General features: G+C 45.6%; 52 protein-coding genes and 2 tRNA genes (1 of these 54 running past the window's edge). 11 read left to right on the top strand and 43 right to left on the bottom strand.

All coding sequences use genetic code 11. From position 1 onward, the window contains the following. Positions 1–1,471: the 5' portion of a glutamine-hydrolyzing GMP synthase gene (guaA, locus tag BIW15_RS22410; protein ID WP_005460250.1), read on the bottom strand. Its footprint begins 83 nt before the window's first position; the window shows 1,471 of its 1,554 coding nt (coding positions 1–1,471); the start codon lies at positions 1,469–1,471; the stop codon falls past the left edge of the window. Between the two features lie 98 nt (positions 1,472–1,569). Further along, positions 1,570–3,036, bottom strand: a complete 1,467-nt coding sequence (guaB, locus tag BIW15_RS22405) for an IMP dehydrogenase (RefSeq protein ID WP_005460229.1) — start codon at positions 3,034–3,036, stop codon at positions 1,570–1,572. A 234-nt stretch (positions 3,037–3,270) separates the two neighbouring features. On the opposite strand from guaB, the gene xseA reads away from it, so the two are divergent. Next, positions 3,271–4,602 carry an exodeoxyribonuclease VII large subunit gene (gene xseA / locus BIW15_RS22400; protein ID WP_077281640.1) on the top strand — a complete coding sequence of 444 codons (1,332 nt, stop codon included), beginning with the start codon at positions 3,271–3,273 and terminating at the stop codon, positions 4,600–4,602. Between the two features lie 21 nt (positions 4,603–4,623). Here the strand turns inward: xseA and BIW15_RS22395 are convergent, their stop codons facing one another. The 20 genes from BIW15_RS22395 to trmJ all read right to left on the bottom strand — a co-directional run bounded on the left by BIW15_RS22395 (position 4,624) and on the right by trmJ (position 23,396). Continuing rightward, positions 4,624–4,848: a zinc ribbon domain-containing protein gene (locus tag BIW15_RS22395; RefSeq protein ID WP_077281639.1), complete on the bottom strand. Its 225-nt coding sequence runs from the start codon at positions 4,846–4,848 to the stop codon at positions 4,624–4,626. Between the two features lie 293 nt (positions 4,849–5,141). Then, positions 5,142–6,023: an alanyl-tRNA editing protein gene (locus tag BIW15_RS22390; RefSeq protein ID WP_029809600.1), complete on the bottom strand. Its 882-nt coding sequence runs from the start codon at positions 6,021–6,023 to the stop codon at positions 5,142–5,144. 233 nt (positions 6,024–6,256) lie between these two features. After that, positions 6,257–7,753, bottom strand: coding sequence for a ribosome biogenesis GTPase Der (gene der, locus BIW15_RS22385; protein ID WP_005483018.1), 1,497 nt, complete (start codon positions 7,751–7,753; stop codon positions 6,257–6,259). A 167-nt stretch (positions 7,754–7,920) separates the two neighbouring features. Further along, positions 7,921–9,081, bottom strand: a complete 1,161-nt coding sequence (gene bamB / locus BIW15_RS22380) for an outer membrane protein assembly factor BamB (RefSeq protein WP_005460257.1) — start codon at positions 9,079–9,081, stop codon at positions 7,921–7,923. 15 nt (positions 9,082–9,096) lie between these two features. Further along, positions 9,097–9,711, bottom strand: a complete 615-nt coding sequence (locus BIW15_RS22375; RefSeq protein ID WP_077281638.1) for a YfgM family protein — start codon at positions 9,709–9,711, stop codon at positions 9,097–9,099. A gap of 125 nt (positions 9,712–9,836) precedes the next feature. Next, positions 9,837–11,105, bottom strand: coding sequence for a histidine--tRNA ligase (gene hisS / locus BIW15_RS22370; RefSeq protein WP_005460225.1), 1,269 nt, complete (start codon positions 11,103–11,105; stop codon positions 9,837–9,839). Between the two features lie 26 nt (positions 11,106–11,131). Continuing rightward, the gene (gene ispG / locus BIW15_RS22365; protein ID WP_005460234.1) at positions 11,132–12,250 is read right to left on the bottom strand and encodes a flavodoxin-dependent (E)-4-hydroxy-3-methylbut-2-enyl-diphosphate synthase; all 1,119 of its coding nucleotides are present in this window, start codon (positions 12,248–12,250) and stop codon (positions 11,132–11,134) included. 6 nt (positions 12,251–12,256) lie between these two features. Beyond that, the gene (rodZ, locus tag BIW15_RS22360; protein WP_029834224.1) at positions 12,257–13,207 is read right to left on the bottom strand and encodes a cytoskeleton protein RodZ; all 951 of its coding nucleotides are present in this window, start codon (positions 13,205–13,207) and stop codon (positions 12,257–12,259) included. A gap of 413 nt (positions 13,208–13,620) precedes the next feature. Further along, a complete protein-coding gene (locus BIW15_RS22355; protein WP_005460214.1) occupies positions 13,621–14,748 on the bottom strand; it encodes a bifunctional tRNA (adenosine(37)-C2)-methyltransferase TrmG/ribosomal RNA large subunit methyltransferase RlmN in 1,128 nt (375 codons plus the stop codon). Between the two features lie 219 nt (positions 14,749–14,967). Then, on the bottom strand, positions 14,968–15,393 hold the full coding sequence (ndk, locus tag BIW15_RS22350) for a nucleoside-diphosphate kinase (protein WP_005460254.1): 426 nt from the start codon (positions 15,391–15,393) through the stop codon (positions 14,968–14,970). Between the two features lie 86 nt (positions 15,394–15,479). Next, positions 15,480–16,778 (bottom strand): aminopeptidase PepB, encoded by a 1,299-nt coding sequence (pepB, locus tag BIW15_RS22345; protein WP_005460223.1) that lies wholly within the window; start codon positions 16,776–16,778, stop codon positions 15,480–15,482. A 171-nt stretch (positions 16,779–16,949) separates the two neighbouring features. Next, positions 16,950–17,144, bottom strand: coding sequence for a Fe-S cluster assembly protein IscX (gene iscX / locus BIW15_RS22340; RefSeq protein WP_005460231.1), 195 nt, complete (start codon positions 17,142–17,144; stop codon positions 16,950–16,952). A gap of 44 nt (positions 17,145–17,188) precedes the next feature. Continuing rightward, complete coding sequence (gene fdx, locus BIW15_RS22335) at positions 17,189–17,527, bottom strand: ISC system 2Fe-2S type ferredoxin (RefSeq protein ID WP_005460237.1); 339 nt, start codon at positions 17,525–17,527, stop codon at positions 17,189–17,191. A 12-nt stretch (positions 17,528–17,539) separates the two neighbouring features. Beyond that, complete coding sequence (gene hscA / locus BIW15_RS22330; RefSeq protein ID WP_077281637.1) at positions 17,540–19,393, bottom strand: Fe-S protein assembly chaperone HscA; 1,854 nt, start codon at positions 19,391–19,393, stop codon at positions 17,540–17,542. A 21-nt stretch (positions 19,394–19,414) separates the two neighbouring features. Further along, positions 19,415–19,930: a co-chaperone HscB gene (gene hscB, locus BIW15_RS22325; protein ID WP_077281636.1), complete on the bottom strand. Its 516-nt coding sequence runs from the start codon at positions 19,928–19,930 to the stop codon at positions 19,415–19,417. A gap of 55 nt (positions 19,931–19,985) precedes the next feature. Continuing rightward, complete coding sequence (gene iscA / locus BIW15_RS22320; protein ID WP_005482998.1) at positions 19,986–20,309, bottom strand: iron-sulfur cluster assembly protein IscA; 324 nt, start codon at positions 20,307–20,309, stop codon at positions 19,986–19,988. A gap of 71 nt (positions 20,310–20,380) precedes the next feature. Then, the gene (gene iscU / locus BIW15_RS22315; protein ID WP_005483070.1) at positions 20,381–20,764 is read right to left on the bottom strand and encodes a Fe-S cluster assembly scaffold IscU; all 384 of its coding nucleotides are present in this window, start codon (positions 20,762–20,764) and stop codon (positions 20,381–20,383) included. Between the two features lie 37 nt (positions 20,765–20,801). Further along, the gene (locus BIW15_RS22310; RefSeq protein ID WP_005460179.1) at positions 20,802–22,016 is read right to left on the bottom strand and encodes an IscS subfamily cysteine desulfurase; all 1,215 of its coding nucleotides are present in this window, start codon (positions 22,014–22,016) and stop codon (positions 20,802–20,804) included. 28 nt (positions 22,017–22,044) lie between these two features. After that, positions 22,045–22,551, bottom strand: coding sequence for a Fe-S cluster assembly transcriptional regulator IscR (gene iscR / locus BIW15_RS22305; RefSeq protein ID WP_005381720.1), 507 nt, complete (start codon positions 22,549–22,551; stop codon positions 22,045–22,047). Between the two features lie 125 nt (positions 22,552–22,676). After that, positions 22,677–23,396 (bottom strand): tRNA (cytosine(32)/uridine(32)-2'-O)-methyltransferase TrmJ, encoded by a 720-nt coding sequence (trmJ, locus tag BIW15_RS22300; RefSeq protein WP_005460175.1) that lies wholly within the window; start codon positions 23,394–23,396, stop codon positions 22,677–22,679. Positions 23,397–23,627: 231 nt separating this feature from the next. Between trmJ and suhB the strand changes: the two genes are divergently transcribed. Continuing rightward, positions 23,628–24,431, top strand: coding sequence for an inositol-1-monophosphatase (gene suhB, locus BIW15_RS22295; RefSeq protein ID WP_005460178.1), 804 nt, complete (start codon positions 23,628–23,630; stop codon positions 24,429–24,431). Positions 24,432–24,679: 248 nt separating this feature from the next. Here the strand turns inward: suhB and secF are convergent, their stop codons facing one another. The 6 genes from secF to BIW15_RS22265 form a co-directional block, all read right to left on the bottom strand. Continuing rightward, complete coding sequence (secF, locus tag BIW15_RS22290) at positions 24,680–25,627, bottom strand: protein translocase subunit SecF (protein WP_005460198.1); 948 nt, start codon at positions 25,625–25,627, stop codon at positions 24,680–24,682. 14 nt (positions 25,628–25,641) lie between these two features. Next, positions 25,642–27,498 carry a protein translocase subunit SecD gene (secD, locus tag BIW15_RS22285; RefSeq protein ID WP_005460193.1) on the bottom strand — a complete coding sequence of 619 codons (1,857 nt, stop codon included), beginning with the start codon at positions 27,496–27,498 and terminating at the stop codon, positions 25,642–25,644. Positions 27,499–27,519: 21 nt separating this feature from the next. After that, complete coding sequence (yajC, locus tag BIW15_RS22280; protein ID WP_005460204.1) at positions 27,520–27,849, bottom strand: preprotein translocase subunit YajC; 330 nt, start codon at positions 27,847–27,849, stop codon at positions 27,520–27,522. A 165-nt stretch (positions 27,850–28,014) separates the two neighbouring features. Continuing rightward, on the bottom strand, positions 28,015–29,148 hold the full coding sequence (gene tgt, locus BIW15_RS22275) for a tRNA guanosine(34) transglycosylase Tgt (RefSeq protein WP_005460199.1): 1,134 nt from the start codon (positions 29,146–29,148) through the stop codon (positions 28,015–28,017). Between the two features lie 147 nt (positions 29,149–29,295). Continuing rightward, complete coding sequence (gene queA / locus BIW15_RS22270) at positions 29,296–30,348, bottom strand: tRNA preQ1(34) S-adenosylmethionine ribosyltransferase-isomerase QueA (RefSeq protein WP_077281635.1); 1,053 nt, start codon at positions 30,346–30,348, stop codon at positions 29,296–29,298. A gap of 305 nt (positions 30,349–30,653) precedes the next feature. Beyond that, a complete protein-coding gene (locus tag BIW15_RS22265; protein ID WP_179115329.1) occupies positions 30,654–31,802 on the bottom strand; it encodes a trypsin-like serine protease in 1,149 nt (382 codons plus the stop codon). Between the two features lie 317 nt (positions 31,803–32,119). Between BIW15_RS22265 and BIW15_RS22255 the strand changes: the two genes are divergently transcribed. Further along, complete coding sequence (locus BIW15_RS22255; RefSeq protein ID WP_005460159.1) at positions 32,120–32,578, top strand: CBS domain-containing protein; 459 nt, start codon at positions 32,120–32,122, stop codon at positions 32,576–32,578. A gap of 78 nt (positions 32,579–32,656) precedes the next feature. Here the strand turns inward: BIW15_RS22255 and aceA are convergent, their stop codons facing one another. The 3 genes from aceA to BIW15_RS22240 all read right to left on the bottom strand — a co-directional run bounded on the left by aceA (position 32,657) and on the right by BIW15_RS22240 (position 37,226). After that, positions 32,657–33,967 carry an isocitrate lyase gene (aceA, locus tag BIW15_RS22250; protein ID WP_005460165.1) on the bottom strand — a complete coding sequence of 437 codons (1,311 nt, stop codon included), beginning with the start codon at positions 33,965–33,967 and terminating at the stop codon, positions 32,657–32,659. 118 nt (positions 33,968–34,085) lie between these two features. After that, positions 34,086–35,714: a malate synthase A gene (aceB, locus tag BIW15_RS22245; protein WP_179115328.1), complete on the bottom strand. Its 1,629-nt coding sequence runs from the start codon at positions 35,712–35,714 to the stop codon at positions 34,086–34,088. A 606-nt stretch (positions 35,715–36,320) separates the two neighbouring features. Next, positions 36,321–37,226 carry a hydrogen peroxide-inducible genes activator gene (locus BIW15_RS22240; protein ID WP_005460156.1) on the bottom strand — a complete coding sequence of 302 codons (906 nt, stop codon included), beginning with the start codon at positions 37,224–37,226 and terminating at the stop codon, positions 36,321–36,323. A 199-nt stretch (positions 37,227–37,425) separates the two neighbouring features. Here BIW15_RS22240 and BIW15_RS22235 point away from each other — a divergent pair, with 199 nt between their 5' ends. From BIW15_RS22235 to ppk2, 3 genes are all read left to right on the top strand, one after another. Next, positions 37,426–38,037 carry a peroxiredoxin C gene (locus tag BIW15_RS22235; RefSeq protein ID WP_005381738.1) on the top strand — a complete coding sequence of 204 codons (612 nt, stop codon included), beginning with the start codon at positions 37,426–37,428 and terminating at the stop codon, positions 38,035–38,037. A 285-nt stretch (positions 38,038–38,322) separates the two neighbouring features. Beyond that, on the top strand, positions 38,323–39,066 hold the full coding sequence (locus BIW15_RS22225) for a copper homeostasis protein CutC (protein WP_005488290.1): 744 nt from the start codon (positions 38,323–38,325) through the stop codon (positions 39,064–39,066). A 69-nt stretch (positions 39,067–39,135) separates the two neighbouring features. After that, on the top strand, positions 39,136–39,912 hold the full coding sequence (gene ppk2 / locus BIW15_RS22220) for a polyphosphate kinase 2 (protein WP_005460167.1): 777 nt from the start codon (positions 39,136–39,138) through the stop codon (positions 39,910–39,912). A gap of 60 nt (positions 39,913–39,972) precedes the next feature. Here the strand turns inward: ppk2 and phoU are convergent, their stop codons facing one another. From phoU to BIW15_RS22200, 4 genes are read right to left on the bottom strand one after another with little or no spacing between them, the layout of a single operon-like run. Continuing rightward, a complete protein-coding gene (gene phoU, locus BIW15_RS22215; protein ID WP_005440349.1) occupies positions 39,973–40,671 on the bottom strand; it encodes a phosphate signaling complex protein PhoU in 699 nt (232 codons plus the stop codon). A gap of 30 nt (positions 40,672–40,701) precedes the next feature. After that, positions 40,702–41,520 (bottom strand): phosphate ABC transporter ATP-binding protein PstB, encoded by an 819-nt coding sequence (gene pstB, locus BIW15_RS22210; RefSeq protein WP_005460191.1) that lies wholly within the window; start codon positions 41,518–41,520, stop codon positions 40,702–40,704. A gap of 2 nt (positions 41,521–41,522) precedes the next feature. Beyond that, positions 41,523–43,196, bottom strand: a complete 1,674-nt coding sequence (pstA, locus tag BIW15_RS22205; RefSeq protein ID WP_077281631.1) for a phosphate ABC transporter permease PstA — start codon at positions 43,194–43,196, stop codon at positions 41,523–41,525. A gap of 30 nt (positions 43,197–43,226) precedes the next feature. Continuing rightward, entirely contained in the window at positions 43,227–45,431 is a 2,205-nt protein-coding gene (locus BIW15_RS22200; RefSeq protein WP_025557254.1) for an ABC transporter permease subunit, read from the bottom strand. Between the two features lie 208 nt (positions 45,432–45,639). Between BIW15_RS22200 and ppk1 the strand changes: the two genes are divergently transcribed. Both ppk1 and ppx read left to right on the top strand, forming a co-directional pair. Continuing rightward, positions 45,640–47,730 carry a polyphosphate kinase 1 gene (gene ppk1, locus BIW15_RS22195; protein ID WP_077281630.1) on the top strand — a complete coding sequence of 697 codons (2,091 nt, stop codon included), beginning with the start codon at positions 45,640–45,642 and terminating at the stop codon, positions 47,728–47,730. Then, the gene (gene ppx, locus BIW15_RS22190; protein ID WP_023622672.1) at positions 47,714–49,219 is read left to right on the top strand and encodes an exopolyphosphatase; all 1,506 of its coding nucleotides are present in this window, start codon (positions 47,714–47,716) and stop codon (positions 49,217–49,219) included. The genes ppk1 and ppx overlap by 17 nt, the downstream gene beginning before the upstream one ends. A 26-nt stretch (positions 49,220–49,245) precedes the next feature. Here the strand turns inward: ppx and BIW15_RS22185 are convergent, their stop codons facing one another. Genes BIW15_RS22185 through phoB form a run of 3 tightly spaced genes read right to left on the bottom strand, consistent with a single transcriptional unit; the run spans position 49,246 to position 52,233 of the window. Then, complete coding sequence (locus tag BIW15_RS22185; RefSeq protein ID WP_015296276.1) at positions 49,246–50,205, bottom strand: PstS family phosphate ABC transporter substrate-binding protein; 960 nt, start codon at positions 50,203–50,205, stop codon at positions 49,246–49,248. Beyond that, a complete protein-coding gene (phoR, locus tag BIW15_RS22180; protein WP_025570597.1) occupies positions 50,205–51,503 on the bottom strand; it encodes a phosphate regulon sensor histidine kinase PhoR in 1,299 nt (432 codons plus the stop codon). The genes BIW15_RS22185 and phoR overlap by 1 nt, the downstream gene beginning before the upstream one ends. Before the next feature lie 40 nt (positions 51,504–51,543). Further along, positions 51,544–52,233, bottom strand: coding sequence for a phosphate regulon transcriptional regulator PhoB (phoB, locus tag BIW15_RS22175; protein ID WP_005460184.1), 690 nt, complete (start codon positions 52,231–52,233; stop codon positions 51,544–51,546). Between the two features lie 224 nt (positions 52,234–52,457). Between phoB and rdgC the strand changes: the two genes are divergently transcribed. The 3 genes from rdgC (at position 52,458) to BIW15_RS22155 (ending at position 55,195) form a co-directional block, all read left to right on the top strand. Further along, complete coding sequence (gene rdgC, locus BIW15_RS22165; RefSeq protein WP_025522219.1) at positions 52,458–53,372, top strand: recombination-associated protein RdgC; 915 nt, start codon at positions 52,458–52,460, stop codon at positions 53,370–53,372. A gap of 165 nt (positions 53,373–53,537) precedes the next feature. Continuing rightward, on the top strand, positions 53,538–54,938 hold the full coding sequence (yegQ, locus tag BIW15_RS22160; protein WP_077281629.1) for a tRNA 5-hydroxyuridine modification protein YegQ: 1,401 nt from the start codon (positions 53,538–53,540) through the stop codon (positions 54,936–54,938). Positions 54,939–54,940: 2 nt separating this feature from the next. Next, positions 54,941–55,195, top strand: a complete 255-nt coding sequence (locus BIW15_RS22155) for a YfhL family 4Fe-4S dicluster ferredoxin (protein ID WP_005460170.1) — start codon at positions 54,941–54,943, stop codon at positions 55,193–55,195. A 42-nt stretch (positions 55,196–55,237) separates the two neighbouring features. Here BIW15_RS22155 and BIW15_RS22150 read toward each other — a convergent pair whose 3' ends face one another. From BIW15_RS22150 to BIW15_RS22130, 5 genes are all read right to left on the bottom strand, one after another. After that, entirely contained in the window at positions 55,238–55,546 is a 309-nt protein-coding gene (locus tag BIW15_RS22150) for a hypothetical protein (protein WP_005496359.1), read from the bottom strand. 320 nt (positions 55,547–55,866) lie between these two features. Beyond that, positions 55,867–56,703, bottom strand: coding sequence for a penicillin-insensitive murein endopeptidase (gene mepA, locus BIW15_RS22145; RefSeq protein ID WP_179115331.1), 837 nt, complete (start codon positions 56,701–56,703; stop codon positions 55,867–55,869). Between the two features lie 12 nt (positions 56,704–56,715). Beyond that, on the bottom strand, positions 56,716–57,048 hold the full coding sequence (locus BIW15_RS22140) for a DUF1904 domain-containing protein (RefSeq protein WP_005483015.1): 333 nt from the start codon (positions 57,046–57,048) through the stop codon (positions 56,716–56,718). Between the two features lie 376 nt (positions 57,049–57,424). Beyond that, positions 57,425–57,501 (bottom strand) — tRNA-Trp (locus tag BIW15_RS22135). A gap of 35 nt (positions 57,502–57,536) precedes the next feature. Continuing rightward, a tRNA-Asp gene (locus BIW15_RS22130) sits at positions 57,537–57,613 on the bottom strand. Between the last annotated feature and the right edge of the window lie 58 nt (positions 57,614–57,671).

Raw genomic sequence — 57,671 nt, 5'->3', positions numbered from 1 at the left:
GGTTAGATACCTTACCTAGGAAGTCGTATGGTAGGTGTGCCCAATGCGCTGTCATAAAGTCGATAGTTTCAACTGCACGCAGTGATACCACCCAATCGTATTTACGACCGTCGCCCATTACGCCTACAGAACGAACTGGTAGGAATACCGTGAACGCTTGAGATACTTTGTCGTATAGGTCTGCTGCGTGAAGCTCTTCAATAAAGATAGCGTCAGCACGACGTAGCAAGTCACAGTATTCTTTCTTGATCTCGCCAAGAACGCGAACACCTAGACCAGGACCTGGGAATGGGTGGCGGTAAAGCATGTTGTACGGAAGACCTAGTTCTAGACCAATCTTACGAACTTCATCTTTGAACAACTCACGTAGTGGCTCAACTAGACCCATTTCCATATCGTCAGGTAGACCGCCCACGTTGTGGTGTGATTTGATCACGTGCGCTTTACCAGTTTTAGATGCTGCAGACTCGATTACGTCTGGGTAGATAGTGCCCTGAGCTAGCCATTTTGCGTTTTTCAGCTTCTTCGATTCTTCATCGAATACGTCTACGAACACGTGACCGATAGTCTTACGTTTTTCTTCTGGGTCAGACTTGCCTTTCAGCGCTTCAAGGAAACGCTCTTCTGCGTCAACTTTGATGATGTTTAGGCCGAACTTATCGCCGAACATATCCATTACTTGCTGACCTTCGTTTAGACGAAGCAGGCCGTTATCCACGAATACACATGTAAGCTTGTCGCCAATTGCACGGTGAACCAGCATAGCAACAACGGATGAATCTACACCACCAGAAAGACCTAGAATAACTTCATCGTCACCCACTTGCTCTTTAATACGAGCAACAGCGTCTTCGATGATAGATTCAGAGGTCCATAGACGCTCACAGCCACACACGCCAAGAACGAAGTTCTCTAGCATTTGTAGGCCACCTTTCGTGTGTGTTACTTCTGGGTGGAACTGAACGCCGTAGTATTTCTTCTCTTCGTTCGCCATTGCCGCGTAAGGACAAGTGTCTGTCTCACCGACTTTTACGAAGTCTGCTGGAATTTCTACAACTTTGTCACCGTGGCTCATCCAAACGTCTTGAGTCGCTTCAAGATCTTTGAAGATCGCAGATTCGCCAGAAACTTTTACTTGTGCGTAGCCAAATTCACGCTCGTTTGAGCCCGCTACTTTACCACCTAGCTGTTCTGCCATGGTTTGCATGCCGTAACATACACCAAGTACAGGAACACCTGAGTCAAATACATATTGAGGAGCGCGAGGAGAGTTTTCTTCTGTAACGCTTTCTGGGCCACCAGAAAGGATGATGCCATCTGGGTTGAATTCGCGAATATCCGCTTCTTCTACGTCCCAGCTCCATAGTTCACAGTAAACGCCGATTTCACGTACGCGACGCGCAACTAATTGAGTGTACTGAGAACCGAAGTCCAAGATCAGAATACGTTGGTCATGGATATTTTTAGTCATTTTGAGCAGTCTTTTAAGGCTAAGTGATTAAAACCGAGGCGAGTGTACTCGCCTCTTCTTAATGCTTCAAGGAAAAAGCAAACGTTTACGTTAGGCTGTTAGTTACCTAGACGGTAGTTTGGCGCTTCCTTAGTGATCTGAACGTCGTGTACGTGAGATTCTTGCATACCCGCACCAGAAATACGTACAAATTCAGCTTTAGTACGCATGTCTTCGATAGTTGCAGAACCCGTTAGACCCATGCTTGAACGTAGACCACCCATTTGTTGGTGTACGATCTCTTTTAGGCGGCCTTTGTATGCGATACGACCTTCAATGCCTTCTGGTACAAGCTTGTCTGCTGCGTTATCAGATTGGAAGTAACGGTCAGAAGAACCTTGAGACATCGCGCCAAGAGAACCCATACCACGGTAAGCTTTGTAAGAACGGCCGTTGTAAAGAATCACTTCGCCCGGCGCTTCTTCTGTACCTGCGAACATAGAACCAACCATCACACATGATGCGCCTGCTACGATTGCTTTACAGATATCACCAGAAAAACGGATACCGCCGTCAGCAATCACTGGGATACCGTATTCGTTAGCCACTTCAGCCGCGTCAGCGATTGCTGTGATTTGAGGAACACCAACACCCGTTACGATGCGAGTCGTACAGATAGAACCAGGGCCAATACCAACTTTCACTGCGCTTACGCCAGCTTCGATCAGTGCTTTCGCGCCAGCACCTGTTGCGACGTTACCGCCGATAATGTCTAGATCTGGGTACGCAGCACGAGTGTCACGAATACGTTGTAGAACGCCTTCTGAATGACCGTGAGAAGAGTCGATAAGTAGTACGTCAACGCCTGCTTCTACAAGTGCAGCAACACGTTCTTCGTTACCCGCACCAGCACCAACAGCTGCGCCAACACGTAGACGACCGCGCTCATCTTTACATGCGTTTGGTTTACGTTCTGCTTTATGGAAGTCTTTTGCAGTGATCATACCGGTTAGTTTGAACTCATCGTTCACTACCAGTACTTTTTCAACGCGTGCTTCGTGCATTTTCTCTTGAACTTCTTCACGAGTTGCACCTTCTTTTACAGAAGCTAGACGCTCTTTAGGCGTCATTACCGCAGACACTTTCTTAGATAGGTCAGTAACAAAGCGTACGTCACGACCAGTGATGATACCCACTAGCTCGTTGTGCTCTGTTACTACAGGGAAACCTGCAAAACCGTGCTTTTCAGTCAGAGCGACTACATCGGCGATGGTTGCATCAGGATTCACAGTCACAGGGTCTGTTACCACACCAGCTTCGAACTTCTTAACTTTACGAACTTCTGCCGCTTGCTGCTCAATAGACATGTTCTTGTGGATAAAGCCAATGCCACCTTCCTGCGCAAGAGCGATAGCTAGACGGGCTTCCGTCACGGTGTCCATCGACGCAGAAATCATAGGGATGTTCAGACTGATGTTTTTCGTCAACTGAGTGCGAAGATCAGCTGTGTTTGGGAGAACGGTGGAGTGTGCTGGCACAAGTAGTACGTCATCGAATGTCAGCGCTTCTTTGGCAATTCTTAGCATTTGCAATATCTCACAATTAGAGGAGTAAAAAGACAACCCAAAGTCTCATCGTTTCGCATAATGAGGGTAACTGGTTTTAGGTAACAAGTTACATTTGGATTAGATATTGCGGAGGGATTATACGTTCAACGCAATCGCTTGACTACAAGTTTTTTTAATTTTTTTCTTGCAATTACCCCCTTGCTATGTATTATATTGCCGCTAATTTCCATACTCACGTCTAAGAGATTAGCTGTGCTCTCCAAGACCAATCAGAACATCTTCACTGTTTCTCGTCTCAACGCAGAAGTTCGTTTACTCCTTGAAAACGAAATGGGGATCGTTTGGCTTGTCGGAGAGATATCCAACTTCTCTGCTCCTGTTTCCGGTCACTGGTACCTCACCCTTAAAGATTCTCGTGCTCAAGTAAAATGTGCCATGTTCCGTGGTAACAATCGTCGCGTTACTTTCAAACCTGCAAATGGCAATCAAGTTTTAGTTAAAGCCCGTCTGTCTCTGTATGAGCCACGTGGTGACTACCAACTGATTATCGAAAGTATGCAGCCGGAAGGCGACGGCAGATTGCAGCAAGAGTTCGAAGAACTGAAGATGAAGCTAGCCGCGGAAGGCTTGTTTGCTCAAACGAACAAACTCACCTTACCAGAGCACCCTAAATGCGTTGGTGTCATCACTTCCAAAACCGGAGCCGCACTTTACGATATTCTTGATGTGTTAAAACGTCGTGATCCTTCGCTTCCGGTTGTGATATACCCAACCATGGTTCAAGGAGAAGATGCTGCCATACAGATTGCTCAGGCGATCGGTCGTGCTAATAGCCGAAATGAATGTGATGTATTGATTGTTGGTCGTGGCGGCGGCTCTCTAGAAGACTTATGGTGCTTTAACAATGAGATCCTTGCTCGCACTATTGCTGCAAGTCAAATCCCGATCATTAGTGCTGTGGGCCATGAAGTCGACATGACGATTGCCGATTTTGTTGCCGATGTGCGAGCTCCTACTCCATCAGCTGCCGCTGAACTGGTTAGCCGTGACAACAGCCATAAAGATCAATCGCTTGTAGCGAAACAGCATAAACTAGCTAGTGCGATGCGCTACTACTTAGCGCAGCAAAAACAGCAATCTGTGCAACTTCTGCATCGCTTAGAACGCCAACATCCAAGTTATCAGTTGCAGCGTCAGTCACAGCAACTCGATGAGCTGGATATGCGTTTGCGTAGAGCTATGCAGCGCTTCATCGATACACGTCAACAAGCCGTTGAGCGTAAACACCACCGTCTGCAATTAAACTCTCCTGTTAAACACTTAGCACAACAAAAGTCGAGACTTGAACGTATTGAGCACAAGCTATTGGACGCAATGGATCGAAAACTACTGACGATGCGTCATCAGTTAGCGATTGCGGCAGAAAAGTTAGATACCGTCAGTCCCCTAGCGACACTCAAGCGTGGTTACTCCATCACGCAAACGGAGCAAGGTAAGGTCGTTACAAGCGCAGATGATGTAAAAACGGGCGACCTTTTAGTCACCCGTTTGGCTAATGGTGAGATTCACTCTACCGTTAGTTAGCCGACTTTAAAATGAGCTTAATCAGCTGATTTTTTGAAACTCAAATCGCACACGAGATTTGGATTTGAGTTCATTACAGGTATTGCAGAAATAATTCGCAGCCCCACAAGCCTGAAGCTTTTCTAACTCAGCACCACAGTCCGGACAAAAACCTACTTTTTTGAAATCGGATTCACATTGGCCACAATGGTATTGGCCAGTCCATTCTAGTTCTATTTCGCAATCTGGACATTTGTTCTGTTGCATATCTCTCACCTTACTGTTTCACTCGCTCCAGTATTCACATTTTCTAACCGCTAACCTTGATGTATATCACCGTATGCAAGGTAATGGGTTTACTTCACGAGAAGCTTACTTTAAGAAAGATCTTATTCTGATCATCGGATATTTACCATTTGATCAGCGATCACCCCCTAAAAGAATATTTATATAACCACACACCGAAAGCATAAGTTACATATTCTGCATTCCAATTTAAATAAGCATAAAACACCAAAATTAAATTCAAAAAAAGAAAAAACAGAATTTAATAAAAAGATCTAATTGAAAAAGCAAGCTATTACATCGGTGTGCATTTCAATCGTTTGTGAATCCATTTCGACCAACTTGACGTGTATCGAGCCAAAGTCACTCAAATGCTCTGCGTGCGTTCCTCCACAAGGGATCACGGCCAATTCTCCCTCTCCCAAGTCACATTTCCAATAACGAGAATCGGTCAAGTTGTCACCATGGCAGTCCATAATGATCGCCGCGTCTCTTTCCAGCCAAAACTTCAATTGTGCATTCACCTGCCCCTCTATTTTCTCTAAGTCTGACAGCATTTCTGCGCTGTTTAGGCCTCTTTTACGGAGTGTTTTACCTAAACGGTAAGTATCTAGGCACTTGTCTGGTGTTACAAAGCTGGCTTCTTGGGCATAACTATTAAAATCATAGTTGCCATGTGGGTCTTTACGGTCAGCATCTTTACGCCAGTAACTGGCAGCGAGGACTTTATTCAGGGCTAAGTAGGCGAGATGACCTGCACTGTGTCCACGACTCAATGCTTGTTGGTACTCTTTATCCACTTTCAGTGTCACTCGTGCACCTTGAGATAGAGTGTCAACAAGCGCTAATACATGTACGACAACAAATAACCAGCCTTCTGTATCGCGCTTTACAGGGATTGCCGCTCCAACAAATAACTCTCCGGTTGCCACTTCAATGGCACCAACTTGACAATCAATCACTTCAAGTTGTTGATCATTAAATACTAAGATGCCTTTATCCGCGGGATGATCAGGCCAGATATGGCTAACGGGATGAAACGGAGTCACGTCGGTGACTACGTAGGTCACTTCATTGTGGTTTTGAACGAGTTGAATCTGAGCGTCCAACTGCCAAGTTTGATGGCAGAAACGGGTTTGTGTCGCGGTAATCGTCATGCTTTGCTTATCTTTGTGAATGTAAGAAGTTAAGGTTTTGTGCTGAGCATTTGAAGATACAGGAATCTGCACGTCATCACTAATATCACTAGAGGAAAACCGCGCAGAAGAACATTGTGATAATGATGAAAGTAAGGTTTAGAAAAGGACACATCTCACATCACTTTTAGAGGTTGCAAAAAACAGATAAAAAAATACCCAAGTAAAAACTTGGGTATCTTCAAATACTTAAATTATTTTTTGCGGTTTTTAACCACAGACATCATACGTTTACGCTTACGCTCTTGAGACAAGGTTAGCTTGTTCGCACGATTCTCAAACGGGTTTTCGCTATTCTGGAAGTTGATACGAATTGGCGTACCCATAATTTCCAGTGACTTGCGGAAGTAGTTCATCAAGTAACGCTTGTATGAATCCGGAAGTTCACGAACCATGTTACCGTGAATCACGACGATTGGTGGGTTGTAACCACCTGCGTGCGCGTATTTTAGCTTGATACGACGGCCACGAACCATTGGCGGTTGGTGATCATCAGTCGCCATCTTCATGATACGAGTCAAAACAGAGGTACCAACACGTGTCGTTGCCGACTTGTACGCTTCTTGGATAGACTCAAATAAGTGACCAACACCAGTACCGTGCAGTGCAGAAATAAAGTGAATACGAGCAAAGTCAACGAAACCTAGGCGGCGGTCTAGCTCTTTCTTCACGTTCTCTTTTACTTCGTTATCTAGACCATCCCACTTGTTTACCGCTAGTACGATTGAACGACCGGCGTTCAATGCAAAACCTAGCAGGCTCAAGTCTTGGTCAGAGATGTTTTCACGTGCGTCGATAACCAATAGCACTACGTTTGCGTCTTCAACGGCTTTCAACGTTTTAACAACAGAGAATTTCTCAACCGTTTCGTTAATACGACCACGACGACGTACACCCGCAGTATCAATGATTACATACTCACGGCCATCACGTTCCATAGGAATGTAGATTGAGTCACGAGTTGTGCCTGGCATGTCGTATACCACAACACGTTCTTCACCAAGAATACGGTTGGTTAACGTCGACTTACCAACGTTTGGACGACCAATGATTGCCAGTTTGATTGGCTGTTCTTGTAGACGTTGGAACTCCGCTTCCGCTTCTTCTTCGGTGTATTCGTCTGGTGCAATTTCAGCGTCTTCAAATTCTGTCAGATCTTCAATCTCACCTTCTTCTGATTCACTTGTTAGTAAATCATCAAAGAATGGAGCTAGCGCACGCTCAAGCAATGCTGTAACACCACGACCGTGTGCAGCCGCGATTTGGTACATGTCATCAACACCAAGCTGCCAGAAATCAGCACACGCAGCGTCAGCATCAATACCATCAATTTTGTTTACCACCAGCATCGCTGGTTTTTCAATTTTACGCAGATGCGCCGCAATCGCTTCATCAGCAGGTGTAAGACCAGCACGACCGTCAACAAGGAATAGCACGACGTCAGCTTCATCAATCGCTGCTAGCGACTGCTCTGCCATTTTGGTTTCTACGCCTTCTTCTGTGCCATCAATACCGCCAGTATCAATAACAATGAATTCGTGCTCTTCATCAAGACGAGCTTGGCCGTATTTACGGTCTCGCGTTAGGCCTGGAAAGTCCGCAACCAACGCGTCACGTGTGCGTGTCAATCGGTTAAATAGTGTAGATTTACCTACGTTCGGACGCCCTACTAGAGCAACAACAGGTACCATAACAACCTCTACAATCATCTTTCTTCTGTAGTTATAGGTAACGACTTGCCCGATGCCAAATCAAGCCAGCTTTTTACCTATAACCACGTCAGGGTTAAAAATTTCAAACAACAAAACGGCTCCTAACTGTCACCAGCCAGGAGCCGAATGTGAATTATATCACGATATTATTCGTTAATGGTTAGTTTCTTTACATCGCCGTTGCGAGTTGTAATGACATAACCATCAGACAATAGAGTCGGACCAACCGCAAAACCACTGTCATCAACGAATTGTTGAGCTACGAACTCACCCGTCGAACGATCTAACCAGTGCAGGTAACCTAGGGTATCACCTAAAACTAAATAGTTACCGACGATAACTGGCGCAGTTAACTGACGGTGTTCTAATAGGCTATTTTCCCACAGTTCAGTACCGCTTCGAGCATCAACCGCGACCACGTGATCTTTTTCGGTGATAACAAAGATACGACTGCCGTCCGTTGCGATATCGTTCGCTGACGAATAATTACGCTTCCAGATTGGATTAGCCGAACGCAAATCAATAGCGATCAACTGACCATTGTATCCAATGGTGAAAAGAGTTCCGCCCAATACAATAGGAGAAGAGTCAACGTCAACCAGACGGTCAATTTCCGTAGCGCCTTTCGGTGTGCCTACTGGTTGCTGCCAAATAAGCTGACCACGCTCCACAATCGCTGCGGCTAGTCGACCATTTGCCGTCCCCCAGAAAACACCACCACCAATCGCAGTTGGAGTGCTGTCTCCGCGTAGTGTCAGGTTTGGAACTTCAGTACTTAGTGCCCAGCGCTGCTCACCAGAGCTTTCATCCAAAGCAATCAACATGCCACGGCTGGTATTTACGATGATCAAGCCTGAATCCGCAACGGGTTTCGCCAGAACTTCACCACCAACTTTAATGCGCCAAATGATTTCACCAGTTTCTTGGCTTAGTGCAATCACTTCACCATTTTCAGAACCGATGTAAAGATGTTCGTACGCCGCAGTAATACCGCCAGACAGACGAGCAATCACGTCTTCTTCCAGATCGGTTTGCCATAATTGCTTACCATTTTCTGGATCAAGCGCTTTCACCAAACCATCACGGCTCGCGACAAACAACATGTCGTTTGCGTAGACTGGAGAAAGCTTTGAGAAGTAATGACCAACACCATCACCAATCGATGTGCTCCATTCACTCTTGGTCGTAAACTGACTATCTACCTGCGGTAGTGGTGCCATAACGATGGTATCTTCCTCGCCAGCACAACCAGCTAGGATGCCCACCGTTAATGCCCCTAACAAGGCTTTCTTAAAGACTCTTTTCATCCAATGCGGTCCTTATTATTTCGCCAAGTCGTCCAATTTCATTTGCAGTGTTGGGCTTGCATCTGCTGCTTGCTGCGCTTCTGTGTAAGCCGCGTAAGCTGCATCTTTGTCACCTTGACGAAGTGCAATATCACCACGCAATTCAGCAATGCGACCAGCCCATGCTGTATCTGTCACTTTGCCTAGCTCAGTGTTTGCAGCATCAAAGTTACCCATTTCTGTCTCGATACGAGCGATGCGGTAGCTAATTAGTGAAGATAATGCAGCATCTTTCGTATTGCTTTGAGCCCATTTAAGTTGCTCAAGAGCAGCAGCAAAGTCTTTCGCTTCGACTTGTGCTTTTGCTAGTTGCAGAGCAGCCAATACTGAATATTCTTTAACTTCGTTCGATTCGATAAAAGCTTGCACATCTGATTGCGCATCTACGCCTTTTTCTTGCAGCGTATTCATTGCGGTTGTGTAGCTTTGCGAAGCTGTTTCACTCGCCTGAATCACAGTATCCTGGTAGTAACGCCAGCCAAATAGACCACCTAAGCCAACAACAGCACCGATGATGACGGCTTTACCGTTTTCCTTCCACCAGTCTTTAATAGCTTCAACTTGTTGTTCTTCAGTATCGTAAAGTTCCACTTCCTGTCCTCTTAAAACATGTAAATGGCAGCAAAGCTACCATTGCTCCTATTTCGTCGAAAGGCTCCGATTTGGGGAGCCTTATTGTTACGAACTAGGATTTAATCTTTAGCTTATTAAAAGACTTAAATCAGTGCTGCGATCTTCTCAGCAACTTCAGCTTGGTTGTAAGTCTCTTGCTCACCACCAACTAAATCTTTTAGTACAACGGTATTGTCGGCAACTTCGTTTTCGCCCAGAACCAATGCTACAACAGCACCTACTTTATCTGCGCGTTTAAACTGTTTCTTGAAGTTACCGCCACCGAAGTGATTCATCACGCGAACGCCTGAAATAGCTTCACGAAGCTGCTCTGCTAGCTTCATACCTGCCATCATGGTGCCTTCACCTGCAGTTACCACGTAAACATCCACACTGCGACGTACGTCTGTCAGCTCTAAAGTTTCCAACATAAGAACTAGACGCTCTAGACCCATTGCAAAGCCAACTGCTGGTGTTGGTTTGCCACCAAGTTGCTCTACAAGACCGTCGTAGCGACCACCGCCACACACAGTGCCTTGAGCACCTAGGCTTTCAGTGATCCACTCAAATACCGTGCGGTTGTAGTAATCCAGACCACGAACAAGACGTTCGTTAACTGTGTATTCGATACCTGCTGCGTCTAAAAGTTCACATAGACCTGCGAAGTGTGCTTTAGATTCTTCACCTAAGTACTCAGAAAGACGAGGTGCATCACCTAAAATAGCCTGAATGTCAGGGTTCTTCGTATCCAGAACACGCAGTGGGTTAGTGTGCATGCGGCGCTTACAATCTTCGTCTAGCACATCGATATGTTGTTCAAGGAAGGCAACCAGTGCTGTGCGGTAGTCTGCGCGATCTTCTTGAGAACCAATTGAGTTCAGTTCAAGACGCACGTGCTTGTCGATGCCTAATTCACGCCATAGACGTGCAGTCATCATGATAAGCTCGGCGTCAACGTCAGGGCCATTTAGACCAAACACTTCCACACCACATTGGTGGAATTGACGGTAACGACCTTTCTGCGGACGCTCATGGCGGAACATAGGCCCCATGTACCACAGACGCTGTTCGTCACGGTTGATCAGGCTATTTTGAATACATGAACGTACACAACCCGCAGTACCTTCAGGGCGAAGTGTTAGGCTGTCTCCATTACGATCATCAAAGGTGTACATTTCTTTTGAAACGACGTCTGTCTCTTCACCAACAGCGCGGCTGAATAGGTTTGTTTCTTCAACGATTGGCATGCGCACTTCGTTATAACCGTATGCGCTAATTACATTTTTCACTGTGTTTTCAAGTTTCTGCCACAGTGGAGATTGAGTTGGGAGACAATCGTTCATGCCTCGGATTGCTTGGATTGTTTTTGCCACAATACTTACCGTAATACTCGTTGAGATTAATCTTGTACTTTTATTTCAATGCGATTTTCGCTATCCATCATAGACGCTTTCGCACGGATCTTTGCTTCTAGCTGATTCACAAGGTCATTGTTATCGAAACGCTCTTTTTGACGTTTTCCGTCTTCATAGAACGCACTCTTCTTGTTGCTACCCGCAAGACCCAAATGGGAAACCTCAGCTTCACCAGGACCATTTACCACACAGCCAATAATAGACACATCCATTGGTGTGATGATGTCTTCTAAACGCTGCTCAAGCGCATTTACGGTACCAATAACATCGAATTCTTGGCGTGAACAACTTGGGCAAGCAATAAAGTTGATGCCACGAGAGCGAATACGCAAAGATTTCAGAATATCGAAACCGACTTTGATTTCTTCGACTGGATCAGCAGCTAAAGAGATACGTAACGTATCACCAATACCTTCCGATAAAAGCATGCCCAAGCCAACTGCTGACTTCACAGCACCTGCGCGCGCACCACCAGCTTCAGTAATACCTAAGTGAAGCGGCTGGTCGATTTTCTTCGCTAGCAAGCGGTAAGAATCAACCGCAAGGAATACATCCGATGCTTTAACGCTGACTTTGAACTGATCAAAGTTAAGACGATCGAGATGATCCACATGACGCATCGCTGATTCAACTAGGGCTTCAGGCGTTGGTTCACCGTATTTCATCTGCAGATCTTTTTCCAAAGAGCCGCCATTAACGCCAATACGGATCGGGATATTCTTATCACGCGCACAGTCAACAACCGAGCGAATACGCTCTTCGTTACCAATGTTACCTGGGTTGATACGCAAACAATCGACGCCGTATTCCGCGACTTTCAGTGCGATACGGTAGTCAAAGTGAATATCAGCAACCAGAGGAACAGATACTTGCTGTTTGATCAGCTTAAACGCTTCTGCTGCTTCCATCGTTGGTACTGAAACACGGACGATGTCTGCGCCGACTTTTTCTAGTGCTCGGATTTGTGCGACTGTCGCTTCCACATCAGTCGTGCGAGTGTTAGTCATTGACTGTACGGCAATTGGCGCACCATCACCAATTGGCACATCACCCACATAAATACGCGTCGATTTACGACGAATAATTGGAGATTCGTGTTGCATAATTTTTTATAACGGTAGAGTGAATCTAGCTACTTTGCCTGAAGTATACCCAGAAAGGTCGACAGGTTCACTTGCAAATGTCATTGTTACACCTTCCGGTGCGCCTAATATCACTTTAAATGGCGCTTTTCCGGTAAGTTCCACGTCTTGACCCGGTTTCTGAGTGCCACTTACGAGCGTTTTGCCGTTTGTATCTTTTACTTGGATCCAGCAATCTGCTTTAAATTTCATGGTGAGCAGAGTCATACCTTCTGGCACTACAGGAGATGCGTCTTGAACCTCTTCTGCTGCTTCAATCACAGCAACTGGTTCTTGAGTTGCTTCTGTTGTCGACTCTTCTGTTTCTGCAGATACCACTTCATCAGTTTGCGCTGCATTGATGGATGATTCTGATGCTGTATTGTTTGATGCCACTAGTTCTGCTGGAGTACTTGCGATCAGCTCTTCTTCGGTCATTAGATCAATATCAGCAATTTCATCGGCACTTGGTTGGCTTGTTTCAACATTAGCCTCTGCTACAACTTGAGCGAGACTATTTTCTTGCTGATTTTGCCACCACCAAGCTGCTGAGATACCGATGATGACAATGGCTATTACCCAAGTCAGCAACATAATTCGGCTGTTGTGTTTCTCGTGTTTGGTTTTACGAGAAAAGCTTTGCATTTCGATTTCTTGCTCTTTTGGCTTTACATCTGCCGTTTGTTCTAGAGCAACCAGCACCACTTTCTCATCTAGCCCGACAAACTTTGCGTAAGAACGCAAATAGCCGCGAGTGAATGTCGCTACTTGCTGAGATTCAAATCGGTTGTTTTCAATATCTTCAATAACAGAAACGCGAAGTCTCAGGCGATCAGCAACTTGCTTTTGAGTCATACCTAAAGATTCGCGTTTGTTTTTGAGTAATGTGCCCGCTTCAATCGAAAGCGGTACTTCATTGGTATTTTCGTGTTCTGTCATAATGGTGGTATTTAATCTGTTTTAGTGGCTAACACGGTTATTTATTTTCGTTGTTGTTCTTAAGCCTCACTTAAAGATAGCTAGCCTGTTCGCGTTAACCAAAATTATATTTTTAAGAAATTCTCAACAATTGAGTGTGAATACCCGTTTTGCAAAAATCAGCAAAGCGTATGAGAAAAAATGTTGAGAATAATCGGTGTCTTCATGAATGTTCTTCACCATGATAAGCGAATGTATAACGAAGACAAAAACTCTTTCCACTCAAACTAACAGATAGCTCAAGCTTTTGTCCAAACTTTGACACAGTAAATTGAAATAAACGCCAAAACCATTCAATTTCAGGGGTTACTTTACAAATACAACAAACAAAATAGCCAGAGCAAAGGCTCTGGCTATTTTTAATTTGGGGCAAATTATACCGCTTTTACGTCGATGGTTTCTGCACCGCGCGCAGCTTTTAAAGCCGCAGTACGTTTAGTACGGTCAATAACGTCACCGACTAACTGACCACATGCCGCATCAATATCATCACCACGTGTTTTACGAACCGTCACCGTATGCTCGTATTGCATCAATGTTTTTTGGAATCGGTCAATACGTGAGTTGCTTGGCTTCTTGTACGGAGAACCTGGATACGGGTTAAACGGAATCAGGTTGATCTTACATGGTGTGTCTTTCATCAGCTCAGCCAGCTCGCGTGCGTGACCCATGTCATCGTTCACATGATCAAGCAACACGTACTCGACTGTTACTTTGCCACGGTTTGCGTTCGAAGATGCGATGTAACGACGAACTGACGCTAAGAAGTCTTGAATATCCCAACGATCGTTGATTGGCATGATTTCGCTACGTAGCTTATCGTTTGGCGCATGTAGGGAGATCGCCAATGCGACGTCAATCTTACCTGTCATCTGATCAAGACCAGAAACCACACCTGAAGTTGATACAGTAACGCGACGTTTAGAAAGACCAAAACCAAGATCATCAAGCATGATTTCTAGCGCAGGGATTAGGTTCTTCATGTTTAGAAGAGGCTCACCCATACCCATCATTACGACGTTAGTGATTGGACGACGACCAGTTTCTTTTTGCAAACCGATTTCACGTGCAGCACGCCACACCTGACCGATGATTTCAGATACTTTTAGGTTACGGTTGAAGCCCTGTTGAGCGGTCGAACAGAACTTACACTCCAACGCACAACCTACCTGAGAAGATACACACAACGTCGCGCGATCCTCTTCTGGGATGTAAACCGTTTCTACGTCTTGGTCACCCACCTTCATTGCCCACTTAATCGTGCCGTCTGAAGAGTGCTGAGCTTCTGCAACCGTTGGGGCTTTAATTTCGCACTTGTGCTGCAGTTTTTCACGTAGTTTCTTGTTGATGTTCGTCATGTTGTCGAAGTCATCAACACCGAAATGGTAGATCCACTTCATAACCTGATCAGCACGAAACGCTTTCTCGCCTAGTTCTTCCGCGAAAAACTGACGCATGCCTTTGCGATCAAAGTCGAGTAGATTGATTTTTTCAGTAGTCATGTTGCCTCTCAATGACTGAAACAAGAATAAGGGCGCGAATTGTACAGCCTTTATGCAGCTACAACAAGAGGTCTAAAACCCTGTCTTTGCTAAGGCATTAAAAACACATCGGTTAAATATTAAACAACCCTACCAATGCGCCTTCGAACTGTTTCGATAATAAAAAGCCCCGGAATTATCCGAGGCTAACTATCTTTACGAGCACAAACTAACTACCGATTAGCGAGGGCAAATTTCTGACTCAGGGAAGAAGAACTCAATCTCACGAGCCGCTGATTCAGGACTATCTGAACCATGAACAGAGTTATGACGCATGCTTAGCGCGTAATCTGCGCGAAGTGTGCCTGCTGCCGCTTCTTCTGGGTTGGTTTTACCCATCAATTCGCGGTAACGTGCAATCGCATTTTCGCCTTCCAACACTTGAACCATAATAGGGCCAGAAGTCATGAACTCTTTTAGAGGTTGGAAGAATTCTTTACCTTCATGTTCTGCGTAAAAACCGCTCGCCTGCTCTTCTGTCAGGTGAACCATTTTCGCAGCAATAATACGTAGGCCAGCCTTCTCGATTCGATTGTAGATTTCACCGATCAGGTTTCTTTCCACAGCGTCAGGCTTAACAATGGAAAACGTTCTTTCTAGAGCCATAAAGTTTCCTTTTTGTACTTGTAATAATAGTGTTTAAAAGTGACTTACTTGACTACGACAGCGCCTAACTGACGCCACCATAAATATTATTTTTCTGCTTGCTCATTAAGAAGTCGAGCAAGAGTGCGGACACCCATACCAGTCGCGCCAGCCGCCCACTTGTCTGATGCAGACTTACGGTAAGTACCAGCACAATCGAAGTGCAACCAGCCTTTCTTGTAGTCTTCAACAAAGTAAGACAAAAATGCAGCAGCGGTACTTGCGCCAGGACTGTAGTCTCCAGAGCTGATGTTCGATAAATCAGCGAAGTTTGACGGCAACATTCCACGGTGGAAATCAGCCAGAGGCAGTGGCCACAGGCCTTCTTTCTCTTTGTTTGCTGCGGTTAGCGCTTGATGAGAAAGTTCATCATCAAAGCTCATTAACGCGTGGTAGTCGTTACCCAATGCGTTTTTCGCCGCGCCGGTTAACGTTGCGCAGTCGATGATCAACTCAGGGTTATGCTCGCTTGCATAGATAAGACCATCGGCAAGTACCAAACGACCTTCTGCGTCGGTGTTCATGATCTCAACAGTCTTACCGTTTTTGTAGGTGATGATGTCGCCAAGCTTAAGCGCACGACCAGAAACCATATTCTCAGCACAACACAAGATCAGTTTTACGCGCTTGTTCAAACCACGCAAAATAGCTAACCCCAAACCGCCAGTAATTGTACCTGAACCGCCCATATCGGCTTTCATTGCACTCATAAAGTTTGAAGGCTTAAGGCTGTAACCGCCTGAATCAAACGTAATGCCTTTACCTACTAGACACGCGAATACTGGTGCGTTTTCATCGCCAGTCGGGTTGTAATCCAATTGCAGCATTGCTGATGTGCGATCCGAACCACGACCAACCGCATAGATACCTTCCCAACCTTCCGCTAGTAGATCTTTGTCTTTAACAATACGAGCCGTTACTGTGCCTTCTGGTGCGACAGATTTGATGAACTCAGCCGCCATCGTAGCAAGTTGACGAGGTGCAACTTCTTCCGCCGTTTTGTTGATGATATCGCGCGTAAAATCGGTCGCTTTAATGCGAGCTTGAAGTTCAGTTTGGTCTTCTTCAGAAAGCGCAGTCCATTCTAGTAAACCGTGTTTTTTCGGGTTGCGGTAACCTTGATGGAAAGCCCAGATGCTTTCCAAATCCCAATGTTCACCAGAAAGTAGAACTGAATGAATTCCTTGGCCATCTAGCTGACGAGCTGCACGCTGAATTGCACCAAGATCATGACCTTCACCTAGATGAATCGTCGCACCGGTTTCAGAGAATGAAAGTAGTGCTTTCTCACCCCAGTGTGGAGCAGCAGAATCTTGACTTAAAAATACAGACATCTGTGTAGACATGGTTTCTCCTTGTCTTATATCGGCGTAGCCTACGCCGCTTCTTTTTAATAACTCACGGATGTTAGCATTATGTAGGGTAAAAATGTCAACTTGATAAAAAAACGGACCTAGAGGTCCGCTTTTTTTAGTAAGAATTGTTAACTCGGCTGCGTTTTACCGCCGAATTGAGCATCAGTCTGCCTCATCCATCCAGCACATGATGACCGCTTCTAAGATCTTTTCGTTACAATGGTTTGGCTCATCGTCAAACTCATCTAACTCCATGATCCATTGATGAAGATCGGTAAAACGCACGGTTTGTGGATCCACATCTGGAAACTTGTCACAAAGCTCAATCGCGATATCGCGAGAATCTGTCCATTTCATTGCTCATCTTCCTTTTTCTTCGCCCCTATTTTGGAGCGATAGTATTAATGATCTTCTGATGCGTGGTTTAGCGTGTATTTTGGAATTTCAACAACCAAGTCTTCATCCGCAACTTTCGCCTGACAACCAAGACGAGACTCCGGCTCAAGACCCCATGCTTTGTCTAGCATGTCATCTTCTAGCTCTTCGCTCTCTTCAAGAGAATCAAAACCTTCACGAATGATCACGTGGCAAGTAGTACAAGCACACGATTTTTCACACGCGTGTTCAATACCAATACCGTTTTTTAGTGCTACGTCTAGAACGGTTTCACCCGTCTTCGCTTCCAACACTGCGCCTTCTGGGCACAAATCTTCGTGTGGTAATACAATAATCTTAGGCATAACTACTTTCTCTTATATATCGTCTACTGATTGACCTGACAATGCAGCTCGAATCGATTTATCCATACGGCGCGACGCAAAGTCTTGGCTAGCTTTGTCTGTATCTTTGATACCTTGCTCAATGGCATTTGCATCATCACCATTACGCAGCTCAATCAGTGCTTCAATGGCTTTTAATAGATCTTGTTTTTCTTGCTCTGATAGTAGTTCATCACCATCAGCTTGCATTGCAGCGATCAAACCTTCAATCACCCGGTCGGCTTCAACGCGTTGTTCAGCTAACGCACGAGCTTGCATGTCTTCTTTGGCGTGAGTCATCGAATCACGCAGCATGTTCGCAACTTCGTTATCGCTTAAACCGTAAGAAGGTTTCACTTGAATTTCGGACTGAACACCAGTGCTCTTTTCCATTGCAGTCACAGATAGTAAACCGTCAGCATCAACTTGGTACGTCACTCGGATGTGCGCAGCACCTGCCGCCATAGGAGGAATACCTTTTAGTGAGAAACGCGCAAGTGAACGACAATCATCCACCATCTCGCGCTCACCTTGCACAACGTGCACGCTCATCGCCGTTTGACCATCTTTGAAGGTGGTAAACTCTTGCGCGCGAGCAACAGGAATCGTGGTGTTGCGCGGAATGATTTTCTCAACCAACCCACCCATGGTTTCAATACCCAATGATAATGGAATCACGTCAAGCAGCAGCATTTCAGAGTCAGGTTTGTTACCAGCAAGAATATCTGCTTGGATACCCGCACCAATAGCCACCACTTCATCAGGGTTGATGCTAGTGAGTGGTGTGCGACCAAAGAATTCGCCTACCATTTCACGGACAAGCAAGGTACGAGTTGAGCCACCAACCATCACCACTTCAAGTACTTCCTCCGCTTCTACGTCAGCATCTTTCAGTGCACGACGACAAGACATCAGAGTTTTCTTCACGAGTGGGCGAATCAGACCTTCGAACTGCTCGCGTGTTACAGTGCCTTTCCAGCCAAACACGTCAACTTCCACGCTGTCTTGCTCAGAGAAAGCAATTTTAGTCGCCGTTGCAATGTTCAGTAATGCACGGTTTTTCTCAGCAGAAAGCGGCACTTCTAGGCCAGCTTGCTCCATTAGGTAATCCGCTAATAGGTGGTCAAAGTCATCACCGCCAAGTGCAGAGTCGCCGCCTGTTGCTAATACTTCAAATACGCCTTTCGACAAACGTAGGATAGAGATATCGAACGTACCGCCACCTAAATCGTAAACTGCAATCACGCCCTCTTGACCTGAATCCAGACCGTAGGCAATCGCCGCTGCGGTTGGCTCATTGAGAAGACGCAATACATGTAAACCCGCTAGCTTAGCCGCATCTTTCGTGCCCGCGCGTTGCGCGTCATCGAAGTACGCAGGAACGGTAATTACCACACCCGCAAGCTCTCCACCTAGAGTTTCTTCTGCGCGTTTACCTAGCGCTTTTAGAATATCTGCAGAAACTTCAATCGGGTTTTTATCCCCTTGAGCAGTTTGCAGTACTGGTAAGCCATTATCACTCTCTTTAAAACGGTAAGGTAATGAAGGGTAGCGAGATTGAATGTCTTTTAGCGAGCGGCCAATCAAGCGTTTCACTGAGATAATGGTGTTCTCAGGTTCAAACTCTGCTTTGGCTTTCGCATCGTAACCAACCACTGTTGATTCTGCTGAGTAATTCACCACCGATGGCAAAATGCTACGACCTTGCTCATCATTTAATGTGGTGGCATCGCCACTGCGTACAGAAGCGACCAAAGAGTTGGTAGTACCTAAGTCGATACCAGCCGCTAACTTATGCTCATGAGGTGCCGAGCTTTGGCCCGGTTCTGCGATTTGAAGTAGTGCCATGATTGGTCCTTGTCACGCTAACTAGCCGAGAAGCTTATCTTCGACCAGTTCAATTTCGTTCTTTAGTTTGGCAATGAATTTCAATTTACGAACTCGGTCTGCGGCTTCAGCCCAAAGACCATCGTTAAGCTCTTGCTCAACGCTTGCCAAATGCTGCTTATACATTTTGCTGACCTTAGAATCGAAGTCAAAAAGCGCCGATTCAGGATCAGAGCAGTCAGCAATATCTTCTAGTTCTTCGCGCAGTTCCATTTGTTCCATCAGGAACATCGGATCTTGCATGGTTTGTTGCTCACCACGGATTTCCACTCCCTGCTCTGCCAAGATGTACTCCGCACGAGAGATAGGATGTTTGAGGACTTGGTACGCATCGTTAATTTGCGCAGCCTTTTGCACCGACATCAAGCGGTCTCGCTCAGAGGCGGTAGCAAAGTTGTCCGGGTGGAAGCGCTTTTGTAGTTCTCGGAACTTAGAAGAAAGAAGGCTACCATCCAGCTGAAACTGACTTGGTAGCCCAAATAATTCAAAGTGATTCATTAAGATCGGGTCCTAGTAAAGCCTTCCGGACTCGCTTGCCCAGAAGGACAATCAATTAGACGTTGAAGCTTTCACCACAACCACATTCACTTTTTGCATTAGGGTTGTTGAATTCAAAACCTTCATTCAACCCTTCTTTCACGTAATCCAATTCGGTACCGTCTAAGTACACCAAGCTTTTCTTGTCGATGATGATTTTCACGCCTGAGAAATCAAACACTTCATCTTCTTCGTTTAGCTCGTCAACAAACTCAAGTACGTAAGCCATGCCGGAACAACCTGTCGTCTTCACTCCAAGACGTAAACCGATACCTTTGCCTCGGTTATCTAGGAATGCTTTTACGCGACTTGCCGCTGTTTCTGTCATTGTGATGGCCATACTGCACCTTAGTCTGTCTAAATTACGATTGGAATGGGAGCGTTAAAGGCTCCCATTATATTACGGAATAATTATTCTTGGTGTTTTTTCTTGTAGTCAGCAACCGCTGCTTTGATTGCGTCTTCAGCAAGAATTGAACAGTGAACTTTCACAGGTGGAAGTTCTAGCTCTTCTGCAATTTCAGAGTTCTTAATTGCAGCCGCTTCATCAATTGATTTGCCTTTTACCCACTCTGTTACTAGTGAGCTTGACGCGATTGCACTACCACAACCGTAAGTTTTGAACTTCGCATCTTCGATGATACCTTCCGGTGTCACTTTGATTTGCAGTTTCATTACGTCACCACAAGCTGGAGCGCCAACCATGCCGCTACCTACTGATGGGTCTTCTTTGTCAAATGAACCAACGTTACGCGGGTTCTCGTAGTGATCAATTACTTTTTCGCTGTATGCCATGATAAATTACCTCGAATCCTCTATTCAGTCCGTGAGATTAATGGTGAGCCCATTCAACAGTGCTCAGATCAACCCCTTCCTTGTACATATCCCATAGAGGAGACATGTCGCGTAGCTTAGTCACTGCAACGCGGATTTGTTCAATTGCGTAATCAATTTCTTCTTCAGTGGTAAAACGACCGAATGAGAAACGAACCGAGCTGTGAGCCAACTCATCATCCATGCCTAGGGCACGAAGTACGTAAGAAGGCTCTAGACTCGCAGAAGTACATGCACTACCTGAAGATACCGCTAGATCTTTTAGCGACATCAGCAGAGATTCACCTTCTACGAAAGCAAAACTGATGTTTAGGTTTTGTGGTACACGCTGCTCTAGGTCACCGTTCACTGTGACCGCTTCAAGGTCTTTCACACCATTAAGAAGGCGGTTACGAAGTGCTAGTGCGTGGTCGTAATCTTTCTGCATCTCTTCTTTTGCAATGCGGAAAGCTTCCCCCATACCTACGATTTGGTGAGTTGCTAACGTACCAGAACGGAAACCACGCTCATGGCCGCCACCGTGCATTTGTGCTTCAAGGCGGATACGAGGTTTACGACGTACGTAAAGTGCACCGATACCTTTTGGACCGTAGACTTTGTGTGCTGACAATGAAATCAAATCAACTTTCATTTCTTGAACGTCGATTGGCAATTTACCAGCAGACTGAGCTGCATCCACGTGGAACACGATCTTGCGCTCACGACATAGTTCGCCGATTGCTGCGATGTCTTGAATTACACCAATTTCGTTGTTTACGTGCATAATAGACACAAGCACTGTGTCATCGCGCATTGCCGCTTTCAGCTTCTCAAGATCGATAAGGCCATTTGATTCAGGCTCTAGGTAAGTCACTTCAAAGCCTTCGCGCTCTAGCTGACGACATGGGTCAAGCACCGCTTTATGCTCTGTTTTACAAGTGATTACGTGCTTGCCTTTTTTCGAGTAAAAGTGCGCAGCACCTTTAATCGCAAGGTTGTCAGACTCTGTCGCACCAGATGTGAATACGATTTCGCGAGGATCTGCATTTAGAAGGTCAGCAATTTGCTCACGAGCAGTATCTACCGCTTCTTCTGCCTGCCAGCCGTAACGGTGCGAACGTGAAGCTGGGTTGCCAAATGTGCCATCCATTGTCATGTACTGAACCATTTTTTCAGCAACACGTGGATCAACTGGACATGTAGCGGAATAATCAAGATAAATCGGCAGTTTCATTCTCTACTCCAATGTAAAATGCTGACCGCTAAGAGCGGACGTTTACACCGATGGGCGCGGCGGTTGTATTTTTGTTTGAAAGCCCATGAGTTACCGCCAGATCAATATCCTGACGATCAGAAATTTCTAGCACTTCATTGTCTGTCATCAACTCACCAAGAGTGATGTTATTCAAGAAGTCACTAATGCGAGAACTTAGGTCACGCCATAGCGTATGAGTTAAGCAACGAGTCCCGCCTTGGCAATCTCCTTTGCCCTGACATTTGGTTGCGTCAACTGACTCATCAACGGCCGCAATCACAGTACCGATAGCGATACTATGTGCGTCGGCACCAAGTCGGTAACCACCACCAGGACCACGAACGCTGGCAACGAGACCTGCTTTACGCAATTTAGAAAAAAGCTGCTCTAAGTAAGAGAGCGAGATCCCCTGACGTTCTGAAATATCAGCAAGAGGTACAGGGTTTTGTTGCGAATGCAGTGCCACATCCAGCATGGCTGTCACCGCATATCTTCCTTTAGATGTAAGTTTCATACCACACCGTATCCACATGGTTTGTAATGGTTAAGATTTTTCCATACCCGAGTAAAATGGTCAAGTATTTATTTGACTAAATTACTCAGGTATTCATCCTTACACCTAAAAAGGTTATTCTTTATTCAGAGCTTCTTTTCAATTGAGGTCAAAATACCGCGAAGAATATTCAACTCTTGAGTCTCTGGTCGTGCTCGAGAGAAAAGACGACGCAATTTATTCATCACCTGGCCAGGTTGTTCTTTGTTTATAAACTGGGTCTCTACGATGACCTTTTCAAGATGGTCAAAGAACATTTCTAGCTCTTTATGACGAGGATACTCTTCGACTTCAACTGGTGAGAATTGTTTCTGCTCAAGATTAAGATGAGCAACACGAACTTCATAGCTTAGCGTTTGAACCGCCATCGCTAAGTTCAAGGAACTGTATTCAGGGTTAGCAGGAATGCATACATGATAGTGGCACTTTTGTAGCTCTTCGTTAGTTAGGCCTGTTCTTTCACGCCCAAACACTAAAGCTACCGGATGTTTTTGGCCTTCAACTGCAAACTTTTCACCACATTCACGTGGCTCAAGCATTGGCCATTCTAATGTGCGAGAGCGAGCACTTGAACCGACCACAAGACCACAGTCTTCAATAGCTTCTTCCAGTGTGCTTACGACTTGAGCATTCTGAGCGATATCAGCGGCACCAGCGGCCAGTGCTAGCGTTTGTTCATCCACTTCACATTGTGGATCGACCAATACAAGTTGGCTTAAACCCATCACTTTCATTGCTCGGGCTGCTGAGCCAATATTGCCAGAATGTGAGGTGCCTACGAGTACGACTTTTACTTGATCCAACATCTATGATTGCTACCTAAATTAAAACCGCAGGATGTTACCATAGTTTTTTAACACACCCTAGGGAGAAGCTGACTTCTATTCGCATTCTCATCAATTGTTGTGTTGTATGACGCGATATCAAAGATGACACCATTCATTAACGTCTAAAAAATAACCACTTCCTTTTTCGTTTATCTTTGGTATACTCGCCGCCGCTTTTATTCGTTCTTTAACATCCGTTGGGAAATTTGTATGCATCCAATGCTAAACATTGCTATTCGCGCTGCGCGAAAAGCAGGCAATCATATTGCTAAATCATTAGAAAACACTGATAAAGTAGAATCTACACTTAAAGGCACTAATGACTTTGTCACTAACGTAGACAAAGAAGCAGAATACATCATCATCGATACTATCAAGCAGTCTTACCCAGAGCACTGCATCGTTGCTGAAGAACAAGGTCTTATCGAAGGTAAAGATAAAGACGTACAATGGATCATCGACCCACTGGATGGCACTACTAACTTTGTAAAAGGTTACCCACACTTCGCGGTTTCTATCGCTGTTCGTATCAAAGGCAAAACTGAAGTTGCTTGTGTTTACGACCCAATGCAAAACGAACTATTTACTGCACAACGCGGTGCTGGTGCTCAGCTAAACAGTGCACGTATTCGTGTTACTCCGCTGAAAGACCTTCAAGGTACTGTTCTAGCAACAGGTTTCCCATTCAAGCAGAAGCAACACTCAGAGTCTTACATTAAGATCGTTGGTTCTCTATTCACTGAATGTGCTGACTTCCGTCGTAGCGGCTCTGCTGCTCTTGACCTATGTTACGTGGCTGCTGGCCGTGTTGATGGTTACTTCGAGCTAGGTCTAAAACCTTGGGATATGGCTGCAGGTGAGCTTATTGCTCGTGAAGCTGGCGCAATCCTAACTGACTTTGCTGGCGGCACTGAGTACATGAAGTCTGGTAACATTGTTGCTTCAAGCGCTCGTGGCGTGAAATCTATGCTTAAGCATATTCGCGAAAATGGTAACAGCGCGATCCTTAAGTAAGATTTAAAAGTCAATTTAGCCCGTCACGCTGATGACTTTAAGAAGCCCCGCTCAACGAGCGGGGCTTTTTTGTATCCAAACCCACATTGTTTAGATTCTAAAAACTTGGGCTACTTGGGCTACTTGGGCTACTTGGGCTAGAATATAAAAACTTGATGGCCGCAAAACACTCTACTTCTTTGCTCAAAGTCTAGATACAAAAAACCGCTGAGAGTTCAGCGGTTTTTGTTTTCGATTCTCAATCAGCCTTATGGCATCTCGTCGAATTCTGCGCCTTCTTTTTCTACTTGCGGTGGCATCAAGTGCTCTTTCTGGATACCCAGTTTTAGAGCAAGTGCAGATGCTACGTAGATAGAAGAGTAAGTACCAACCGTGATACCTAACAACAGTGCCGTTGCAAAACCGTGGATCATTGCCCCGCCCTGTACAAACAGTGCAATAACTACAAACAACGTTGTACCAGAAGTAATCAACGTACGGCTCAATGTTTGTGTAATCGAAGCATCCATGATGTCCGCAGGATCACCTTTACGCATCTTGCGGAAATTTTCACGAATACGGTCGAATACTACGATGGTATCGTTGAGCGAGTAACCAACAACCGTTAGCAACGCAGCCACGATAGTTAGGTCCACTTCAATCTGTAGGAATGAGAATACACCCAGCGTGATAATAATATCGTGCGCCAACGCCATTACAGCACCAGCTGCTAGACGCCATTCAAATCGCATTGATACGTAAATCAGGATACAGATGAGCGACACAAGGATCGCCAGACCGCCCGCTTCAGTTAGTTCATCACCAACGTTTGGACCAACAAACTCGATACGGCGCATTTCTACGCTTTCACCAGTACCTTCTTTGATCGCACCGATGATTTGGTTACCTAGCGTTTCGCCAGAAACGTCGTCACGAGGACGAAGACGCACCATCACATCGCGAGCACTACCAAAGTTCTGTACTGTCGCATCTCCGAAACCTTTTGCATCAAGTGCTGTACGGATTTCTTCAAGGTTAGCTGGTTTTTCAAAGCCAACTTCGATTAGCGTACCGCCCGTGAAGTCTAGACCCCAGTTCAGCCATTTGGTTGATAATGTGAAGATAGAAGCGGCAATCATAAAGATTGAGAATACGAACGCCACTTTTGACCAACGCATAAAGCCGATCGACTTCTCTGCTTTTAGAATTTGAAACATATTAATTCCCAGCCTTAGATCGACAATTTATCAACGCGTTTGCCACCGTACAGTAGGTTCACGATACAACGTGTACCAATGATGGCGGTGAACATTGAAGTTAAGATACCGATAGATAGAGTAACTGCGAAACCTTTCACTGCACCTGTACCAACAGCAAACAGAATGATTGCAGTGATAAGCGTCGTGATGTTCGCATCGGCAATGGTACTAAATGCGTTGGCGTAACCTTGGTGAATCGCTTGTTGTGGACTACGTCCATCTCGCAACTCTTCACGGATACGTTCAAAGATCAGTACGTTAGCATCGACGGCCATACCCACAGTCAATACGATACCGGCAATACCTGGCAGCGTCATCGTTGCCCCTGGAATCATCGACATCACACCAATGATCAACACTAAGTTAGCCATCAACGCAATATTGGCAATCAGACCAAAGCCGCGGTAGTAAAGCAGAGTAAATAGCATTACAGCTACCATACCCCAAACACACGCTTGGATACCCATGTCGATGTTTTGCTGACCCATTGACGGACCAATGGTACGTTCTTCAACGATAGAGATCGGTGCGATAAGTGCACCTGCACGTAATAGAAGTGCGAGGTTGTGCGCTTCAGCAGCAGAGTCGATACCTGTAATACGGAAGTTACGGCCAAGTGCAGATTGAATCGTTGCTTGGTTAATCACTTCTTCGTGCTTAGTCAGGATAACTTTGCCTTCAGGCGTTTTACGACCGCTGTCTTTGTACTCAGCAAACACGGTAGCCATTAACTTACCAATGTTTTTCTTCGAGAACGCCGACATCTTGTTACCACCCTCGCTGTCTAGCGAGATGTTAACTTGAGGGCGACCGTATTCATCCACACTAGAACTTGCATCCGTGATGCTAGCGCCGCTTAGGATGACACGCTTTTTAAGTACAACAGGACGACCATCGCGATCTTGTTTGATTTCACTGCCCGCAGGTGCACGGCCATTCGCCGCCGCTGCTAAATCAGCTTTATCATCAACTTCACGGAATTCAAGGGTTGCCGTAGCACCGAGAATTTCTTTCGCACGAGCAGTATCTTGAACACCTGGCAGCTCAACAACGATGCGGCTAGCGCCTTGACGTTGCACAAGCGGCTCAGCAACACCCAGCTCGTTTACACGGTTACGTAGAATCGTGATGTTTTGTTCTACAGCGTAGTTACGAATCTCTTGCAAACGTTGCTCAGTAAAAGTGGCGATAAGAGCGTAACGACCATTCGAATCAGACTCGACAAAGTTCATGTCAGGATGATTCTTCGTTAGCGTGCGCTTCGCTTCAGCCAGTTGCTCTTCGTCACGTAGCAGTACTTCCACCCCTTCTTTGCCAGAAGGACGGATTGCACGGTAACGAATCTTAGCGTCACGAAGTTCACTACGGAAAGCTTCCTCTTGTTGACCAACAAGCTTTTCCATTGCTGCGTCCATATCCACTTCCATCAAGAAGTGAACACCACCACGTAGGTCAAGACCTAGTTTAAGTGGCGACGCACCAATTGCTTCTAGCCAATCTGGAGTAGAAGGAGCAAGGTTAAGTGCAACAATTTTGTCTTTGCCAAGCGCTTCGCTGATGACATCACGCGCACTAATTTGAGTATCAGTGTCGTTGAAACGAACAAGAATTGATCCATTCTCGAGAGCAATGGATTTATGAGAGAGATGCTCTTTATCAAGAGCAGTGGTGACAGCATCCAGCGTTGACATATCTACAGAGGCGCCACGCGCCCCTGTAACTTGAATAGCCGGATCTTCACCGTAGATATTTGGAAGTGCATACAATGCAGCGGTGATGATGGCAAAAAACACCATCAAGTACTTCCATAATGGGTAACGGTTTAGCACAGCGAGGACCCTTTAGCTGTTTTATAGAGACTTAAGCGTACCTTTTGGCAGCACTGCAGTGATGAAGTCTTTCTTGATTACAACTTCATTGTTCGCATTAAGCTCAATTGAAATGTAGTCGTTGTCTTCAGCGATTTTAGTGATTTTACCCACTAGACCGCCGCTGGTCAGAACTTCGTCACCTTTGCCCATAGAAGACATTAGGTTCTTGTGTTCTTTAACACGTTTCGCTTGTGGGCGGTAAATCATGAAGTAGAAAATCACTGCGAACATGCCAAGCATGATTAGCATTTCGAAACCACCGCCAGCTGGCGCGCCTTCTGCTGCTGCGTGAGCCTGAGAAATAAACATTAAAACATCCTCATTATATTTTATTGATAATCCAACAAGTTGGGCTTTCGCAATTTAGATTCAAGTCTGAGAGTGACTAATAGAGATCGCTCTCTCAAAAATAACGTGCGTTAGCCTACTTTATTAGCAAAAGCCTCTGGCGACATGCCAAAGGCTTTAATTCTTTTAAGCTTTGCTTAGTGGTGGCACTTCGCGGTCACGACGAGCGTAAAACTCTTGAACAAACTCATCGAAACGGTCTTCATCAATCGCCTTGCGAATGCTTTCCATCAGACGCTGGTAGTAACGCAGGTTGTGGATCGTATTCAGACGAGCACCTAGAATTTCGTTACAACGCTCTAGGTGGTGAAGGTACGACTTGCTGTAGTTCTGACAAGTGTAACAGTCACAATGCGGATCTAACGGCGTTGTATCCGTTTTATGTTTCGCATTACGGATCTTGATCACACCACCAGTCACAAATAGGTGACCGTTACGTGCGTTACGCGTAGGCATTACACAGTCAAACATGTCGATACCGCGACGAACGCCTTCTACCAAGTCTTCCGGTTTACCTACGCCCATTAGGTAGCGTGGCTTATCTTCTGGAAGTTGTGGACAAGTGTGCTCAAGAATACGGTGCATGTCTTCTTTTGGCTCACCAACTGCCAAACCACCCACAGCGTAGCCGTCAAAACCGATCTCAGTTAGGCCTTTTACCGATACATCACGAAGGTCTTCGTAAACACCACCTTGAACAATACCAAATAGGTTGTTCGGGTTTTCTAGCTTATCGAAGTGATCACGTGAGCGTTGAGCCCAACGTAGCGACATTTCCATCGATTTTTTCGCTTCGTTATGTGTCGCAGGGTATGGCGTACACTCGTCGAAAATCATTACGATGTCAGAGCCTAGATCTTTTTGAATTTCCATCGACTTTTCTGCATCCATGAAAATCTTGTCGCCATTCACAGGGTTACGGAAGTGAACACCTTTCTCTGTGATAGTACGCATCTTACCTAGGCTGAATACTTGGAAACCGCCTGAATCGGTAAGAATAGGACCGTGCCAGTTCATGAAATCGTGCAGGTCACCGTGCATTTTCATCACTTCTTGACCAGGACGCAGCCACAAGTGGAACGTGTTGCCTAGCAGAATTTCTGCCCCTGTGCCTTTTACTTCTTCTGGTGTCATGCCTTTAACCGTACCGTAGGTACCGACTGGCATGAACGCTGGAGTTTGGACAGTGCCGCGTTCGAAAGTCAGTTGACCACGACGCGCATTACCGTTTTTCTTCTTAAGATCGAATTTTAATTTCACGATGCCTCCGAATGTCAGAGAAACAGTCTGACTGAGTGTTTAGGGCTCTGCCCTACTTAAGGAGCGGTCGCTTTTCCTTGCGAGAGACAAAGCAATGAATGCTTTATTTCCTAGCTTACTGCTAGCACTCGTAAATCTTATTTTTTACTAAATCGTTTTCTTTTTGATGAACATTGAGTCACCGTACGAGAAGAAGCGGTATTTGTTTTCCACCGCATGCTTGTAAGCATTCATGGTGTTCTCGTAGCCAGCAAACGCACTCACCAACATGATCAATGTTGATTCTGGTAAGTGGAAGTTCGTGATCAAGCAATCCACCAGCTGGTATTCGTAACCAGGGTAGATAAAAATTTCAGTATCGCCGAAGAATGGAACCAATTCTGAGCCTTTCTTCAACGCATCTTGCGCTGCACTTTCGAGTGAACGTACTGATGTTGTACCCACTGCGATGATGCGACCACCGCGAGCTTTGGTTGCATTGATGGCATCCACCACTTCTTGCGGTACTTCTACATACTCTGCATGCATGTGGTGATCGTTGATGTTATCCACTTTTACTGGTTGGAACGTACCTGCACCGACGTGTAGTGTAACGTAAGCAAACTCAGCGCCTTTGGCTTTGATCTTATCTAAAAGAACGTCATCAAAGTGCAGGCCAGCTGTAGGTGCTGCTACTGCGCCTGGTTTTTGGTTATATACGGTTTGGTAACGCTCTTTATCTGCGTCTTCATCTGGGCGGTCAATGTATGGAGGAAGTGGCATGTGGCCAATTTCTTCAAGGATTTCTAATACCGTCTTATCAGAGTTAAATTTCAGTTCGAATAGGGCGTCGTGACGAGCCACCATTTCCGCTGAGTATTCGTCATTCTCGCCCACAATAATAGTAGTGCCTGGTTTTGGTGATTTAGAGCAGCGAACGTGCGCAAGGATGCTGTTCTCATCTAGCATGCGCTCCACTAGCACCTCTAACTTACCGCCAGATTCTTTACGACCAAACATACGCGCTGGAATAACGCGGGTATTATTGAAAACCACTAAGTCACCAGCTTGAACTTGGTTTAACACATCGGTAAATGTGCCATCTATAAGCTCGCCAGTATTGCCGTCCATTTGTAGCAGTCGGCTTGCGGTACGCTCTGGTTGAGGGTAACGAGCGATGAGTTCATCTGGAAGGTCGAAATGGAAATCTGATACTTGCATGTTACTTGTCTTATATATTGGTCAAATCACGTCAAAGAAGACGATTAAATTGCGACGAGTTTTTCGCAGCAGACTAGTATATGTTTACATGCTGCAATAGCAAGCAAATCCCCAGAATATCGCTGTAAAAGCCATGGTGAAGAGTGTAATAAAACATGAAAATCCGCGATCACTTGGCAATATTCTTACATGGCGTAAGGACATTCATTTTGACGACGCACTCATCGTCATTTATACAGCGCCAACCTAACAATAAAACGAGCAGCGACGTGCGCTGCTCGTTTCTTTCAACATCGTTAACGTGATTAAGCTTCGCGTCTGCGCCACCATGCTAAAGGAGCGAACAGAGCCAACAACCAGAGATTTAGACTGCCGCCATCGTCATCGGAACCTTTGAAATCACAATTATTGGTTGCGATACCATCGTGACACTCTTTGCCCGCTTCTTCTCTAGCATTGATGATAAAATTTGGTTCAGTGATGTAACGGTTTGGTGGTGTGTCGGCAGTAATGTAAGACTGAACCCAATCGTAGTAGTTACTGACCTTCGTATAAAAACTTGGAATGGTCAGCGAGCCACAAGTCGGCAATACCAAAGGACCACCACTCACGACCCCAATTTGCTTGCCTGTCGCAATGTCCAGCAGCGGGCCACCGCTGTCCCCTTTACAAGCAGAGTTACCATATTGAGTGCTGCTGCTTGGCTCTAAAATCCTATTGAATGTGGGCACTGTACAGATCTTAGTCGCGTTGGTTCTAGAGTTAATCAACCCCGGATAGCTATTGCCAATTTCCAGACGCTCATAACACTTGTCTATCGGAAGAAAACCGATCTGAGTGGTTTGTAACAAAGGAGAAGCCTCCGATGCCATTGGCGTTGTTGTTCCCCATCCATACACCTGAACATTTTCAGTTCGCTGGTTGGTGTCGTAGTTATCGTTCCAATCCGCCGCTAATCGAGCCTCAATGCTGATCATGTCTTCTTTCGTGGCGAGGTCAGCCACATTCACCCCAGTAACTGGGCGAGTAAGGTAAAGCAGCGCAATGTCATTATCGAGCGCCGTTTGAATAGGCTTCACATTCCCCTTGCTGTCAACATCCGCTTTCGAGATACGAGTGTAGTTTGGATGCACGACGACATGCGAAACGGTGTAGTAGTTGTCGATACTCGTATCGTGAAGACTATGTACACGAGCAGTGATAGACAGTTCACCCGGTTGGGTAACGTAATAGCTCGCTTCGTTCGAACCTTGCCCCATTACGACACAGTGGGCCGCAGTCATTACCCACTGGTCAGTGACCATAGTGCCGCCACAGTTTTGAAATTCCGCCATGTTACTGGCTCGAATCGCAACGCGATCTGCAGGGTTTGACTCCACACTGCCCAAAACGATGGCCTGAGCGGATTGGACACTCATTGCAGCAGCCATCAGTGCAAATAATTTTTTGTACATAATCGTCTTCAATTTGGTAAGCCTGAGCGTATCTTCTTCGAGAGACGAATCTTGGAAAATCCAACGAATAAAAATGTGCGATTCAATTCATTGGATTACCTTGGGTACACATTCAATATCAATCAAAAATGCCAACTGACTCGCACGCAAACCGACTTATTCAAACTAATAAAAACATCGATAACACACAGATTACGCAGTAAAAAAGAGGTGCAAGAGCATTGTGCTATTTAATTGATGAAAAACGAGTTGGCTCCCAGATATACGGCAAAATATTCTCTATATTTAAAGAAAGGACAATGCCGCTGGAGGTCTCTATGATCAAGGTTGAAGACATGATGACTCGCAACCCTCATACCTTGCTACGCACGCATACCTTGCGCGATGCAAAGAGCATGATGGACGCGTTGGATATTCGACATATTCCGGTTGTTGACGCCAATCATCACTTACAAGGCTTGGTGACTCAACGTGATATTCTTGCTGCTCAAGAATCCTGTTTGCACCCAGATGACGCTGAACAATCTTTTACCCTCGATACGCCTCTCTACGAAATGATGCACACTAACATCATGACTGCAGAGCCAAGAGCGGGTCTAAAAGAGAGCGCCATTTACATGCAAAAGCACAAAGTGGGCTGCTTGCCTATCGTGCATAAAGGGCATCTGGTTGGAATCATTACTGACACGGACTTCGTTACGATCGCGATCAACTTGCTTGAACTGCAAGAAGAGGTTGAGCCGGAAGAAATTGAACCGGATGAAGAAGCGTTATAAAGACGAAAAAAGAGCGGCCGGGATGCCGCTCAAAATATGCCATTACTGACGCTGATTAAGGAAGTGTTGCAGTGCCAATTAGAATTGGTCTTCTTCGGTCGAACCGGTAAGCGCAGTGACAGATGAGTTACCACCTTGGATGGTGTTCGTCATTCTATCGAAGTAACCTGTACCCACTTCTTGTTGGTGAGCCACAAAGGTGTAGCCTTTCTCTGCTGCTTGGAATTCAGGACGTTGAACTTTCTCAACGTAATGACGCATACCTTCACCTTGCGCATAAGCGTGTGCCAATTCAAACATGTTAAACCACATGTTGTGGATACCCGCTAGCGTGATGAACTGGTACTTGTAACCCATGTCTGAAAGCTCTTGCTGGAACTTCGCAATGGTTTCTGCATCGAGATTTTTCTCCCAGTTAAACGATGGCGAACAGTTGTATGCCAGCAGCTGATCTGGATACTCAGCATGAATCGCTTCTGCGAACTTACGCGCCTCTTCTAGACATGGCGTCGCAGTTTCACACCAAATCAAGTCTGCATATGGTGCGTAAGCCAAACCGCGAGAAATCGCTTGGTCGATACCTGCACGTACACGGTAGAAGCCTTCTTGAGTACGCTCACCTTCAATAAAGTCTTTATCGTATGGGTCGCAATCTGAAGTTAGCAGGTCTGCCGCGTTCGCATCAGTACGTGCAATAACTAGCGTTGTTGTGCCAGAAACGTCTGCAGCAAGACGCGCAGCTACCAGTTTTTGTACCGCTTCTTGAGTCGGAACCAGTACTTTACCGCCCATGTGACCACATTTTTTAACCGAAGCGAGTTGGTCTTCAAAGTGAACACCAGCGGCACCGGCTTCGATCATCGACTTCATCAGTTCGTATGCGTTTAGCACGCCACCAAAGCCCGCCTCTGCGTCCGCTACGATTGGTAGGAAGTAATCAATACCACCTTCATCTTCAGGAGACTTGCCATTCGCCCACTGAATTTGGTCAGCACGACGGAAAGAGTTGTTGATGCGCTTAACCACTGAAGGCACTGAGTCCACTGGGTATAGCGACTGATCCGGGTACATAGTCGATGCAGTGTTATTATCTGCCGCTACCTGCCAGCCTGATAGGTAAATCGCTTCGATACCCGCTTTCGCTTGTTGTACGGCTTGACCACCTGTCAGTGCACCAAGACAGTTTACATAACCTTTTTTCGCACTGCCGTTAACCAGTGACCACAGCTTATCAGCACCACGTTGTGCGATTGTATTTGCTGGTACCATCGAGCCACGCAGTTCTACGACTTCTTCTGCAGTATACGTACGCTTTACGTTTTTCCAGCGTGGATTCGTTGCCCAGTCTTTTTCCAGAGCTTCAATTTGTTGGCGGCGAGTCAATGTCATTGGTCTATCCCTCTTTATTATTTGCACTTTTGTTTGTGCGTTGAGTTTCCGTTCTCAGGCAGTACATCCCCATCTGCCTCGAAAGTTTTCACGTTATTGGTATTACAGTTAAGAATTCTTAGTCCAGGTAGTCATAACCAGGGACGGTTAAGAAGTTGGTTAGCTCATCGCTAGTTGTTAGCTTCGCCATCAATTGTGCGGCTTCTTCAAAACGCCCGGCTTGATAACGTTCTTCGCCCACTTCTTGTTTCACTACTTCTTCTTCTTCTTGCAAGTAGGTTTCGAACAGTGCTTTTGTCACCTGTTGACCATTGTCGAGTGACTTACCGTGCTGAATCCATTGCCAGATTGAGGCGCGAGAAATCTCAGCAGTCGCAGCATCTTCCATTAATCCGTAGATTGGTACACAGCCGTTTCCAGAAATCCAAGCTTCGATGTATTGCAGCGCAACGCGAATGTTGTGGCGCATGCCTTCTTCTGTACGTTCACCGTCACACGGTTCTAGCAACTCGGCTGCGGTAATTGGCGCATCTTCGGAGCGACTAACATCTAGTTGATTTGTTCGCTCTCCAAGTGCCGCACTGAATACTTCCATAGCAGTATCGGCGAGACCCGGGTGAGCAACCCACGTACCGTCGTGACCGTTATTCGCCTCAAGTGATTTATCGTTGTGAATTTTATCCAACACTTTCTGGTTTTCTTGCGGGTCTTTCGCGGGAATAAAGGCGGCCATTCCTCCCATCGCGAAAGCACCACGCTTGTGACAAGTACGAACCAACAAACGCGAATAGGCGTTCAAAAATGGTTTGTCCATGGTGACGACTTGGCGATCCGGCAGAACACGATCTGGGTGTTTCTTCAATGTTTTGATGTAACTGAAAATGTAATCCCAACGACCACAATTCAGCCCTACGATATGCTCTTTAAGTGAGAACAAAATCTCATCCATCTCAAACACAGCTGGTAACGTTTCGATCAGCACGGTCGCTTTGATCGTGCCAGTCTCTAAACCAAAATATTCTTCTGTGAAATGGAACACTTCACTCCACCACTTCGCCTCATGATGAGACTGCAGTTTAGGAAGATAGAAATATGGACCGCTGCCTTTTTGAAGCAATGCTTTGTGGTTATTGTAGAAATACAGTGCAAAATCAAAAAGCGCGCCTGGAATGATCTGACCGTGCCACGTCACGTGTTTTTCTTTTAAGTGAAGGCCGCGAACACGGCAGATCAACACCGCTGGGTCGTCCACCAGCTGATAATGCTTGCCATTGCTAGGGTTGGTGTAGCTAATGTTGCCATTAACGGCATCTCGCAAGTTAACTTGACCATCGAGAACCTTGTCCCAAGCTGGCGACATAGAGTCTTCGAAATCCGCCATGAATACTTTTACATTTGCATTCAAAGCGTTGATCACCATTTTGCGATCCGTTGGGCCTGTAATCTCAACACGGCGATCTTGTAGATCCTGAGGAATACCTAAGATCTTCCAGCTACCTTCACGAATATCTTGTGTGTCAGGCAGGAAGTCTGGCAACTCCCCAGCGTCGATGCGTGCTTGCTTTTCTTCTCTCGCTTCCAACAACTCTTCAACACGCCCAGCAAATTTTTCACACAGCAGAGATAAAAAGGTTTGGGCTTCAACAGGGAAAATAGCTTGATGCTCCGGAGCAAGTGCTCCAGTCACCTCAAGCATGCCTTGGGTTTGCTGTGATGGTGGTGTTTTTTGTTCTGTCTGAGCAAGCATAATCATTCATCCTTAACGTGCTTTATCTATCTTGGGCAGTCAGCGTAAAGCTACATTTGTAAGTTATGAACAACAAAATACATCCTTTAACTTTGTGTTCAATCTGTGTGGCCGTGTTCATAGATTGCTTAAGCCTGAGTGCTTTTTCAATCTAGACATAAGTCTTAGCAGCCTTTAAATAAGCTATATCAACAAAGGGTTTAACGAAACCCCCTAGACAAACAAAACACAAAATTCGAAGTTTTATTCGGCACCAAACAAAGCACTGATTTTGGATGCCAATTTGTAAGTTATTACGTAATTAAATTACATTAAATTTTGCAATGAAATATGATTTAAAACAGGTGTATGAATATAGAGGCAAGCGAGAAAACCTTGTACTCATAAGGTCTAGCGTAAGGAATTTAAACGGAGGTTAAACATAATGCGTAGCCAATTGTGTAAAATTAACATTGTGAAATTTCACAATTTTATGAAAGCTTCACGAAAATAAAGCTGTGAAATTTTACAAGTCAAAGTTCACCGACAGAATAAAATACTAGAAAGCGCACCGTTTCCAGTGCGCTTTTAGAGAAATAGTGAGGAAGTAAAGGCTAATACTAATAGCTAAAGCAGTTCGGAAACCACATCTGCAAGTTGGTTAAAAGTGTTTGTTCTTGATGAACTAGGGCGCCAAACCAAACCAATTTCGCGATACGCTTGCTGGCCAGGAGGGTCGATCACCACCAAATTTTGGTTGTGTAACAAGCCGTGTTCGATTGCCATTTGAGGAATAAAAGTGGTACCTAAGCCGTTCGCGACCATCTGCACCAAGGTATGTAAGCTGGTTGCCGTAAACGGGTTAATTTTCTCTTTATCGGTCAGCTTACAAGCGGAAACTGCATGTTCAGTTAAACAATGCTCTTTCTCTAATAGGAACACCGACTCATCCGGCAGATCGTCATAACGGATCGGTACAGGAATCGAATCGACTTGGTTTGCACTGATCACCATACGGAACGGATCTTTGCCGACGACGCGACTCTCCATACCATCGATTTCAACTGGCAACGCTAAGATCAGTACATCTAACTCACCATGACGCAGCGCTTGCAACAAATTGGTGGTGGTGTCTTCTCTTAATAGAAGGTTTAGCTGAGGGAATCGATAATTCACCTCTTGGACGAGGTCACACAATAAGAACGGTGCAATCGTCGGAATACACCCAACCTTCAACTGGCCTTTCATATCATCGCCCTGACATAATCGGCCAAGTTCTACTAAATCTTGTCCTTTGGCCAATAGCTCTCGACCTTGCTTTACGACCATTTCTCCCGTCTGGGTAAAAACCAACGGGCTTTTCTTGTCTTTCTTTTCGTAAAGCGGACAACCGATCAACTCTTCAAGATTCTGAATCCCTTTACTTAACGTTGATTGACTGACAAAGCAGCGTTCTGCTGCCTCGCTAAAATGTCGAGTTTCATGCAGTGTCACTAAATAATGTAACTGCTTCAGACTGGGCCATTTATTCATAATTGTATTTGTATCTACCGCTGTTCCAGTGATCGAGTTAATAGTTTTGTTGTTATCGCTTTTTTCGATTAACTCAATCTATTTATTTCGCTTTTTTCAATACTACAATCTGTACTATAGTTTGTCTCGAACAAACACGGACCAAACCGACATTACTGTATTCGGTTTGGAACTAACCATACTTTTTAGGAGCAAAAAAATGGTACTAGTAGGTCGTCAAGCCCCTGATTTTACTGCAGCAGCTGTTCTAGGTAACGGTGAAATCGTTGAAAACTTCAACTTTGCAGAGTTCACTAAAGGTAAGAAAGCAGTAGTTTTCTTCTACCCACTAGATTTCACTTTCGTTTGCCCATCTGAGCTAATTGCATTCGACAACCGTCTAGCTGATTTCCAAGCTAAAGGTGTTGAAGTTATCGGTGTTTCTATCGACTCTCAGTTCTCTCACAACGCATGGCGTAACACTGCTATCGAAGATGGCGGTATCGGTCAAGTTAAGTACCCACTAGTTGCTGACGTTAAGCATGAAATCTGTAAAGCTTACGACGTTGAGCACCCAGAAGCAGGTGTTGCTTTCCGTGGTTCTTTCCTAATCGACGAAGAAGGCGTTGTACGTCACCAAGTAGTTAACGACCTACCTCTAGGCCGTAACATCGACGAAATGCTACGTATGGTTGATGCTCTAAACTTCCACCAGAAGCACGGCGAAGTATGTCCTGCACAATGGGAAGAAGGCAAAGCAGGTATGGACGCATCTCCAAAAGGTGTTGCAGCGTTCCTATCTGAGCACGCAGCTGACCTAGGCAAAAAATAATAGACCTTCACCCAAGCTCAACGGGTGTGATGGTTGGATGTATATATAAAGCAAAAAGCTATAGCGGGAAAACCGCAAACGCCAATCAGTCTAAGTAAAGTCCTATCGAAGCCCAGAGTATATGCTCTGGGCTTTCTTTTATCTTCAATAAATGTGCTCAAATGAGGTAACACCTAGGCGAAAACTTTACCTCTATTTCCCATCGACATCATACAGATTCTGCCTGTTGGCCCTGCTAATATCTTTGCCATAACACTTACTGTAACGTTAGTAGGATGAATCAAAGTGGTTACTCATCTAGAAGTCTGTATTGATAATATTGAATCTCTTCATTACGCCATTGCTGGTGGCGCAACTCGTATTGAGCTTTGCTCATCTCTCGCATTGGGTGGCTTAACGCCAAGCTACGGTTTTATGCAGCAAGCGGCCAAACAATCTTCTGTTCCAGTGTATGCCATGATTCGTCCACGCCAAGGCGACTTTTTCTATAACGAAGAGGAGCTAGACATGATGCGTTGGGACATCGAAGCCGCCCATCAATCTGGTTTAGATGGAGTGGTGCTAGGCGTACTGACCCAAGAAGGTGATATCCACATGCCGTTTGCCACCGCTTTGTGCGAGTTTGCACAAGCTCTGGGTCTTGGCATCACGTTTCATCGTGCGTTTGATCAGTGTCGCAATGCAGAACAAGCGTTGGAAGATATCATCCATTTAGGTTGCGAACGTATTCTGACTTCAGGCCTCGCTCCATCTGCACCAGCAGGCGAGAGCGTACTTAAATCTCTTGTGGAACAAGCCCAAGGGCGCATTGCGATCATGGCCGGGGCGGGAGTGAATGCAGACAACGTCCGTCATTTAGTCAAAAACACGAACGTGCAAGAAGTCCATCTTTCAGGCAAGACCACACGCCCTAGCCAAATGACCTTTATTGCTGAACAAAGCAAAATGGGCGCTTCAGATGTCGATGATTTTGCGATTCCTATTACCAGTACTCAAGCCATCGCCAACGTCGCAGCAGCTCTCAAATAACACATTCGAAACCCCCACTTTCTACTTTGAGTGCTAACATATTGAGCATCAAGGAGTGAGGAACGAATAATGTCTAAGCTAAAGAAAAAGGAATACGAACAAGAGCTTAAAAAGCTGCAGGTCGAATTGGTAAAGCTGCAGGAATGGGTTAAACACAAAGGACTAAAAGTCGTCGTTCTGTTTGAAGGCCGTGATGCCGCAGGCAAAGGCGGCGTAATTAAGAGAATTACGGAAAAGTTAAATCACCGAGTTTGCCGCGTAGTGGCATTGCCCGCCCCGACTGAAAAAGAAAAGACACAATGGTACTTTCAACGTTATGTCGCGCACCTGCCATCCGCCGGTGAAATCGTCTTGTTTGACCGCAGTTGGTATAACCGCGCAGGCGTCGAAAAAGTCATGGGCTTTTGTACGCCAGATGAATATGAAGAATTTCTGCGCTCTTGCCCTGAATTCGAGAGAATGCTGCAACGCTCAGGCATTATTTTGCTCAAGTACTGGTTTTCGGTCTCCGACGAGGAGCAGGAAAAACGCTTCTTAGGGCGAATCAACACGCCGATAAAGCGCTGGAAGTTCAGCCCGATGGATCTAGAATCTCGACACCGCTGGGCTGAGTATTCTGAAGCAAAAGACAAGATGTTCGCTTACACCGACACCAAAAACTGTCCTTGGTGGGTTGTACCTTCAGATTCAAAACAAAAAGCGCGCTTAAATTGCATTAGTCATCTACTCAGTCAAATTGAATATAAAGCGCTAGAGTACCCACCAATTGAGTTACCAGAGATCAATAAAGAGGGCTACGTCAGAGCACCAATAGACGATCAAACGTTTGTACCAGATAAGTACTGATCTCAGCTTCTAAGATCCAAAAGACCAGCGTTCGCTGGTCTTTTTCATTTACATGAAGCGTTACTTCAACACATCATCAATGCTTTGATCACCAAGGTGACGAACGTCCTTACCTTTCACAAAGTAAATAATGTATTCACAAATGTTTTGGCAACGATCCCCTACTCGTTCAATAGCGCGAGCAGACCACATTACCTGAAGAATATGCGGAATATTTTTTGGGTCTTCCATCATGTAAGTCATGAGCTGACGGATCACTGCTTCGTATTCGGCATCCAGCTTATCATCGAGTTTGTGAACCTCTGCGGCGGCTTCAACATCCATACGAGCGAATGCATCCAAAACCTGATGCAACATTTGAATCGCCTGACGGCAGAGAGGTTCTAATGAAACTTGGAATTGGCGTTCTTTCGATGACGGGCTTTCGATAGCGACATAAGCAATGCGTGTCGCGACATCCCCAATGCGTTCAAGATCAGTAATGGTCTTGATGATCGCCATAATCAGGCGCAAATCTTTCGCGGTCGGCTGACGTTTGGCAATGATTCGAGTACACGCATCATCAATCGACACTTCCATCGCATTCACTTTATGATCGTCACGCACAACCTTTCGCGCGAGCTCAATGTCTTCTTTATGCAAGGCTTGAATAGCATACGAAAGCTGCTGTTCCACCAAGCCACCCATGGTCAACACATGAGTACGAATCGATTCTAGCTCTACGTTAAATTGTCCTGAAATATGACGTCCAAAGTGCATGATTTTCCTTATTCCGTGTTTGGTCGAGCCTTAGCCGTATCGACCAGTAATGTAGTCTTCTGTCTGTTTCTTCATTGGCGATGTGAAGATTGAATCTGCGTCGGAGTATTCAATCAACTTACCCATGTGAATGAATGCGGTGTGGTCACTCACTCGCGCGGCTTGCTGCATGTTGTGGGTAACGATCACGACAGTATATTGAGTCTTAAGCTCGTTGATAAGTTCTTCAATAGTTAAAGTTGATATTGGATCCAGTGCCGATGTTGGCTCATCCAATAACAGCACTTCTGGTTCAATTGCTACAGCACGCGCAATAACTAAACGTTGCTGCTGACCACCCGAAAGTCCAAATGCGTTTTCGTGCAATCTATCTTTCACTTCATCCCACAACGCAGCAGAGCGAAGCGAACGTTCAACCGCATCATCTAATGTGCGACTGTTCTTAACACCTTGTAAGCGTAAGCCATAAACCACATTCTCATAAATCGACTTAGGAAATGGGTTGGGACGCTGAAAAACCATTCCAACGCGACGCCTAAGCGTTGCTACATCGACATTCGGGTGATAGACGTTCTTACCGTGCAAACGAACTTTTCCGGTGACTTTACATCCTTCCACCAAGTCGTTCATACGATTGATACAGCGCAATAATGTCGATTTACCACAACCAGACGGGCCGATAAATGCTGTCACTCGCCCTTTTGGGATACGCATCGAAATATCGTGTAATGCCTGCGCTTGACCGTAGAAAAGATTAAGGTTCTCTATCGAGATCGCCGTTTGTTCATCCGTTAAGTTATGGACGTCCAGTGGTGGCTCATAACCTAATGTATTATCGAAATTAAACATACTTAATCTTGTCCTAACGTTCTGTATTTTTCTCGTAAATTATTGCGAATGCTGATTGCTGTTAAGTTTAGTCCGACAATCACGGTAACGAGTAAGAAGGAAGTGGCATACACCAGCGGGCGCGCCGCTTCAATGTTGGAGGTTTGAAATCCAACGTCGTAAATATGAAAACCTAAGTGCATGAACTTTCTGTCCAAATGCACGTAAGGGAACTGACCATCAACAGGCAAACTGGACGCCAATTTCACAACCCCCACTAGCATTAGTGGCGCGACTTCCCCTGCGGCACGCGCAATCGCCAGAATCAAACCGGTGATAATCGCAGGCGTTGCCATTGGTAATACCACGCGCCACAACGTTTCAAATTGCGTCGCGCCAAGCGCCAAAGAGCCGTGGCGTACTGAGCTCGGAATACGTGTTAAGCCTTCCTCTGTCGTAACAATAACCACGGGCAGTGTTAATACTGCTAACGTCAAAGCCGACCACAACAAACCCGGCGTACCGAAAGTTGGCGCAGGCAATCGCTCGGCATAAAACACGTTATCGATGGATGCGCCGATGGTATAGACAAAGAACCCCAACCCGAACACGCCATACACGATCGAAGGAACCCCCGCCAAGTTGATGACCGCAATTCGAATAATTCGCGTAAGTGCGTTGTTCTTCGCGTATTCATGCAAATAAATCGCAGCAACCACCCCAAGCGGCATCACGATAATCGACATGATAAGCACCAAGAAAACGGTTCCGAATATTGCAGGAAAAACGCCGCCCTCTGAGTTCGATTCTCTTGGATCTTCGGATAAGAATTTCCAGACCTGTTTACCCCAATGCATCACTTTGTCAGGTAACGACATTTGGTTTGGGTACCAGTAGTCCAATATGTCTTCAAGGGGAATCGAAACATGAGAACCCGTCATGTCCTCAACAATTAGTGCGTAGCCAGAAAGCTGTAAACGCAAGCCATCCAGTTGTAAGTCCAACTTCGCCAGCTCTTGTCCCACTTGCTCTTTTTGTTGCAAGTTCTGCGCTAAAAAATCCTCCGTTACGGTATTGTTGAGCTCATGTTTGCGCTTGTCTAAACGCAATTGCTCAAGTTTCCAACCCAGGTCTTTCAGTTGGTCGACGACCAAAGAATCAATCTCGTGGCGCAGCGTTTCTGCGTCATCAAGTTTTTTGTTCAACACCGTTTGGATATCAGTTTGATAGAGCTTGTCGCCATCTTGAAACGCCACCAGCTTACCAAAAAAGTATCCACCGCTGCTGCGCTCAATCACCGCCCACTCTTTGGGTGTGGTTGGCTCATCCAACTGCATCTGCAATACGGAAATAAAATCGGCCGGATATAACTCGCGATTCGCAATTTTGATGTTCAATCGAGTCGCGAAGTCCTCATCTTCGTCTAACTTCTTGACGGCATCCACTGGAAGATAGCTTCTCGGAACAAAGCTGCGCTCGTAAATTTGGCCAATCAAAATGGTGTTTTCATGCAGCACTTCACCTTGCACCGGCGTCAACGACGTTACGTTCCATTGATACAATGGCGCAGGCCAGAAATAGGTTAATCCTTTCCAACCAATGAGGAGCAATAACCCTAACACCGACAACAGACTGATGCTGACCGCACCGCCTGTTAGCCATATCCACGGTGCGCCAGAACGAATCCAATTTAACATTCAGTAACTCGCTCTTTTTCCTGATCTAAACTACAACGCACGGTATTTATCTCTCAATCTTTGACGAACCAACTCTGCCAGCGCGTTCACAGCAAAGGTGAAGACAAACAAAATCAACGCAGCGAGGAACAACAAACGATAATGCGAACTGCCAACCTCTGACTCTGGCAACTCCACCGCAATGGTTGCCGATAAGCTGCGAAGTCCTTCTAAAATGTTCCAGTCCATCAAAGGCGTGTTACCAGTCGCCATCAAGACAATCATCGTCTCACCAACCGCGCGCCCAAGCCCCATCATGATGGCGGAGAAAATACCTGGGCTGGCCGTAAGGAGCACGACGTAAATCAAGGTTTGCCAAGGGGTCGCCCCAAGTGCTAACGATCCATCAGACAAGTGCTTCGGTACAGAGAAAATGGCATCTTCCGCAATGGTAAAAATGGTAGGAATCACGGCAAAGCCCATCGCAAGGCCAACCACCAAGGAATTACGCTGATCAAAACCAATCCCGTGATTGGTCAAAAACAAGCGCATGTCGCCACCAAAGAAGGTTTGTTCAATACTTGGAGAAATCCAAACTCCGATACCAATCAACAGTAAAATCACTGGCATAAGAACCAGCGCATGCCATCCATTAGGTAGACGATTACGCAGAGATTGAGGTATCAGAGCCCACAAGCCCCCCATGACCATGGTGCTCAATGGCAACACAAACAACATCACCACGACAGTAATCAGATGGTCTTCGACTATCGGAGCAAACCATAACCCGGCAAGGAAACCGATGATGACGGTCGGCAGTGCTTCCATCAATTCAATGGACGGCTTAACCACTCGACGCATGCGTGGCGACATAAAATACGCCGTATAAATAGCGCCTAGCACCGCCAAAGGCACTGAAAACAGCATCGCAAACATAGCCGCTTTTATCGTGCCGAACGCAATCGGCACCAAGCTAAATTTGGCTTCAAAGTTATCGCTGGCCGATGTAGATTGCCATACAAATTCAGGCTCTGGATAACCTTCGTACCACACTTTCTGCCACAGTGAAGAAAGCGAGACTTCAGGGTAAGAGTTATCGACCTCCGCCACCTTTAACGAGTCATCATTCCAAGTAATCAGATAGCGTTCATTGTTCGACATTGCCGCCATCGCAGGCGCTTGTTTATAAGCTCGCTTAAACAACACCAGTTTTTCACTGGTCGTGTAATGACTCTGAAGCGTACCATTGGTGTAGAAACTGTAGAATCCTTTGCGGTGTGAATCTGGCAATAAGTATTTAAGTTCAGACGCTAATTTGAAGTCACGAATATGAGTTAAGGTTCGCTTATCATTTTGCAAAGTATCAAACCATTGCGAAACGCGACCATCATTGTGCGTCACCAACAGGGAATATGCGCCCGCAAGCAAATCAATCGTTCTTACAGAATGCTTTTTATCCCCTTGAGTAAGATCGATAACTTCGCGCACCGTAAACTTTTGAGCAGCTTTGGTCAGAACAATTAACTCCGAACCATCACGTAAATAAAGCGTTTCACCATCCGGTGTTAAGAGCATCTGTTGGGGAGCGTCAAAGCCCGCAGAAAAGGAGAAATCAATCGTGGTTGGAGCGACGCCTAGCGCAGACTTCTCTTGCCAACGCGCTTTGACTTTCCCGCTGCGAGTCTGCCAAACAATAGTTGGAGTTTGCGTTGATGCACTGAAGACAAATTGAGTCACAGGATCTTGCGTGTCGGTGAGCGTCAAATTCATATCCGTCGACAGCGCCACCACTTCTGGCGGGCGAGTATTTTCTCTCAACGTCGCGTTGAATTCTGGCTTGAAGATATGAGCTAGACCTTGATCATCCACTAATCCATACCAACCAAGGCCAGGAGCCGATTGAGAAAAAGATACCGGATTAGTAGCTAACTGTTGAGTATAAATGGCGGGCTTGTCAGGTGCGTCCATCGATAAATATTGAATCTCACCACTTTGCGTTAAAACGAAAGCAAGTTGTGAATAGTCATCGACAGAAATGGCCAGAGGCATGCCCACTTGCGTGGTTCGAGTCGCGTGATTAGGTTTAATCTCTGCATCAGAAAACAGAGGAATGATCACCATCGCAAGATAGACGAAGATCAGAATAAGGGCAGCGAGCACACCCACTCCACCAGATGTCACTGCAAGTCGAACTAAACGATCTTTAATCAGCCGTTTCTTATCTTTTTCCTGCAATGAAAACTCGGCTTGGGCCATTTATCTCTCTACCTTTTTTGACTTAGTACTAGAATATGTCGTTAAGATGACAATTATATTACAGATCACATTAAACACCTGAAAAGAATACAACTCTTATGCAATGCGTGGTATGAAATATATCTGTAACAAAAATCTCATAATGTTTTCACTCGTCTGTTTATCCCCATGATCAGTACGATTACTTCACTTTAGGCTAGGTAAGGTTATGAGCGCAGAAAAACTATATATAGAAAAAGAGCTTAGTTGGTTATCTTTCAATGAACGAGTGTTACAAGAAGCGGCCGACAAAACCGTTCCGTTGATCGAGCGTATTCGTTTTCTTGGGATCTTTTCCAACAACCTCGACGAATTCTACAAAGTGCGCTTCGCTGATGTGAAACGTCGTATTTTGATCAACCAAGAGCGAGGAGGGAGTGACAACTCCAAGCGTCTGTTGAGTAAGATGCAAGCCAAAGCCCTTAAGCTTAACGAACAATTCGACGAACTTTACAGTGAATTAATTAGAGAAATGGCAAGGCGTCGCATTTTCTTGGTCAATGAGCATCAACTCGATGAAGCGCAGGAAAAGTGGATCACCAAATACTTCCGCAAAGAAGTCATGCCACATATCACGCCTTTGTTGATGAAAGATGAAATCGACGTGCTGCAATTCCTCAAAGACGAATACGCTTACATCGCCGTCGAACTGCGCAAAGAAGACCACTCTCAATACGCTCTTATCGAAATTCCAACCGACCACCTGCCACGCTTCGTGATGGTGCCTGAGCAAAAAGGCAAACGCCGTAAGACCATCATCCTGCTTGATAACATCATCCGATACTGTTTAGACGAGCTTTTTAAAGGCTTTTTCGACTATGATGAGCTCGCAGGCTACGCGATGAAAATGACGCGTGATGCAGAATACGACTTGCGTAATGAAATCGAATACAGCTTGCTAGAGCAAATGTCAGCAGGTGTAAACCAACGTTTAACCGCCATGCCAGTACGCTTTGTGTATGAGCGTGAAATGCCGCAAGAGATGCTCGACTTCTTGTGCAGCAAACTAAGAATTTCCAATTACGACAACCTAATTCCAGGTGGACGCTACCACAACTTCAAAGATTTCATCGCTTTTCCAAACGTCGGGCGAGAATACCTCGAAAACAAACCTATGCCACCAATGAAGTGTGCAGACTTTGAAGGTTACGCCAACAGTTTCGAAGCCATCAAAGCCAAAGACATTCTGCTCTACTACCCTTATCACACCTTTGACCATATTGGTGAATTGGTTCGCCAGGCATCCTTTGACCCGAAAGTGCTCAGCATCAAAATTAATATCTACCGCGTAGCCAAAGACTCTCGCTTGATGAACTCTTTGATTGATGCAGTGCATAACGGCAAAAACGTTACTGTAGTCGTTGAGTTGCAGGCGCGATTTGATGAAGAAGCAAATATTGAATGGTCAAAAGTTCTGACTGAAGCTGGCGTGCACGTCATCTTTGGTGCGCCCGGTTTAAAGATTCACTCAAAGTTATTGATGATCAGTCGCCGTGAAGGTGACGATATTATTCGCTACGCGCACATTGGCACGGGCAACTTCCACGAAAAAACCGCTCGAATCTATACCGACTTTTCGCTGCTCACCGCAGACCAAGAAATCACCAATGAAGTGCGCAACGTGTTTGGATACATTGAGAACCCTTATCGCCCAGTGAAGTTCAATCACTTGATGGTTTCTCCGCGTAATTCGCGCACCCAAATTTACCGCCTGATTGACAATGAAATCGCCAATGCAAAGGCGGGCAAAAAGGCAGGATTAACCATAAAGGTCAACAACCTCGTCGATAAAGGCATCGTCACCCGTCTTTACGCAGCAAGCAACGCGGGGGTAAAGATCAATATGATCATCCGAGGCATGTGTGCGTTGGTTCCTGGAATTGAAGGCGTCAGCGAAAACATTCGAATCATCAGTATCGTTGATCGCTTTTTGGAACACCCACGCGTAGTGATCACGCACAATGATGGGGATCCTCAAGTCTACATTTCATCTGCCGATTGGATGACACGAAACATCGATCATCGTATCGAAGTTGCCGCTCCTGTTCGTGATCCACGTTTGAAACAGAGAATTATTGATATAACTAACATCCACTTTACCGATACAGTAAAGGCACGTTTGATAGACAAAGAGATGAGCAATGGCTATGTACCGCGCGGAAACCGTAAAAAAGTTCGCTCACAAGTTGCCATCTACGACTATCTTAAAAATATAGAAAAGCAAACAAGAAGACAAAAGTCAGATGTCTCAGATACTTGAACAAGATGAACGCTACATTGCCGCGATCGATCTCGGCTCTAATAGCTTCCACATGGTGGTGGCGAAGGTGGTCGGCAGCGACCTACAGCTCATCAGTCGCCATAAACAGAGGGTTCGTTTAGCCTCTGGCCTAGACAGTGAATTGAATTTAAGTCACGCCTCAATGGAGCGAGCGTTGGAGTGTCTTGCGATGTTCGCAGAGAGGCTGCAAGGCTTTGATGAATCCAATGTGCGCATTGCTGCTACACACACGCTAAGAAGAGCGAAAAACGCGCATTTGTTTATCCAACGAGCAAAAGCAGTCATGCCATTCCCGATAGAGATTATTCCGGGAGAGGAAGAAGCGCGCCTAATTTACTTGGGTGTCGCACACACTCAAGTGGAATCTAATTCTAAACTGGTGGTCGATATTGGCGGTGGCAGCACCGAGATGATCATCGGACAAGAGTTCGAGCCAGAACTGCTTAATAGCAAACAGATGGGCTGCGTCAGCTTTACACAGCAGTACTTCAAAAATGGCAAGTTATCGAGCAAAAACTTCAGCAAAGCCATGCTCGCTGCCGAACAAAAACTAGAGTCCATCGCGACCAAATACCGCAAGAAAGGTTGGGATATTGCACTCGGCTCATCAGGCACCATCAAAGCGATTCAAGAGGTATTGATTGGGCTGGGCTTTGAAGACGGTTTAATCACAGCAAAGCGTCTGAGTAAGCTCATTGATACTTTAAACGAGTTCGCATCAATTGATGATATTCAGTTGACTGGCTTGACCGATGAACGTAAACCGGTATTTGCCGCTGGTGTGGCGATTTTAGCTGCGATTTTTCAGGCACTAAAAATCGACCAAATGTTTTTCTCTGATGGAGCATTGAGAGAAGGCTTGTTATATGAAATGGAAGAACGGTTTGCTCGCTCTGACATTCGCATGCGTACCACGGAAAACCTAGCACAAAAACATCGTGTGGATCTCGAGCACGCTGCACGCGTAAAAGGTCACGCACGCGAGATGCTTGAACAAGTACATTCTGAGCTTGGGATTAAAAAGAAAAGCGAACTGTTTGATTTATTAGAATGGGCCGCTCTGTTGCATGAAGTTGGGCTAAGCATCAACCTACGCAGCTTCCATCGCCACTCGTTTTATATTCTTCTGCATTCAACCCTGCAAGGTTTTAACCGTGAGCAACAACTCGTCTTGGCGACGCTTGCACGCTTTCAACGCAAAGCGCTAAGGCTCAATGAGTTGCCAGAGTTCAACCTCTACAAACAAAGTGATGTGTTAAGCCTGATTAAGATTCTTCGTCTGTCCATAGTCCTTAATGGGCAACGCAACGACGACCCACTACCTGACATCACTTTATCGATCAAAGGCGATGAATGGATGCTCGCTTGTACCGATGAAGCATGGTTAGATAATAATAAGTTGCTGCATGCCGATTTGCTGGAAGAACAAGATCGATGGGCAAGTGCGAAGTGGACACTCACTTTTTAGTTTTCGGTACAATGAAAAAAGTCGGCTTAAAGGCCGACTTTTTTTAACTCTTCCGCTGCGAAATCTGCAGTGATCGGCACATAGCCATCTTTTTCGACTAACGCTTGTCCCTGAGCAGAGAACATAAAACGAATAAACTCGGCTTCTATTGGAGACAACGGGTAATCAGGATGCTTGTTCACGTACACATAAAGGTAGCGTGATAGTGGGTACTTACCTGAGACAATATTTGTACGAGTCGGGCTAACATAGTTAACCCCGCGTTTAGCGATGGGAACCAACCTAACGCCAGCCACTCGATAACCAACGCCAGAATAACCAACTCCGCTGATAGTCGATGCCACAGATTGCACCACAGAAGCCGAGCCCGGTTGTTCATTCACTCGAGTTTTGAAGTCACCGCCACACAGCGCATTGCTTTTGAAGTAACCATACGTCCCGGACACAGAGTTACGACCAAACAACTGCAAGTTGCGCTTCGCCCATTCGGCTTTTAAACCTAGTTGCTGCCAGTTAGTGATGAACTGACTTTCTCCACAACGCAACGTAGCGGAAAACATGGCGTCCAATTGATTAAAGTTCAAACCTTGAATGGGATTGTCTTGATGTACAAAAATACCGATAGCATCAATAGCAACGCGCAATGCTGTAGGTTTGTAACCATGCTGTCGCTCAAACGCTTCGATTTCTTTCAAACGCATCGGGCGGCTCATTGGACCAAACTGCGCCGTTTGCTCTGTTAAAGCAGGTGGCGCAGTTGACGAGCCTGAAGCTTGAACTTGCGCGTTGATGTTGGGGTAAATGGATTTAAACTCTTCCACCCAAAGAGTGGTCATCCCCGCCAAAGTGTCTGAGCCTACCGAAAGCAAATTACCAACAATGCCAGTGGTTTTATGGTAGTTCGGTAATGGCTTATCTTGAGCAACCGCCATACTCGAACAAATAAGCGCGATACAAGCGATGGCTTTACTGACTCGACGTCCCATTATTTCACCACTAAACGACTTGGAAGTACGAACGAGAACTTACTGCCTACACCGACTTCACTTTGAATTTCCAGGTGTGAGTCATGATGGCTCAGCGCATGTTTCACAATCGCCAAACCTAAACCACTGCCACCCGTATCGCGTGAACGTGCTTTATCAACTCGGTAGAAACGCTCTGTCAGTCGATGCAAGTGTTGTGGCTCAATACCATCACCACTGTCTTCAACTTCAAGGCACGCACCTTGTGCGGTTTGATACCAACGAACATGAATATTGGCTCCCGGAGGAGTGTACTTCACTGCGTTGTATACAAGGTTGGAGATCGCGCTGCGCAATTGGTCATCATCTCCAAGCACACGAAGGCTGGTATCGACATCAAACTTGAGTTTATGTTGGTCATCACCACTTAAGCTGATCGCTTCTTTCTCTAAGACTTCAAGCATTGCTGGCACGTTTACGACATCTTCCAACTCATGCATCGGCGCGGCTTCAATCTTAGATAAGGTAAGAAGTTGATTCACTAAGCTGTTCATGCGGTTAAGCTGCTCCGTCATCACCCCATGCGCTTTAGTCCACATCGGGCCGACGATCATATCTGGGTCTTCCGTCATCTCCAGATAACCTTGTAGTACGGTCATCGGAGTGCGTAGCTCATGAGAAACGTTGGCGAAGAAGTTACGACGCATTCCTTCGAGTTGCTTAAGTTGGCTCACGTCACGCACCACCATCAGGTGTTCACCTTCCGTGTAAGGCACGATACGCAGTTCTAACATACGTTCGACATTCAACGGCGAGCGCATTTCTAGCGGTTCGGAGAAATCTTTTTTATTGAGGTACTTGATGAAATCTGGAGTTCGAATCAGGTTCGAGATAGGTTGACCGGAATCTTCTGGCCAATGGAAGCCTAACAGGTGTTGAGCTAATCGGTTACACCAAACAATGTTGCCTTCCGCGCGAAATACTACGACGGCATCGGGCAATGATTCGGCACCGTTTCTAAAGCGACGGATCAGATTGGTGAGCTCTTTGCGTTTACGACGCTGACGCTGTTGCAAACGATAGAGACCGTTAAAGAGGGACTCCCAGTTACCACTGCCAGACGGAGGAGTCAGGCGTTTTTCATCCCATAACCAAGAAGACAAGCGCACTTGGTTATGTAAATGCCACACAAGCTGCAAAACCGTGGCAGCCAAAAGCAACCACGGCATATAACCGAATATCCACCCCACTATCACCCAAGGGGTGTAAAAAAAAGCCAGCTCCCAGGCCAGCTTTTTCCACGTTAATCTTTCAACCACTCATTACTCCAGAAATGGCATTGATAAGCTGCGTAAAAATCTAAGCCTTTGTTGAGAAGCGGTAACCAGCGCCACGAACGGTTTGAATCAGTTTGTCGTGACCGGCAGCTTCCAGTGCTTTACGAAGACGACGGATATGAACGTCAACAGTACGGTCTTCAACATAAACATTGGTGCCCCACACGTTGTTTAGCAGCTGCTCACGGCTGTAAACACGCTCTTGATGGGTCATAAAGAAGTGCAGCATCTTGAACTCGGTAGGCCCCATATCAACCGCTTCATCATTCGCAGTAACACGGTGAGAAACAGGATCGAGTTTGAGACCTTGAACATCAATCACATCTTCTAATGCGGTCGGCGTAACACGGCGAATAACCGCTTTAAGGCGAGCAACTAACTCTTTAGGTGAAAACGGTTTGGTAATGTAGTCATCTGCACCAACCTCTAAACCGCGAACTTTATCTTCTTCTTCACCGCGAGCAGTCAGCATCACAACAGGAATGTTGCGTGTAAGCTCTTCACGTTTCATGTGTTTGATAAAGTTAATGCCACTACCGCCAGGTAACATCCAATCCAGTAATACTAAATCAGGGAAGGGTTCAGCCAGTTTGGTTACAGCAGTATCGTAATCTTCCGCCTCTACCGCCTGGTAACCTTTTTGTTCAAGCACGAAGCAAAGCATTTCACGAATTGGAGCTTCGTCTTCAACAACCAGAATCCTTCTAGACATAATTGAGTAACCTTATGTTTGTTGAGCTAATGAATTTAAGAGACAAAGCGCCCCTCGATGCATAAGCATTATCACTACCAATTATGACACTTTTGTGACCTTTGAAAACAAATTTTCATATAACTTTCTTTTGGGGTTCATCCTGATATTTTTCATTTCTATTAAGACATCAGCTCAAAAATTCCCTATGATTACTCCCTTGTCATCAAGCCTAGAGAAGATTTATGTGGTTTAAAAACTGTCTGGTATATCGCGTTAACCGCGAGGTTAACTTCAACGCCGATCAACTAGAAACTCAACTCGCTGAGTTTCGATTCACCCCTTGTGGTAGCCAAGATAAACAAAAGTTTGGTTGGATTAGTGCTATGGGTCGACATGGCGACATGATGACGCACGTGTCAGAAAACCGCATTCTGATCTGTGCAAAAAAAGAAGAGAAAATGCTGCCTGCTTCTGTGATTAAAGAGTCTCTGAATGCAAAAGTAGACGCTATGGAAGCGCAAGAAGGTCGCCCTCTGAAGAAGAAAGAGAAAGATAACTTAAAAGATGACATCGTGATGGATTTACTGCCTCGTGCCTTTAGCCGCAGCAGCCACACTCACGTGTTGATTATGCCAAAAGAAGGCTTCATCCTTGTCGATGCAAGCAGCTACAAAAAAGCAGAAGACGTATTAGCGCTATTGCGTAAAACCATGGGTAGCTTACCTGTTGTTCCTGCGATTCCAGAAGTAGCAATTGAAACCACGCTAACAGAATGGGTTAAAACAGGTAACACACCGCAAGGCATCACCATGATGGACGAAGCTGAGTTAAAATCGGTGCTTGAAGAAGGTGGCGTGATTCGCTGTAAGAAGCAAGAGCTGACCACAGATGAAATCCGCAATCACATCGCAGCTGACAAAGTCGTAACGAAACTTGCGCTTAACTGGCAAGACCGAATCGAGTTCATCATGGCTGAAGATTCCGGCATCAAACGTCTAAAATTCTCAGATGAGTTGAAAGATCAAAACGACGATATCCCACGTGAAGATCAAGCGGCTCGCTTTGATGCTGACTTCTCACTAATGTGCGGTGAATTCAGCGCTTTCCTACCAAATCTATATGAAGCGCTAGGCGGCCTGCCTAACCCTAACGCATAAGATACCCCTACTTTTTAATAAATACGCCCTCACTTTTTGTAGGGCGTTTGTTCATCTAAAGCACAATTCTCCTAGTCACAGTTCACATTTTGACGTAAAATTTGCGCCCCATTTCCATAAGGTGGAATTGGCCTGACTTGTGATCAGATAAAAGAGAATTGAGCAATGACAACTGAGAAAGCATTCGTACCTGAGCTACTGTCTCCAGCGGGCAGCCTGAAAAATATGCGTTACGCATTCGCCTACGGCGCAGATGCAGTTTACGCTGGCCAACCTCGCTACAGCCTTCGCGTACGTAACAACGAGTTTAACCACGAGAACCTAAAAATCGGTATCGATGAAGCACATGCCTTAGGCAAAAAGCTTTACGTGGTATGCAACATCCAACCACATAACTCGAAGCTAAAAACCTTCATTCGTGACCTTAAACCAGTCGTTGAGATGGGCCCTGACGCGTTGATCATGTCAGATCCTGGTCTAATCATGATGGTTCGTGAAGCTTTCCCAGAAATGCCAATTCACCTTTCTGTACAAGCAAACGCTGTAAACTGGGCAACCGTTAAGTTCTGGGCAGCGAATGGCGTTGAACGTGTAATCGTTTCTCGCGAGCTTTCTCTAGAAGAAATCGAAGAAATTCGTGAGCATTGCCCTGAAACTGAACTAGAAGTATTCGTTCACGGTGCACTATGTATGGCTTACTCTGGTCGTTGCCTACTTTCTGGTTACATTAACAAGCGTGACCCTAACCAAGGTACATGTACTAACGCATGTCGTTGGGAATACAAAGTTGAAGAAGGCAAAGAAAACGACGCTGGCGACATCGTTGAGAAGTTTGACCCAACTGAAGCACAGCCTGTTGAAGTTCAAGACGAGCGCCCTGAAACCACTATCGGTCGTGGTAAACCAACGGATGAAGTGGTTCTGCTTTCTGAAGCGCATCGTCCAGAAGAAAAAATGGCTGCCTACGAAGATGAACACGGCACTTACATCATGAACTCAAAAGACCTACGCGCGGTTCAGCACGTAGAGCGTCTAACTAAGATGGGTGTTCACTCACTAAAAATCGAAGGCCGCACTAAGTCGTTCTACTACTGCGCACGTACAGCGCAAGTTTACCGTAAAGCGATCGACGACGCAGTTGCAGGTAAACCATTCGATGAAAGCCTAATGGGTACACTAGAAAGCCTAGCTCATCGTGGTTACACAGAAGGTTTCCTACGTCGTCATACACACGATACTTACCAAAACTACGACTACGGTTACTCAGTCTCTGACGCACAACAATTTGTTGGTGAGTTCACAGGTAAACGTCGTGGCGACATGGCAGAAGTTGAAGTGAAAAACAAATTCGTTGTAGGTGACAGCCTGGAGTTAATGACACCAAAAGGTAACGTTGTTTTCACTCTAGAAGCGATGGAAAACCGCAAATCAGAGTCAATTGAAGACGCAAAAGGTAACGGCCACTTCGTATTCATTCCTGTTCCTGAAGACATGGACCTAAAATACGGTCTGTTGATGCGCAATCTAAACGCAGGCCAGGACACTCGTAACCCTACTGGTAAGTAATCATGGCGTTACTCATCACTGACAAATGCATTAACTGCGACATGTGTGATCCGGAATGCCCGAATGGCGCGATCAGCATGGGAGACAGCATCTTCGAAATCGACCCTAACTTATGTACTGAGTGCAAAGGTCATTACGAAAAGCCTACCTGTCAGTCAGTTTGTCCAATAACAAAATGTATTATTACTGATCCAAACCACATTGAGACAGAAGAGCAATTGCTTGAAAAGTTTGTGGTGATTCAGGGACTCGCCTAAATAAAATGAGGTTCAACTTTGCGAACAAAGTTGAACCTTTTTTTATCCTGATTTTTCGATTGGATAGATATTGCAAAACAACTCTTTCTCAAAGTGATACTCGAGTCTTTCACGCCAATTTTCAGCTTGAGATACAGGAATTAAATAGAAGTTTTCCCTGCTCGTATCTGTAACGAAAGCCATTCCATATTGCATTAGCTCGTAATGCACATCATTAACAAATCCCGGATCGAGACGCTGACGTCCCGTCAGGTGATTAACATCTTCACGAGTCAATAAAACTCCCTTGGGATCACTGCTAAATCTGTGTCTTAACCACTCTGCAAATTCTTTTGCACAAATCATAGTCATGGTTTTGTCCTTGATTCATTCTACGGCAGGTCACTCCACAACCCCGCCTCAATACCTTGTCTGCGTTGCCTATTTTACTTACCAACCGACAGACATATTGTTCAGAAATCAGAGTATCGTGACGAAAGATCTTTCAAAACAGAGTCGTTACCACTCAACAATACATACAACCCGTTGTTTATTTAAGATTTCTATAATATGCCACCCAAACGAGTTGGGTTAGTTTTTGTATTGGTATTATTCACTGTAGACAAAAGTATGATGTTTCTCCAGTTTCATAAAAGAGATACCTGAGCCGAAACAAGAACAAAGATAAGACGTTATTTACTGACGATAAGTGGCTGACATTGTGGTGGAATCGCTTTTTTCTTTTTAGGTTTAGCCGCTACTTTTTCTGGCTGGGGCTTCGCTAGGACAACTGCTTTTGGCTTCCAACTCGCTAACTCCGAACCGCACCCATCACCAGAAGGAGGAGGTGCTTGATCGACACAATTAGAGCTTGAGTCAGGGCATGATAAGCGCACATGAAAATGATAATGATGTCCCCACCAAGGACGAACTTTACGTAGCCAAGAACGATCTTTTCCCCCTTCCTGAGCACACAGTTGCTCCTTGATAACAGGGTGAACAAAGATACGAGCCACCTCATCGCTCTTAGCAGCATAACGGATGAGTTCAAAATGCCTCTTATCCCATCGATGATTTAATATCGAGTAGTCTTGCAGATCAACCACACTCATCGGTTTCGGCAATTGAAGTTCGTTATAGGAGAGAGGAGAGTCAGCTAAACGCAACCAGATATCAATATCCAGCCCCGTTTGATGGCTTGAATGACCAGATGAAAAACGGCCGCCACGAGGTAAAGAAAGGTCGCCAATTAGTAAAGTAGTTTTTAACTTTTGATTCGCCTTTAAAGCTAGGCTTTCAACAAAATCTATAGTGTTAGGGTGCCCATAGTAGCGATTCGTTCGACTACGTAACACTTGATAACCTGTACCTTCTAAAGGCAGGGGGGAGGCCCCATCTAAGCAGCCGTTCGCATAACTACCAATAGAAGAGGACATATTATGAGTGGGAGCACTAACTTGCTCCCATGGCGTAGCATAAAGATGAGCTGAGACAAATAAACTGAAATAAAAAGAAAGACTCAGCCGCATCATACATCCCCTTTAGTAATGTTCACCATTATCATAGTAGGCATTTGGCGATAGTGCAGAAAAAATGACTGCTACATCAATATCTTCACCGACTACACCACGAACTTGTTGTGTAATTACTTTCGCCACCTTGTCTTGGGTCTCTTGTCCTCGATCAAACCACAAAACTTCAACAAAAGGATAAGCAGGACTTACCTCGCCCTCACTAAAGAAAGTTGTGTAGATGTACTCAAAAGTAAAATCTTCTCGTGGACTATTCATTAGTGGCTGGAGCTCGTCAGTCAGTGGCTTTGACAAAGCTTGTACTGCTTGAGGTTCTACAGCGCGAAATCGTAGATGTGGCATAAGGTTAATCCTATATTTGTATTGTCCTAAGATGATAACAGGAACAACAACGCTAATCATCCCAACAACAACTAGACGCGTTCTTAAAAATACCCAGAAAAACGCTAATAAATATCAACAAGAGCTTGAGATTCCAATCAGTGACATTCAACGACAAGGGATCACTAGCGGCTAGATATCAATCCCGCTGGAAATCTGCTGTTTTTTATATAGGGAAAGTAGATAAGAGATTAGGGCAGTTCAGACTTAGCTACCATAAGCTACCATTAGCTACGCGCCTAGAGTCGCCTATTTGGGAACTTGAGTTCACAAAGAATAAATTTTGCCATTTTACAAACGTAAAAAAGCCCCAGTCTTTCGACTGAGGCTTTAAATATGGCAGGGGTGGAGAGATTCGAACTCCCAACACGCGGATTTGGAATCCGCTGCTCTGCCAATTGGAGCTACACCCCTGTAGTTCGTGTTTAATGAGACGACTCTCGAATAAGTGGCGGAGCGGACGGGACTCGAACCCGCGACCCCCGGCGTGACAGGCCGGTATTCTAACCAACTGAACTACCGCTCCGCACTGGTTAGACCTAAGTCTAAATTTAAAGCCTGGCGATGTCCTACTCTCACATGGG

This window comes from Vibrio sp. SALL6 (genome assembly GCF_002002385.1).
Taxonomy (GTDB): Bacteria; Pseudomonadota; Gammaproteobacteria; order Enterobacterales; family Vibrionaceae; genus Vibrio; species Vibrio parahaemolyticus.
The sequence above is the reverse complement of the archived record's forward strand: the minus strand, read 5'-3'. Positions and strand labels throughout refer to the sequence as shown.

What these genes read in the sequence shown, in the direction of transcription:
- BIW15_RS22235 (WP_005381738.1), top strand. Translation starts at nt 37,426, where the DNA reads ATGGTACTAGTAGGTCGTCAAGCCCCTGATTTTACTGCAGCAGCTGTT.
- BIW15_RS22310 (WP_005460179.1), bottom strand. Translation starts at nt 22,016, where the DNA reads ATGAAACTGCCGATTTATCTTGATTATTCCGCTACATGTCCAGTTGAT.
- yajC (WP_005460204.1), bottom strand. Translation starts at nt 27,849, where the DNA reads ATGTTTATTTCTCAGGCTCACGCAGCAGCAGAAGGCGCGCCAGCTGGC.
- hscB (WP_077281636.1), bottom strand. Translation starts at nt 19,930, where the DNA reads ATGAATCACTTTGAATTATTTGGGCTACCAAGTCAGTTTCAGCTGGAT.
- phoB (WP_005460184.1), bottom strand. Translation starts at nt 52,233, where the DNA reads ATGTCTAGAAGGATTCTGGTTGTTGAAGACGAAGCTCCAATTCGTGAA.
- secF (WP_005460198.1), bottom strand. Translation starts at nt 25,627, where the DNA reads ATGTTTCAAATTCTAAAAGCAGAGAAGTCGATCGGCTTTATGCGTTGG.
- BIW15_RS22185 (WP_015296276.1), bottom strand. Translation starts at nt 50,205, where the DNA reads ATGGGACGTCGAGTCAGTAAAGCCATCGCTTGTATCGCGCTTATTTGT.
- ppx (WP_023622672.1), top strand. Translation starts at nt 47,714, where the DNA reads ATGTCTCAGATACTTGAACAAGATGAACGCTACATTGCCGCGATCGAT.
- suhB (WP_005460178.1), top strand. Translation starts at nt 23,628, where the DNA reads ATGCATCCAATGCTAAACATTGCTATTCGCGCTGCGCGAAAAGCAGGC.
- guaB (WP_005460229.1), bottom strand. Translation starts at nt 3,036, where the DNA reads ATGCTAAGAATTGCCAAAGAAGCGCTGACATTCGATGACGTACTACTT.
- hscA (WP_077281637.1), bottom strand. Translation starts at nt 19,393, where the DNA reads ATGGCACTACTTCAAATCGCAGAACCGGGCCAAAGCTCGGCACCTCAT.
- fdx (WP_005460237.1), bottom strand. Translation starts at nt 17,527, where the DNA reads ATGCCTAAGATTATTGTATTACCACACGAAGATTTGTGCCCAGAAGGC.
- pstB (WP_005460191.1), bottom strand. Translation starts at nt 41,520, where the DNA reads ATGTTTAATTTCGATAATACATTAGGTTATGAGCCACCACTGGACGTC.
- pstA (WP_077281631.1), bottom strand. Translation starts at nt 43,196, where the DNA reads ATGTTAAATTGGATTCGTTCTGGCGCACCGTGGATATGGCTAACAGGC.
- phoU (WP_005440349.1), bottom strand. Translation starts at nt 40,671, where the DNA reads ATGCACTTTGGACGTCATATTTCAGGACAATTTAACGTAGAGCTAGAA.
- aceB (WP_179115328.1), bottom strand. Translation starts at nt 35,714, where the DNA reads ATGCTTGCTCAGACAGAACAAAAAACACCACCATCACAGCAAACCCAA.
- BIW15_RS22200 (WP_025557254.1), bottom strand. Translation starts at nt 45,431, where the DNA reads ATGGCCCAAGCCGAGTTTTCATTGCAGGAAAAAGATAAGAAACGGCTG.
- iscU (WP_005483070.1), bottom strand. Translation starts at nt 20,764, where the DNA reads ATGGCATACAGCGAAAAAGTAATTGATCACTACGAGAACCCGCGTAAC.
- BIW15_RS22395 (WP_077281639.1), bottom strand. Translation starts at nt 4,848, where the DNA reads ATGCAACAGAACAAATGTCCAGATTGCGAAATAGAACTAGAATGGACT.
- ispG (WP_005460234.1), bottom strand. Translation starts at nt 12,250, where the DNA reads ATGCAACACGAATCTCCAATTATTCGTCGTAAATCGACGCGTATTTAT.
- BIW15_RS22155 (WP_005460170.1), top strand. Translation starts at nt 54,941, where the DNA reads ATGGCGTTACTCATCACTGACAAATGCATTAACTGCGACATGTGTGAT.
- BIW15_RS22240 (WP_005460156.1), bottom strand. Translation starts at nt 37,226, where the DNA reads ATGAATAAATGGCCCAGTCTGAAGCAGTTACATTATTTAGTGACACTG.
- aceA (WP_005460165.1), bottom strand. Translation starts at nt 33,967, where the DNA reads ATGACATTGACTCGCCGCCAACAAATTGAAGCTCTGGAAAAAGACTGG.
- queA (WP_077281635.1), bottom strand. Translation starts at nt 30,348, where the DNA reads ATGCAAGTATCAGATTTCCATTTCGACCTTCCAGATGAACTCATCGCT.
- ppk1 (WP_077281630.1), top strand. Translation starts at nt 45,640, where the DNA reads ATGAGCGCAGAAAAACTATATATAGAAAAAGAGCTTAGTTGGTTATCT.
- yegQ (WP_077281629.1), top strand. Translation starts at nt 53,538, where the DNA reads ATGACAACTGAGAAAGCATTCGTACCTGAGCTACTGTCTCCAGCGGGC.
- rodZ (WP_029834224.1), bottom strand. Translation starts at nt 13,207, where the DNA reads ATGACAGAACACGAAAATACCAATGAAGTACCGCTTTCGATTGAAGCG.
- ndk (WP_005460254.1), bottom strand. Translation starts at nt 15,393, where the DNA reads ATGGCTCTAGAAAGAACGTTTTCCATTGTTAAGCCTGACGCTGTGGAA.
- ppk2 (WP_005460167.1), top strand. Translation starts at nt 39,136, where the DNA reads ATGTCTAAGCTAAAGAAAAAGGAATACGAACAAGAGCTTAAAAAGCTG.
- pepB (WP_005460223.1), bottom strand. Translation starts at nt 16,778, where the DNA reads ATGTCTACACAGATGTCTGTATTTTTAAGTCAAGATTCTGCTGCTCCA.
- BIW15_RS22255 (WP_005460159.1), top strand. Translation starts at nt 32,120, where the DNA reads ATGATCAAGGTTGAAGACATGATGACTCGCAACCCTCATACCTTGCTA.
- rdgC (WP_025522219.1), top strand. Translation starts at nt 52,458, where the DNA reads ATGTGGTTTAAAAACTGTCTGGTATATCGCGTTAACCGCGAGGTTAAC.
- bamB (WP_005460257.1), bottom strand. Translation starts at nt 9,081, where the DNA reads ATGAAAAGAGTCTTTAAGAAAGCCTTGTTAGGGGCATTAACGGTGGGC.
- iscA (WP_005482998.1), bottom strand. Translation starts at nt 20,309, where the DNA reads ATGGCCATCACAATGACAGAAACAGCGGCAAGTCGCGTAAAAGCATTC.
- BIW15_RS22150 (WP_005496359.1), bottom strand. Translation starts at nt 55,546, where the DNA reads ATGACTATGATTTGTGCAAAAGAATTTGCAGAGTGGTTAAGACACAGA.
- BIW15_RS22265 (WP_179115329.1), bottom strand. Translation starts at nt 31,802, where the DNA reads ATGTACAAAAAATTATTTGCACTGATGGCTGCTGCAATGAGTGTCCAA.
- BIW15_RS22140 (WP_005483015.1), bottom strand. Translation starts at nt 57,048, where the DNA reads ATGCCACATCTACGATTTCGCGCTGTAGAACCTCAAGCAGTACAAGCT.
- iscX (WP_005460231.1), bottom strand. Translation starts at nt 17,144, where the DNA reads ATGAAATGGACAGATTCTCGCGATATCGCGATTGAGCTTTGTGACAAG.
- trmJ (WP_005460175.1), bottom strand. Translation starts at nt 23,396, where the DNA reads ATGTTGGATCAAGTAAAAGTCGTACTCGTAGGCACCTCACATTCTGGC.
- der (WP_005483018.1), bottom strand. Translation starts at nt 7,753, where the DNA reads ATGGTACCTGTTGTTGCTCTAGTAGGGCGTCCGAACGTAGGTAAATCT.
- iscR (WP_005381720.1), bottom strand. Translation starts at nt 22,551, where the DNA reads ATGAAACTTACATCTAAAGGAAGATATGCGGTGACAGCCATGCTGGAT.
- mepA (WP_179115331.1), bottom strand. Translation starts at nt 56,703, where the DNA reads ATGCGGCTGAGTCTTTCTTTTTATTTCAGTTTATTTGTCTCAGCTCAT.
- BIW15_RS22355 (WP_005460214.1), bottom strand. Translation starts at nt 14,748, where the DNA reads ATGACTACTGAAAAAATCAATCTACTCGACTTTGATCGCAAAGGCATG.
- BIW15_RS22390 (WP_029809600.1), bottom strand. Translation starts at nt 6,023, where the DNA reads ATGACGATTACCGCGACACAAACCCGTTTCTGCCATCAAACTTGGCAG.